Consider the following 56,020-nt stretch of genomic DNA (forward strand, 5'->3'; position numbering starts at 1 on the left):
CCATGTTTGACGATCACCCGGCCTCAGAAGAACGCGCACAGCATATTCGCGACCGTATGGCCGCAGACGGAATTAAATAATTTCAGAAGGAGGCAATTTTGCCTCCTTTTTATTTCGCATGAATTGTTAACTTAACAGCACGTATCGATAACACCCCTGAAAGCCCCGCCAAATCTGCCCTATCGCATTGAAATGTCTGGTCACATAATTATTGCAAAGGTCTCTTTTTCCGGTAATTATCACGCCCGCAGTTATTCAAATTACTATATCCAGACAGAGACGTTCCCTCCGTGAAAAAAGAATTATCATTAATTGCTTTAAGCTTATTTGCCGCATTACCTGCCGCTGCAAGCCAGCAATCCGACAGCCAGGGTTTTATTGACGACAGCCATCTGGACCTGTTTTTACGCAATGCGTATATCAGCCGCGATTACCATCAGGGCCAGCAGGACAAAGCCGAGTGGGGTCAGGGGATCATTGCCACGTTTGCATCCGGCTATACCGAAGGGCTGGTGGGCTTTGGCGTGGACGGTATTGCTCAATACGGCGTGCGCCTGGACGGCGGCCGTGGCAAGAGCGGCGCGGGCGGCATCGACTTCTTTAAGCAGGAAGATGACGGCCGGGCAAAATCCGATCTGGCAAAGTTTGGCGCCACCGCCAAAATGCGCATCTCGAATACCGTACTGAGCTACGGGAATCAGCGCCCTGAGCTGCCCATCGTGAATGCCGACAGCTCCCGCCTGCTGTTTGAAAGCTATACCGGCACCATGCTGACCTCAAAAGAGATCGACGGTCTGGAAGTCAACGCTGGTTACTTCACCGACGAGCAGCGTAAAAGCGATGACCGCCACGACAGCGGGCTGAAGAGCCTCTCCTTCGGCGGTGCGAGCTATCAGTTTAACGACCAGTTCAGCGGCGCGCTGTACGCCTCTCATAATGAAGAGGTAATGAACAAGCAATACCTGGGCATGAACTTCAAACAGCCGTTCAGCACCGGGCAGCAGCTGGTACTCGACTTCAACGGCTATAACTCCCGTCTGGACCAGGGTTACGCGGACAGCCTCGACACGGGCCGCAGCAACACCATCTGGAGCCTGGCGGCGAGCTACATCTGGGACATTCACACGTTCAAAGTGGCGTACCAGCAGAGCAGCGGCAGCACCGGCTACAACTACGGCGGCTATCGCGACAAGGGCGGCGTGGGTGATGGCGGTAACACCATCTGGCTGGCGAACTCCTACTGGTCTGATTTTAATGGCGAAGATGAACGTTCCTGGCAGGCATCCTACGGTCTGGACTTTGCCGGCCTTGGCTTACCGGGCCTGAGCTGGACCACCGCCTACGTGCGCGGCGATAACATCAAAACCTCTGAAACCAGCAACGGCAAAGAGCACGAGTGGTTTAACCAGATCCAGTACCAGGTGCAGGATGGTCCGGCGAAGGATCTGAAGCTGAAACTGCGCTACTCCGTCCTGCGCGTCTCCAGCAACGCCAGCGAGTACAACGTGGGCGGGGACGAGATCCGCGCTTACGTGGAATACCCGTTTAACGTGTTCTAAAGGCAATAAAAAACCTCTCAGTAGAGAGGTTTTTTTTCACGCAAGGCGAGGCTTATTCGCCTTTTTTGGCTGCCTGAATATAGAGCATTTCCAGCGCCAGAGTCGCTGCGGCCAGCGCGGTGATCTCGGACTGGTCGTACGCAGGCGCCACTTCCACCACGTCCATCCCGACAATGTTCAGATCCTTCAGGCCGCGCACCAGCTTAATGGCACGATCTGAGGTCAAACCGCCGATGACCGGCGTACCGGTGCCCGGTGCAAATGCCGGATCCAGACAGTCGATGTCGAAGGTCAGATACACGGGCATATCACCCACGATCTGCTTCACCTGAGCGATGATGTCGTCGACGCCGCGATCGTTAACCTGGCCCGCATCCAGCACGGTGAAACCGTTGTCTTTGTCGAACTCGGTGCGAATACCGATCTGCACCGAGTGGTTCGGGTCGATCAGACCTTCGTTCGGCGCGGTGAAGAACATTGTGCCGTGGTCGAACTCGCAGCCGTTCGCGTAGGTGTCGGTATGCGCATCGAAGTGCACCAGCGCCATTTTACCGAAGTGCTTCGCGTGGGCGCGCAGCAGCGGCAGGGTCACGAAGTGGTCGCCGCCGAAGGAGAGCATGCGCTTACCGGCGGCCAGCAGCTTCTCGGCGTGGGCCTGCAGCTTTTCGCTCATCTCACGCGCGTCGCCGAAGGCATACACCAGGTCACCGCAGTCCACCACGTTCAGGCGCTCGCGCATGTCGAAGTTCCACGGGAAGCGGTTGTGCTCCCAGGCCAGGTTAGTGGAAACCTGACGGATCGCCGCCGGGCCGTGACGACCACCCGCGCGGCCAGATGTCGCCATATCGAACGGCACGCCGGTGATCACCCAGTCAGCGTCGCTGTCGTACGGCTGGAAGTTCATCGGAAGGCGTAAAAAACCAAACGCGTTAGATACCAGAGAGTTATCGTACTGATGACCTAAAGTGCTCATGTCCTGACCTCTTTTAAAGTCGATACATTAAAAACAGATGAAAAAAAATCCCCTCCGCGTCGTTAAACCCGACGAGGAAGGGATTGATTCGTAAATCGCTTATTAGGGCGAATTATCGCCGGTAATGCATACGGGTTCAAGTGAGTATAGCATTCTGCCGGATGGCGGCTTCGCCTTATCCGGCCTACGTTCGTAGGCTAGGTAAGCGCAGCGCCACCGGGCATCAGCGACTTAGCGGTCTGATGCCCTCACCCCGCCCCTCTCCCACAGGGAGAGGGAGGTTTTCCTACTCGTCTTCCAGGTAGGTATACCCGTACAGACCCGCTTCAAACTCTTCCAGGAACTGCTGCTGGAGCGCGTCGTCCAGACCGGTGTTTTTCACCTGATCGCGGAACTGTGTCAGCAGGGTTTTCGGATCGAGCTGAACGTATTCCAGCATGTCCGCCACGGTGTCCCCTTCATCGGACAGCTCAACTTCCACGCTGCCGTCAGGGAACACGAACACGTCCACCGCTTCGGTATCACCGAACAGGTTATGCATGTTGCCGAGGATCTCCTGATACGCGCCGACCATAAAGAAGCCCAGCATCGGCGGGTTCTCCGGGTCGTATTCCGGCATTGGCATCGTCGTTGCGATACCGTCGCCGTCAACATAGTGGTCGATAGCACCGTCGGAATCGCAGGTAATGTCCAGCAGCACCGCGCGACGTTCCGGGGCGTGGTTCAGCCCTTCCAGCGGCAGAACCGGGAACAGCTGATCGATACCCCAGGCATCCGGCATCGACTGGAACAGCGAGAAGTTGACGTAAATCTTATCCGCCATACGCTCCTGCAGCTCGTCGATAATCGGACGGTGCGCGCGGTTGCTCGGGTCGAGCTGTTTCTGCACTTCATGGCACATGTTCAGATAGAGCTGCTCCGCCCACGCGCGCTCCTGCAGGCTGAAGGTGCCTGAAGAATAGCCCACGTGAATATCGTGCAGGTCCATCTGGCTGTCGTGCAGCCATTCGCGCAGGGAACGACGCGTGCCCGGCTCGTGCATCTCCTGCCAGGTTTCCCACATGCTCTGCAGGGAACGCGGCGCATCGTCTGCCGGAGGCGTCGCTTCGGTGGTTTCGCTGCGCTCAACGCCGATGATGTTCGAGACCAGCACCGTATGGTGCGCAGTGACTGCGCGACCGGATTCGGTGATCACCGTCGGGTGCGGCAGGCCGTTCTCTTCACAGGCATCGCCGATCGCCCAGATGATGTTGTTCGCGTATTCGTTCAGGCCGTAGTTCACGGAGCAGTCAGACTGCGAGCGGGTCCCTTCGTAGTCCACGCCCAGGCCGCCGCCCACGTCGAAGCACTGAATATTTACGCCAAGCTTATGCAGCTCAACGTAGAAACGCGCTGACTCACGCACGCCGGTCGCAATATCGCGAATGTTGGCCATCTGCGAGCCGAGGTGGAAGTGCAGCAGCTGAATGCTGTCCAGACGACCGCGCTCGCGCAGGATTTCCACCAGCTGCAGTACCTGGTTTGCCGCCAGGCCGAACTTGGATTTTTCGCCGCCGGAGGACTGCCATTTGCCGGAACCCTGTGACGCCAGACGCGCACGCACGCCAAGGCGTGGCACCACGTTCAGACGCTCGGCCTCTTCCAGCACGATGGCGATTTCGGTCATCTTCTCGATAACCAGATAGACCTTGTGGCCCATCTTCTCGCCAATCAGCGCCAGACGAATGTATTCACGGTCTTTATAGCCGTTACAGACGATCACTGAACGGGTCATGCCCGCATGCGCCAGAACTGCCATCAGTTCAGCTTTGGAACCGGCTTCCAGACCCAGCGGCTCGCCGGAGTGGATCAGAGATTCAATTACGCGGCGGTGCTGGTTCACCTTGATCGGGTAAACCAGGAAGTAGTCACCTTTATAACCGTAGGACTCACGCGCGCGCTTAAACGCGGCGTTAATCGAACGCAGGCGATGTTGCAGGATCTGCGGGAAGCAGAACAGTGCAGGCAAACGCTGGCCCTGAGCCTCACGGGCTTTCACCAGTTTCGCGAGATCCACGCGCGCTTCAGGGACGTCCGGATCCGGGCAGACGCTGATGTGGCCCAGTTCGTTGACGTCGTAATAGTTATTGCCCCACCAGGCAATATTGTAAGTGCGCAGCATCTTGCTGGCTTCCTCGGAGCTCATCGCAACCTCCTGCATAGAACGTAGTACACCCTGTTCGCCCGCTGACGAAGGCGAAAAAGAAGACATGTCGTCAGACATAGCGAACCTCAACTCTTTGTATTAAGTGTAAAACAGTTGACTACTATCGCAGCGTTATACGGCGATAACAACCCATAAACGGCTCCGTTTCCCAGCAGAGTATGCTGAAATCCAGACCGTGCGACCGGTTTCTTATTCATATCATTGTAAAACACGTATCCGAACTCTGTATGACAAGGTTCGGCGAAACCACGAGAAAACTCTTGTATTAACAAGAGCGCCCTTGTTCAGTTTTCACAAAGCGCGACCGGCCCTGGAATCCTGAGAAGCGCCGAGATGGGTATAACATCGGCAGGTTTGCAGACTAAAAATGCGGGTTGCGGGAATCAAATGCGCGCCAGAACGGCTGCGCTGAATTAGCGGAAAACGATGGTTCATTATCTCGTATCACCTCCACGGCCGCTTCTGCTGAAACGGACCCCAAGCCAAAGCTAAAAGTTCACTGCTTAACCCGGCTGGAAGTGGCGACACGATGAGTTCATCGAGCGCTTATTTTATATGAGCCGCGCGCCGCGTTTTATACCGAGAAGGGGGCTAAAAAGCAAAACAAAAATGCGCGTGTTGCCGGAGCCGTCAGGAATTATTGCCAGCAGCAATTTCAACTGAGTGAGAGGTTAGTCAAAAAAAACTGGAAATCGGGCGAAGAAGTGACCTAAAATAGCCATCCAGATGTTAATCCATCTATACTGATTAACACTCATACTGCCAGTGTCAAAAACCTGCAGGCCTTGGTAGAATTATCTCCTTTGGCTATTCCACACAGCAGCTTGAGCTAACCAAATTCCTCTTAGGTGAAATAAAACATGGCAAAACACCTGTTTACGTCCGAGTCCGTATCAGAAGGACATCCTGATAAAATTGCTGACCAAATCTCCGATGCGGTGCTGGATGCGATCCTGGCGCAGGATCCTAAAGCGCGCGTAGCGTGTGAAACCTATGTCAAAACCGGCATGGTTCTGGTTGGCGGTGAGATCACCACCAGCGCATGGGTTGATATCGAAGAGATCACCCGTAACACGGTGCGTGAGATCGGCTATGTGCATTCTGATATGGGTTTTGATGCCAACTCCTGCGCGGTACTGAGCGCAATTGGCAAACAGTCTCCGGATATCAACCAGGGCGTTGACCGTGCCGATCCGCTGGAACAGGGCGCGGGCGACCAGGGTCTGATGTTCGGCTATGCAACCAACGAAACCGACGTGCTGATGCCAGCACCGGTCACCTACGCACACCGTCTGGTGCAGCGTCAGGCAGAAGTGCGTAAAAACGGCACCCTGCCGTGGCTGCGCCCGGATGCGAAAAGCCAGGTCACCTTCCAGTATGACGACGGCAAAATCGTCGGTATTGACGCGGTGGTTCTGTCTACCCAGCATTCCGAAGAAATCGATCAGAAATCCCTGCAGGAAGCAGTGATGGAAGAGATCATCAAGCCGGTTCTGCCTACCGAATGGCTGAGCTCTGCGACCAAATTCTTCATCAACCCAACCGGACGCTTTGTTATCGGCGGCCCAATGGGTGACTGCGGTCTGACAGGTCGTAAAATCATCGTTGATACCTACGGCGGCATGGCGCGTCACGGTGGCGGTGCGTTCTCCGGTAAAGATCCGTCTAAAGTTGACCGTTCTGCGGCGTACGCGGCACGTTATGTGGCGAAAAACATCGTTGCTGCCGGCCTGGCTGACCGCTGTGAGATTCAGGTCTCCTACGCAATCGGCGTGGCTGAACCCACCTCCATCATGGTGGAAACCTTCGGTACCGAGAAAGTGCCTTCAGAACAGCTGACCCTGCTGGTGCGCGAGTTCTTCGACCTGCGTCCATACGGCCTGATTCAGATGCTGGATCTGCTGCACCCAATCTACAAAGAAACCGCTGCATACGGTCACTTTGGTCGTGAACATTTCCCATGGGAAAAAACCGACAAAGCCGCTCTGCTGCGTGAAGCTGCCGGTCTGAAGTAATCGACTGACATCTGCGTGATAAAAGGCCAGCCTTCGGGCTGGCCTTTTTTTGTCGGGTGACGCCGCAAAGGCGCACATATGGAACCGATTACACCGCACCGGATGCGTCTCGCTTTCAGAATATTCTCTTTGCATGATCGCCTTTCTTCTGCTGTTACATCTCATTTCAGTTAAGTCTGAAATGTGTTCTTTCGCGATGCATATCACCTCGTTTACCTCTATATTTTCAAAGCTTTAATTATTTTTACGGTTGCACCTTAGTGTAACCGATTACACCTATGTGATTAATCTCACATATTTTTACGGGTCACTCACCTACCCTTTATATCAATAAAACTGATAACCCAACTGGAGGGCATAATGCCTGACAATAAAAAACAGGGGCGTACGTCCAACAAGGCGATGACATTCTTCGTCTGTTTCCTCGCCGCCCTGGCAGGATTACTTTTTGGCCTGGATATCGGCGTCATTGCCGGTGCATTACCTTTCATTACTGACGAGTTCCAGATCAGCGCTCACACCCAGGAGTGGGTGGTCAGCTCCATGATGTTTGGCGCTGCCGTCGGGGCCGTCGGTAGCGGCTGGCTCTCCTTCAAGCTCGGGCGTAAAAAGAGCCTGATGATCGGCGCGATCCTGTTCGTTGCCGGTTCACTCTTCTCTGCCGCTGCGCCTAACGTTGAGGTCCTGCTGGTTTCCCGCGTGCTGCTCGGCCTGGCCGTGGGCGTGGCGTCCTATACCGCCCCGCTTTACCTGTCTGAAATCGCGCCGGAGAAAATCCGCGGCAGTATGATTTCGATGTACCAGCTCATGATCACCATCGGTATTTTGGGCGCGTACCTTTCTGATACCGCGTTTAGCTACAGCGGCGCATGGCGCTGGATGCTCGGCGTGATCATCATCCCGGCCATTCTGCTGCTGATTGGCGTCTTCTTCCTGCCGGACAGCCCGCGCTGGTTCGCCGCCAAACGTCGATTCCACGATGCCGAACGCGTGCTGATGCGCCTGCGCGATACCAGCGCCGAAGCGAAAAACGAGCTGGAAGAGATCCGCGAAAGCCTGAAGGTCAAACAGTCCGGCTGGGCGCTGTTTAAAGAGAACAGCAACTTCCGCCGCGCGGTGTTCCTTGGCGTATTGCTTCAGGTGATGCAGCAGTTCACCGGGATGAACGTCATCATGTATTACGCGCCAAAAATCTTTGAGCTGGCGGGCTATACCAACACCACCGAACAAATGTGGGGGACCGTCATCGTGGGTCTGACCAACGTGCTGGCGACCTTTATCGCCATCGGTCTGGTGGACCGCTGGGGACGTAAGCCAACGCTGACGCTGGGCTTCCTGGTGATGGCAGCCGGTATGGGTGTCCTCGGTACCATGATGCATGTGGGCATTCACTCACCAACCGCCCAGTACTTTGCGGTCGGCATGCTGCTGATGTTTATCGTCGGGTTTGCGATGAGCGCCGGCCCGCTGATTTGGGTACTGTGCTCTGAGATCCAGCCGCTGAAAGGGCGTGATTTTGGTATCACCTGCTCTACCGCAACCAACTGGATTGCCAACATGATCGTCGGAGCAACGTTCCTGACCATGCTCAATACCCTGGGCAACGCGAACACCTTCTGGGTCTACGCAGGTCTGAATATCTTCTTTATTGTGCTGACAATCTGGCTGGTTCCAGAAACCAAACACGTTTCTCTGGAACATATTGAACGTAACCTGATGAAAGGTCGTCCGCTGCGCGAAATCGGCGCCCACGACTGATCCTCACGCGGGAGGCGCCTCTTGCGCCTCCCCGCTTCGCGCTTTATGCTCTGCCCCTATGAAAGCACCCCGTCTCCCCATCGCCCTTCAGCAAGCCGTTATGCGCTGCCTGCGGGAAAAACTCGCCCAGGCGAACCTGAAGCTCGGCCGCAATTACCCTGAACCTAAGATCGTTTATCAGCAGCGCGGAACCGCGGCGGGTACCGCCTGGCTCGAGCCGTATGAGATCCGCCTTAACCCGGTGCTGATGATGGAAAACCAGCAGGCGTTTATCGAGGAAGTGGTACCGCACGAGCTGGCGCATCTGCTGGTGTGGAAACACTTCGGACGCGTCGCGCCCCACGGCAAGGAGTGGAAGTGGATGATGGAAGCGGTGCTCGGCGTTCCGGCACGCCGCACCCATCAGTTCGAACTGGAATCGGTGCGCCGCAATACCTTCCCCTACCGCTGCCAGTGTCAGCTGCACCAGCTTACCGTCCGCCGCCATAATCGCGTGGTGCGCGGCGAGGCGACCTACCGCTGCGTCAAATGCGGCGAGCCGCTGGTTGCGGAATAATCATCTGAACTTTCAGGAACTTTCCTGATCTGACTGATTGCATACGGGAACAACATTCGTTACGTTGCGGGCTCGTTTTGACACGGAGTGTAAGATGTCCCGTAATTTTTCTCTCGCGGTCGCCTTTCTGACGACGGCGCTCTCAGGCCATGCTCTGGCCGACGGTATCAACAGTTTTTCCCAGGCCAAGGCAGCAGGCGTGAAGGTAAACGCCGATGTGCCGGGGGATTTCTACTGCGGCTGTAAAATTAACTGGCAGGGTAAAAAAGGGGTCGTTGACCTTGAGTCCTGCGGCTATAAGGTGCGTAAAAACGAAAACCGCGCCAGCCGCATTGAATGGGAACATGTCGTTCCGGCCTGGCAGTTTGGCCACCAGCGCCAGTGCTGGCAGGATGGCGGACGTAAAAACTGCGCCAAAGACCCGGTTTATCGCCAGATGGAAAGCGATATGCATAACCTGCAGCCTGCCGTAGGTGAAGTGAACGGCGACCGGGGTAATTTCATGTACAGCCAGTGGAACGGTGGCGAAGGCCAGTACGGCCAGTGCGGTATGAAGGTTGATTTTAAAGAGAAAGTCGCCGAGCCCCCTGCCCGCGCGCGCGGCAGCATTGCCCGCACCTACTTCTATATGCGTGACCGTTACGACCTCAACCTCTCCCGCCAGCAGACGCAGCTGTTCAACGCCTGGGACAAGCAGTACCCGGTGACGGAGTGGGAATGCCAGCGCGACGAACGTATCGCCAGAGTCCAGGGGAATCACAACCCTTACGTCCAGCGGGCTTGCCAGGCGCAAAAGAGCTAACCTACACTACGGCAATTCGCTTATATCGCATGACACATGGAATTTCTGACTATGCGCATTCCCCGCATTTACCATCCTGAACTGATTACCGCAGGCCGCGAAATCGCCTTGTCTGATGACGCCGCCAACCACGTTGGCCGCGTGCTGCGCATGGGCGCAGGCCAGGCAATACAGCTGTTCGACGGCTCGAACCAGGTTTTCGACGCGGAAATCACGCGGTCTGATAAAAAAAGCGTACACGTTAACGTCCTGCGTGGCGAAGTGGATGATCGGGAATCACCGCTGCACATCCATCTGGGCCAGGTGATGTCGCGCGGCGAGAAAATGGAGTTCACCATACAGAAATCCATTGAACTGGGTGTAAGCCTCATTACGCCACTTTTTTCTGAGCGCTGCGGCGTTAAACTGGATGCGGAACGTCTGAACAAAAAGATCCAGCAGTGGCAGAAAATCGCCATTGCGGCTTGCGAACAGAGTGGCCGCAACCGTATTCCGGAGATCCGCCCGGCGATGGATCTGGAGGACTGGTGTGCAGAAGAGGAAAGCGGGCTGAAGCTCAATCTTCATCCGCGCGCCAGCGCCAGCATCAATACGCTGCCCCTGCCCGTTGAGCGCGTACGCCTGCTGATTGGCCCCGAAGGCGGCCTGTCGGCGGACGAAATTGCGATGACGGCACGTTACCAGTTTACTGATATTCTGTTGGGACCTCGCGTTCTGCGCACTGAGACAACGGCACTCACGGCCATTACCGCGCTACAGGTACGGTTTGGCGATCTGGGTTGAAGCATTAACGGAGAAGAACATGATCAAGCTCGGCATCGTGATGGACCCCATCGCAAACATTAACATCAAGAAAGATTCCAGCTTCGCCATGCTGCTGGAAGCGCAGCGTCGCGGCTATGAACTCCACTATATGGAGATGAACGATCTTTACCTGATCAACGGTGAAGCTCGCGCCCGCACCCGCATCGTTAACGTCGAGCAGAACTACGACAAATGGTACGAGTTCGGCACCGAGCAGGATATTGCCCTGGCCGATCTCAACGTCATCCTGATGCGTAAAGATCCGCCGTTCGACACCGAATACATTTACAGCACCTACATCCTTGAGCGTGCAGAAGAGAAAGGCACGCTGATCGTCAACAAGCCGCAGAGCCTGCGCGACTGCAACGAGAAGCTCTACACCGCCTGGTTCTCTGACCTGACGCCGGAAACACTGGTGACCCGCAGCAAAGCGCAGCTGAAGGAATTCTGGCAGAAGCACGGCGATATCATCATGAAGCCGCTGGACGGTATGGGCGGCGCGTCGATTTTCCGCGTTAAGGAGAGCGACCCGAACATTGGCGTGATTGCCGAAACGCTGACCGAACTGGGCACGCGTTACTGCATGGCGCAGAACTATATTCCGGCGATTAAAGACGGCGATAAACGCGTTCTGGTGGTAGATGGCGAACCGGTTCCTTACTGCCTGGCGCGTATCCCGCAGGGTGGCGAAACTCGTGGGAACCTGGCAGCCGGCGGTCGCGGTGAGCCGCGCCCGCTGACCGAAAGCGACTGGGAAATTGCCCGCCGCGTTGGCCCGACGCTGAAAGCCAAAGGCCTGATCTTCGTTGGCCTGGATATCATCGGCGATCGTCTGACCGAAGTGAACGTCACCAGCCCGACCTGCATTCGTGAAATTGAAGCGGAATTCCCGATTTCGATCACCGGAATGCTGATGGACGCTATCGAAAAACGTTTACAGAAATAACCTAACAATACTATTAGTGACAGCGCCTGTGTTTGTCCCCATACTGGGCGTTGTCGCTTTTTAAACCAGGAAACAGTACCTCTGACAATGAATTTACAGCATCACTTTCTTATTGCCATGCCTGCTCTCCAGGACCCGATTTTTCGCCGCGCCGTGGTTTATATTTGTGAATACAATGAAGACGGCGCGATGGGTATTATCATCAATAAACCACTGGAAAATCTTCAGGTTGAAGGAATTCTGGACAAGCTGAAAATCTCGGCTGAAGCGCGACTGCCGGAAATACGGCTTGATAAACCGGTGATGCTGGGTGGACCTCTTGCAGAAGATCGCGGCTTTATCCTGCATACGCCGCCGGTATTCTCTTCCAGTATTCGAATTTCGGATAACACCGTCATCACCACCTCGCGTGATGTGCTCGAAACGCTGGGTACCGCAGAGCAACCTTCTGAAGTGCTGGTGGCGTTGGGCTATTCGTCCTGGGAGAAAGGCCAGCTTGAGCAAGAGATCCTTGATAACGCCTGGCTTACCGCGCCTGCGGACATGAACATCCTGTTTAAAACCCCTATCGCCGATCGCTGGCGTGACGCGGCGAAGCTGATTGGCATTGATATCCTGACCATGCCTGGCGTAGCGGGGCACGCCTGATGAGCGGAACGCTTCTGGCCTTCGATTTTGGTACCAAAAGCATTGGCGTCGCCGTGGGGCAGCGCATCACCGGTACCGCGCGTCCGCTTACGGCCCTGAAGGCCAATGACGGCACGCCAGACTGGAATCTTATCGAGCGTCTGCTCAAAGAGTGGCAGCCGGATGATGTTATTGTTGGGCTGCCGCTGAACATGGACGGCACAGAACAGCCGCTTACCGCCCGGGCGCGTAAGTTCGCCAATAAAATCCATGGCCGCTTTGGCGTCTCCGTGAAGCTGCACGACGAGCGTCTCAGCACCGTCGAAGCGCGTGCGGGCCTGTTTGAGCACGGCGGCTTCCGTGCGCTCAACAAGGGCAGCGTGGACTCTGCTTCCGCCGTGATTATCCTCGAAAGCTATTTCGAGCAGGGCTTTTAAGCACGGGGGCCTACAGCCGGCCCTGCGCCCGTCTCTCCGCCAGGCTCTGGTCAAAGTTCTGCATTCCTGCCTGCTGACCGGTTTGAATGATCCCGGGCAGTTGCCACGTTTTCCCTTCACGAATCAAATTCGCCGCCGCCGCAGTGTTCACCAGCAGTTCATACAACGCGACGCGCCCGCCCTGCAGATCGGGAAGCAGCCTCTGCGCCAGCACCGCTCGCAGGCTGCCGCCCAGCTGGTTACGCACCGGATCTTTCTCCTGCGCCGGGAACGTATCGACCAGCCGTTCAATCGCCTGCGATGCCCCGCGCGTATGCAGCGTCGCCAGCACCAGGTGTCCGGTTTCCGCCGCCGTCAGCGCCAGGCGGATCGTTTCGCTGTCGCGCAGCTCCCCCAGCAGAATAACGTCCGGATCCTGGCGTAAGGCGCTGCGCAGCGCTTCAGCAAATGACGGGCTGTGCTGGCCTATCTCCCGCTGCTGGATCAGACAACGTTCGCTCTGGTAGATAAACTCCACCGGATCTTCAAGCGTGAGGATATGGCCGTCAGCATGGTGGTTGAGAAAATCGACCATCGCCGCCAGCGTAGTGGATTTGCCGCTGCCGGTCGCCCCCGTGACCAGAATCAGCCCGGCGTCATTGGACAACAGTTCCGGGATCGCCCGCGGCGCGCCCAGCGAAGAGAGCTGTGGGCAGCTACGCGGCAGCAGCCGCAGCGTCACAGAGACACCTCTCATCTGCTTAAAGGCACTGCCGCGCAGCCGCTGGCCTCCCGTCACCGTCGAGGCAAAATCCACCTGCCCCTTTGCCCACCATATCCCCTGCTGCTCATCGTTGAGCCACGCTTTCAATAACGCTCCGACATCGGGAGGCGGAAAAGGAGCGGGTTCAAGCCGACCTAATCTGCGCCAGCGCGGTGGCGAATCACTGCACAGGTGTAGATCGGAGACGTTATGCTTTACACTAAGAGCCACAATTTCTTCCACATCCATAGACTACTCCTCGGAAAATGAACGACATTGCGCATAACCTGGCACAGGTCCGGGACAAAATCTCAGCCGCCGCAGCGCGCTGCGGCCGTGCTTCAGAAGAAATTACGCTGCTTGCAGTCAGCAAAACCAAGCCTGCGAGCGCCATCGCAGAAGCTATTGACGCAGGCCAGCGGGCGTTTGGTGAAAACTACGTTCAGGAAGGCGTGGATAAAATTCGCTACTTTCAGGAACAGGGGAATACGGATCTGCAGTGGCACTTTATTGGCCCCCTGCAGTCGAACAAAAGCCGTCTGGTAGCAGAACACTTCGACTGGTGCCACACCATCGATCGCCTGCGTATTGCTACCCGCCTGAATGACCAGCGTCCGGCAGAAATGCCAGCGCTTAACGTGCTGATTCAGGTCAACATCAGCGACGAAAACAGCAAGTCCGGCATTGCGCTGAGCGAGTTGGACGCGCTGGCCGCAGAGGTTGCCGAACTGCCGCGCTTGACCCTGCGCGGGCTGATGGCAATTCCGGCGCCTGAGTCAAGTTATGAAAGGCAGTTTGCCGTGGCACAGCAAATGGCTGTAGCATTTGAGGCGCTTAAAGCGCGCTATAACACGGTAGACACGCTTTCACTGGGCATGTCAGATGATATGGAAGCCGCCATCGCGGCAGGCAGCACTATGGTGCGCATCGGTACGGCAATTTTCGGTGCGCGCGACTACTCAAAATAATAAGGAAACCTGAGGAACGCCATGAAGACGTTGACTTTCCTGCTCTCAACAGTGCTTGAGCTGTATACGATGGCGCTTTTGCTGCGCGTCTGGATGCAGTGGGCCCGCTGTGATTTTTATAATCCGTTCTCGCAGTTTGTCGTGAAAATCACGCAACCTGTTGTCGGACCTCTGCGCCGCATTATCCCGGCGATGGGTCCCATCGACAGCTCGTCTCTGCTGGTGGCGTTTATTCTGAGCGTTATCAAAGCGATCGTGCTGTTTATGGTCATCACCTTCCAGCCGATTATCTGGATTGCTGCGGTCCTGATTTTAATCAAAACCATCGGCCTGCTGATTTTCTGGGTGCTGCTGGTCATGGCCATCATGAGTTGGGTAAGCCAGGGGCGTAGTCCGGTAGAATATGCGCTGATCCAACTGGCCGAACCGCTGCTGCGCCCGATTCGCAATCTGCTGCCTTCGATGGGCGGTATTGATTTCTCGCCGATGATCCTGGTTCTGCTGCTCTATGTGGTCAACATGGGGATCGCTGAGCTGTTACAGTCCACGGGCGATATGCTGCTGCCGGGGCTGTGGATGGCGCTATGAGTGCCGTAAGCACCTGCGCTGACGGGCTGGTTTTGCGGCTGTATATTCAGCCGAAGGCCAGCCGTGACAGTATTGTCGGGCTGCATGGCGACGAGTTAAAAGTCGCCATCACCGCCCCGCCGGTTGACGGTCAGGCGAACGCGCATCTGACTAAATATCTGGCAAAACAGTTTCGCGTTGCCAAAAGCCAGGTCATCATTGAAAAAGGTGAACTTGGGCGACATAAACAGGTAAAAATCCTTAATCCGCAATCTATCCCGACGGAAGTCGCGGCTCTGAAAGAACAGGACTAAACCATGCAGAAAGTTGTTCTCGCGACCGGCAACGCCGGTAAAGTGCGCGAGCTGGCCTCGCTATTAAATGATTTTGGGCTGGACGTGGTTGCCCAGACCGATCTGGGCGTGGAGTCCGCCGAAGAGACGGGGCTGACGTTTATCGAAAACGCGATCCTGAAAGCGCGTCACGCCGCGCAGATTACCGGCCTGCCCGCGATTGCCGACGACTCCGGCCTGGCCGTGGATTTTCTCGGCGGTGCCCCGGGGATTTACTCTGCGCGCTATTCCGGCGTTGACGCCACCGACCAGCAGAATCTGGAAAAGCTGCTTGTCGCCCTGAAAGACGTACCGGACGAACAGCGCACCGCGCAGTTTCACTGCGTGCTGGTCTATATGCGTCACGCGGAAGACCCTACGCCGATTGTCTGCCACGGCAGCTGGCCGGGCGTGATTACCCATGAAGCAGCTGGCAACGGCGGCTTTGGCTACGACCCGATTTTCTTTGTCCCGACCGAGGGCAAAACCGCTGCGGAACTGACCCGCGAAGAGAAAAGCGCGATTTCCCACCGTGGACGCGCGCTGAAACTGTTACTGGAAGCACTGCGTAATGGCTAATTTGCCGCCTCTGAGTCTGTATATTCACATCCCGTGGTGCGTGCAGAAGTGCCCGTACTGCGATTTCAACTCGCACGCCCTGAAGGGCGAAGTGCCGCACGATGACTATGTTGCGCATCTGCTGGCCGACCTGGACGCCGATGTCGCTTACGCACAGGGACGTGAAGTTAAGACCATTTTCATTGGTGGCGGTACGCCGAGCCTGCTGTCCGGCCCGGCAATGCAGACGCTGCTGGACGGCGTGCGTGCGCGCCTGAACCTGGCGGCGGATGCGGAAATTACCATGGAAGCCAACCCCGGCACCGTTGAGGCTGACCGTTTTGTCGACTATCAGCGCGCGGGTGTAAACCGCATCTCCATCGGCGTGCAGAGCTTTAGCGAACCGAAGCTAAAACGTCTGGGACGCATTCACGGCCCGGAAGAGGCGAAGCGCGCGGCAAATCTGGCGACCGGGCTGGGCCTTCGCAGCTTCAACCTCGATTTGATGCACGGCCTGCCGGATCAGTCGCTGGAAGAGGCGCTGGACGACCTGCGCCAGGCGATCGAACTGAACCCGCCGCACCTGTCGTGGTATCAGCTCACCATTGAGCCAAACACGCTGTTCGGTTCCCGCCCGCCGGTGCTGCCGGACGACGACGCGCTCTGGGATATCTTCGAGCAGGGTCACAGGCTGCTAACCGCTGCGGGCTATCAGCAGTATGAAACGTCCGCGTATGCGAAGCCGGGCTATCAGTGCCAGCACAACCTGAACTACTGGCGCTTTGGCGACTACCTGGGAATTGGCTGCGGCGCGCACGGCAAGGTGACCTTCCCGGACGGGCGCATTCTGCGCACCGCCAAAACCCGCCACCCGCGCGGATACATGGAAGGCCGCTACCTGGAGCGTCAGCACGACGTTGAGGCGGCGGATAAACCGTTTGAGTTCTTCATGAACCGCTTCCGTCTGCTGGAAGCCGCGCCGCGCGCGGAGTTTGCGCGTTACACCGGGCTGCCGGAGTCGGTGATTCGCCCGCAGATCGACGAAGCGCTGGCCCAGGGGTATCTCACCGAGAGTGAGGAATACTGGCAGATCACCGAGCACGGCAAGCTGTTCTTAAACTCTCTTCTTGAGCTGTTCCTCGCCGAAGAATCCTGAAGGCTTATTCAGGATTTTGCATCCCGCTCTGCCGGCTGAGGAAAAGGCTGGCAGAGTGTGGGGATGGAAAAATCAAAACAACTCCGCAAACAAATGACGCCCGAAGAATTACGCCTCTGGTATTTGCTCAGGGGTCGTCGCTTCTTTGGGTATAAGTTTCGTCGGCAGATGCCTATTGGTCCGTACATCGTGGATTTAGCCTGCTTTAAGGCGAAGCTGATCGTTGAGCTGGACGGGGGTCAGCATCAGAACAAAGAGAAGTATGATTCACGACGTACCGAGTTTTTGAATGCGAACGGATGGGAAGTCTTACGGTTCTGGAATAACGAATTCAGGGCTAATGAGGAGGAGGTGTTGATAGCTATTCTGCAACGACTGCAATGCCTGATGCCCTCACCCTAACCCTCTCCCCATGGGAGAGGGAACGATTACACCCTCTCCCATGGGGAGAGGGCCGGGGTGAGGGGCCCAGCGCGCAGAGATCTTACTTAAGCGTCCCCACCAGCGCCTTCCGGCTATCTTCCAGCGACACCACGCGTTTACACACGTCTTTGCCGAACTGCTGGAAATCATCTTCCTGGTTCTTCCACTCGTTCTGAATGGAGGTCTGCAAGCCGCCCAGACTGCCCAGCACGCCCTGCAGCGGGTTACCGCCGCCCTTCAGCACGGCTTTCGCCCCCATTTCGTTGATGCTGTCCTGCAGGATGCCGCCCATCGCCTGATTCACCAGCTGCTGCCCGTCAGCGCGGACCTGATCAATCGCCTTGTAGTGGAACGTCAGGCCGTCGGTGCGCGTCTCGATAATGCGGTTCATCTGCTCTTTAAGCTGCTTATCGAGCTTCGTCAGGCGGGTGCGCATGTTGCTGCTCTCACCCACTTCTTTAGTAATGATCTTATCCAGCGCCACGCGGCTTTTCTCAACGCGGGTCAGCGCGCCGTCGTTGATCCACGGCAGTGCGGTACGCAGCTCAGCCTGGTAATCCTTCGCCTGCTCGCGCTGCGCGGCAGTCAGGTTTTGCGGCTTGCCGTTAAACGTCACGTTACCATCCGGCGTAATCACCAGATTGCCGTTCTCGCCTTTGACCTGCACGGTTTGCGGGCTTAACACCACGTCATCACGCGGGGTGACGCTACATTGATAATCCGCATGGGCGGTGAATCCGGTTGCCATCAAAGCAACAGCCAGCAACGTTTTGCGCATCTTAAACACTCCCTCAGACAAAATGGGCCAGCTAATGCTGGCCCCTTATTGCTTTATTAGTCCCACCAAACGTCGAAAAGTTCGCTGACGCGGACATCTTCTAGCTTGTGGTCTTCAAGCCATTTACGTACCAGCGCCTGATGTTCTTCGGTGCATTTACCCACTTCCTGGGTGCAGATCAGACCTTCCCAGGCCAGGTAACCGCTACCGTCGAAGGCCAGCTTGTTTGGCTCAATCACGTCATTGATGAACGCATCCACGTCCTGATCGATCTGCTCTACACTGGTGCCTTCCGGGAAACGCCACGCTACGGAGAAGCCCACTTCCTGGAATTCTTCGATATGCATCTTTTTACGCAGACGACGGCTACGATTCTTTGCCATTATTTCACCCTCTCGAACATTAAGTCCCATACACCGTGACCAAGACGATGGCCACGCTGTTCAAATTTCGTTACCGGACGCGATTCCGGACGCGGTACATAGTCGTTGCTCGCAGACTGGTTTTTGTAACCGTCCAGCGACGACATCACTTCCAGCATATGTTCCGCATACGGTTCCCAGTCGGTCGCCATATGGAAGACACCGCCCAGCTTCAGCTTGCTTTTAACCAGCTCGGCAAACGGTGCCTGAACGATACGGCGTTTATTATGACGTGCTTTGTGCCACGGGTCAGGGAAAAAGAGCTGAACCATGGTTAAAGAATTGTCAGGAATCATTTTATGCAGCGCTTCCACCGCGTCGTGACACATCACGCGCAGGTTCTCAACGCCCTCTTCATGGGCCGTTGCCAGGCATGCACCCACGCCCGGGGAGTGGACTTCGATACCGAGGAAGTTCTGCTCCGGGCGAGCTTTCGCCATGGTCACCAGCGAGGCGCCCATACCAAACCCGATCTCCAGCGTGACGGGTGCTTCGCGGCCAAACAGTTCAGCAAAATCCAGAGGCTGCTCGCTGAACTCAACGCCCATCACCGGCCAGTAGTTGTCCAGCGCGTGTTGCTGCCCTTTTGTCAGGCGGCCCTGACGGCGGACAAAGCTGCGAATACGGCGCAGCGGGCGACCGTTTTCATCAAATTCCGGTGAAATGACGTCGTTTTTCATAAAAGAGTTGTCTGCTTGTGAGAATGTTCGGGAAACGGGCATTATCCAAAGTTAAGGCTTCTATGCAAGCATGGGAAAGATCCGGTTTACAGCAGATTGACGCTGTGCTGCAATCTGCGTCCCTGATTATGCGAATCGATGACCATGCAAGCCTCTCAATTTTCAGCCCAGGTGCTGGACTGGTACGACAAATACGGGCGTAAAACTCTGCCCTGGCAAATTGAAAAAACGCCTTACAAAGTATGGCTCTCCGAGGTGATGTTGCAACAAACGCAGGTCGCCACGGTGATCCCTTACTTCGAGCGTTTTATGGCGCGCTTCCCGACGGTGACCGATCTGGCCAACGCCCCGCTGGACGAGGTCCTGCACCTGTGGACCGGTCTTGGCTATTACGCCCGCGCGCGTAACCTTCACAAGGCCGCACAGCAGGTTGCCATGCGCCACAACGGGAAATTCCCGGAAACCTTCGATGAGGTGGCCGATCTCCCCGGCGTAGGACGTTCAACCGCAGGCGCCATTCTCTCCCTGTCTTTAGGCAAGCATTTCCCGATCCTCGACGGCAACGTGAAGCGCGTGCTGGCACGCTGCTATGCCGTCGACGGCTGGCCGGGTAAAAAGGACGTTGAAAAACGTCTCTGGGAAATAAGTGAAGCGGTCACCCCGGCCAACGGCGTCGAGCGTTTCAACCAGGCGATGATGGATCTCGGCGCGATGGTCTGCACGCGCTCAAAACCAAAATGCGAACTCTGCCCGGTGAATAATCTCTGCGTGGCGTATGCCAACCATTCATGGGCGCAATATCCGGGTAAGAAACCCAAACAGACGCTGCCGGAGCGCACCGGCTATATGCTGCTGATGCAGCACGGCGACGAGGTCTTCCTCGCCCAGCGTCCACCGAGCGGTCTGTGGGGTGGTCTATACTGCTTCCCACAGTTTGAAGATGAAGATTTGCTGCGTGAATGGCTTAAACAGCGCGGGATTGCTGCCGATAACCTGACGCAGCTGACCGCGTTTCGCCATACGTTCAGCCATTTCCACCTGGATATTGTACCCATGTGGCTTCCCGTGTCGTCATTTGCCTCGTGCATGGATGAAGGCACCGCTCTCTGGTATAACTTAGCGCAACCGCCATCAGTCGGACTGGCGGCTCCCGTGGAGCGCCTGTTACAGCAATTACGTGCCGGTGCAATGGTTTAGCATCGACAAGAAAAAGAGGAATGAGTATGGCCAGAACGATTTTTTGTACTTTCCTGCAGCGTGACGCTGAAGGCCAGGATTTCCAGCTTTATCCGGGCGACCTGGGTAAACGCATCTACAATGAAATCTCCAAAGAAGCCTGGGGACAGTGGCAGAAAAAGCAGACCATGCTGATCAACGAGAAAAAACTCAGCATGATGAACCCGGAACATCGCAAGCTGCTGGAGCAGGAGATGGTGAGCTTCCTGTTCGAAGGTAAAGACGTGCACATCGAAGGCTATACGCCACCGGAAAAATAACAGCGTGCGGGGGAACCCCCGCCGTTAAAGCAAACACAACACGCACTCCCGGAATGATGAAAAAACTTTTAGCGCTAGCCCTTGTTGCGCCGTTGCTTGTCTCGTGTTCGTCAAAAAAAGGCGAAGATTACAACGAAGCCTGGATCAAGGACACCAACGGTTTTGACATTTTGATGGGGCAGTTTGCCCACAACATCGAGAACATATGGGGATTTAACGAAGTTCTTATTGCAGGACCTAAGGACTACGTTAAGTACACCGACGCCTATCAGACCCGAAGCCACATCAACTTTGATGAGGGTACGATAACGGTTGAAACCATCGCAGGCACCGACCCTGCGGCACGACTGCGTCAGGCGATCGTCAAAACCCTGCTGATGGGTGACGATCCTGGATCTATCGATCTCTACTCCGATGCCGACGATATCACGATCTCGAAAGAGCCGTTCCTGTACGGCCAGGTTGTCGATCAGACTGGCCAGCCGATCCGCTGGGAAGGTCGCGCCACGAAATTTGCCGACTACCTGCTGCAGACGCGCCTGAAAAGCCGCTCTAACGGTCTGAAGATTATCTACAGCGTCACCATCAACCTCGTCCCGAACCACCTGGACAAGCGTGCGCATAAGTACATTGGGATGGTGCGTCAGGCCTCGCGCAAGTACGGCGTGGATGAGTCGCTGATCCTGGCGATTATGCAGACCGAATCCTCGTTCAACCCGTACGCGGTAAGCCGTTCCGACGCCCTGGGGCTGATGCAGGTAGTGCAGCACAGCGCCGGTAAAGACGTCTTCCGCGCGCAGGGGAAATCCGGCACGCCGAGCCGCAGCTATCTGTTCGATCCGCAGAGCAACATTGATACCGGCACGGCCTATCTGGCGATGCTGAACAATGTGTACCTGGGCGGAATTGATAACCCAACGTCACGCCGCTATGCGGTGATCACCGCCTATAACGGCGGCGCGGGCAGCGTGCTGCGCGTCTTCTCGAATGACAAAGTGCAGGCCGCAAACATCATCAACAGCATGGCGCCGGGGGATGTCTACTCTACCCTCACCACCCGCCACCCGTCTGCGGAATCCCGCCGGTACCTGTATAAGGTGAATACGGCGCAGAAAAACTATCGTCGCCGGTGATCGGCACACCTTCTCCCCTCTGGGAGAAGGTGTTCTGTTTCCCCTCTCCCTGTGGGAGAGGGTCAGGGTGAGGCATCAGGCCGCACCTATCCAACACCACCCATACGAAAATGTTATTTGCATCACAATCCAAACTGCAAATTAATGTGGATTGCATTTTTTTGCGGGAGGTAACAAAACATATCGTTGCCAACTGATAGAATTGCATCAAATAACAACCCTGAATGTTCCTATAACAACATATCTCCCGCTCACTTGTGAGGAAAGTAACATGAACCTTAAGCTGCAGCTTAAAATTTTGTCGTTTCTGCAGTTCTGCCTGTGGGGTAGCTGGCTGACTACACTCGGCTCCTATATGTTTGTGACGCTCAAGTTCGACGGTGCGTCAATCGGTGCCGTTTACAGCTCGCTCGGTATTGCGGCTGTCTTCATGCCAACGCTGCTGGGCATCGTGGCGGATAAATGGTTGAGTGCGAAATGGCTGTACATGCTTTGCCACCTGGTGGGCGCGGGGACGCTGTTTATGGCAGCCCAGGTGACCACGCCGGGGGCGATGTTCATGGTGATCCTGCTTAACTCGCTGGCCTATATGCCAACGCTTGGCCTGATCAACACCATCTCCTACTACCGCCTGAAGTCCGCGGATATGGATATCGTGACCGATTTCCCGCCAATCCGTATCTGGGGAACTATCGGCTTTATCATGGCGATGTGGGGCGTGAGCTTCGCGGGCTTCGAACTGAGCCATATGCAGCTCTATATCGGCGCAGCGCTCTCCGTGCTGCTGGCGATCTTTACCCTGACGCTGCCGCACATTCCGGTCTCAAACCAGCAAAAAAACCAGAGCTGGAGCACCATGCTCGGCCTGGACGCCTTCGCGCTGTTCAAAAACAAACGCATGGCGATCTTCTTTATCTTCTCCATGCTGCTGGGCGCGGAGCTGCAGATCACCAACATGTTCGGCAACACCTTCCTGCACAGCTTCGACAACAACCCGCTGTTCTCCGGCAGCTTTATCGTTGAACACGCGTCGGTGATGATGTCCATCTCTCAGATCTCTGAGACGCTGTTCATCCTGACCATCCCGTTCTTCCTGAGCCGCTACGGCATCAAGAACGTCATGCTGATCAGTATCGCGGCATGGATGTTGCGCTTCGGTCTGTTCGCCTACGGCGACCCAAGCCCGTTCGGCACCGTGCTGCTGGTGCTGTCGATGATCGTTTACGGCTGCGCATTCGACTTCTTCAACATCTCCGGTTCGGTGTTTGTGGAAAAAGAGGTGAAGCCTGAAATTCGCGCCAGCGCGCAGGGTATGTTCCTGATGATGACCAACGGCTTCGGCTGTATTCTGGGCGGAGTGGTAAGCGGTAAAGTGGTTGAGATGTATACCACCAACGGCATTACCAACTGGCAGCCTGTGTGGCTGATCTTCGCGGCGTACTCGCTGGTGCTGTTCTTCGCGTTCATCGCGCTGTTCAAGTACAAGCACGTGCGTGAACCGCACGGTGCGCAGCCAATAGCGCATTAATCTTTGCGGTATTGTGCCCGGTGGCGGCTTCGCCTTACCGGGCCTACAAAAACACCGTTCACAGGCCGGGTAAGCGTTAGCGCCACCCGGCTATTTTATTGCAGATAGCACCCACCCCACAGACAGCAAATCCGCGCTGCCGCCCGGGCTCAGGTTTCGTACAATCAATGCGTTATCCATCTTCAGCAACGCCTCGCGATCCCAGCCACTCGCCAGTAATTCCCGCGCGTAGCCCTGAACGTAGCGCAGCCCTTCAATGCCGCCGCGCGAGACGAGATTACTATCCTGATTGACCGCCATCAGGCGCAACAGCAGGCCGTGAAGCGACTGTCCGTTCCACTGCGCCAGCGCCTTACGCGCCGTCGCAAAGCCGCTTTCCGCCTCTCCGCGCGCGCCGGTTAAGCCGTACTGCTGAAACTGCCGCTCGCCCGCCGTCGCCTGTCCGCCGCGCGCGGCCAGCTCCCGCGATACCAGCCCGCTGCAGATGTTACTTACCTCACAGCAGAGGCTGTCTGCGGAGATATGTTTCACACGCCCGGCGGCGAAGCACAGTAAACCCAGGGCAAAAATCCCGCCCTTGTGGGTGTTCACTCCGTTCGTCGCGGCGTACATCGCCTGCTCGCAGGCCATCCCCATCGGGCGGATAATTCGAAGCTGTGCGTCAGCAGGTTTATCCCCATGCGCACTACCCAGCTCGGCAAAACGCGAAAACCACGGCGTAATCGCCGCAATGCTGCGAACGAACAGCGCGTGGTCCATATCGCGATGGGAACCGTTATTGAGCTTGTCCACCAGCCCCGGCTTGGGCGTCAGCTCCAGCTCCTGCCATAGCGCCGCCTCGGCAAGCGCGGGCACGTCAACCGGGCGCGGTTTAGTCGCGAGCAAACCAGTCATCGATCGTCTTCTCTATGCGGGAAACCACCTGCTCAACGGGATGCTTCCGCGAGCGGGAACAGGCGTGCGCGGGCTCGTCGCAGATCAGGCAGCGTCTGAGATTCGCCCCCAGCGACTGACGCCCGACGTGGCCGTGCTGAGGGCAGATCACGTCCAGATCCCACAGTCTGCCGAGCGGGTGCGTCTGCTCCAGCTCCGCGCAGTGCGCTTTGATTTCCACCGCCGGGTGGGCCACGCACCACAGGGCTTCTGGCCCGGTCGGGAGCCATAGAACCTGGCGGTCCAGCACCCGCCAGCGGTTTTCCCACAGCAGCTGGTCGCACATCTGCAGCGCCACGCCCATGGTGTTGCGATAGCGCAGGCTGTCCTTGATCTCCCCTGGCGTGACCAGCGTGAGGGAAATCACCGGTTGTTGATAGTGCTCGAGCATGTCAGCCTGGCGCGCTGCGCGGCGCTCTTTCGCCGCCAGCAGTTCGTCCAGACTGACACCCGCCCGCACGGGTGTCGCTAAAATCACACTTCCTCCTTCACCTGTCGTACGGTGTCGATCACGCTGCCGTCGCGGTAGCGGATCACCCCGACGATTTTGTCGGTAAATTCAATCGGTTTCGGTACGCCCGTCAGGGAAATCGCCCGCTCGTAAAGCGCGCTGATATCCACAACTTTGAGCCCGGCTTCCAGCAGCCGCTCGCGGATCTCCGGGCGCGCCGGGTTGACCGCAATGCCGTGGTCGGTGACCAGCACGTCGATGCTCTCGCCCGGCGTGAGGCGCGTGGTAACCCGCTTCACGACCGTCGGAATGCGGCTGCGCAACAGCGGCGCGACGACGATGGTCAGGTTTGCCGCGGCGGCCACGTCGCAGTGCCCACCGGACGCGCCGCGCATCACCCCGTCGGAGCCGGTGATAACGTTGACGTTGAAATCGACGTCGATTTCGAGGGCGCTGAGGATCACCACGTCAAGCTGGTCGCAGCTTGCCGCCTTGCTGCCGGGGTTGGCGTAGACGTTGGTGGAGATCTCCACGTGGTTCGGGTTGCGCGCCAGCGAGGCCGCCGCCTGGCCGTCAAAGCACTGGGTATCGAGCAGCTTTTCGATGAGCCCCTTCTCGTGCAGATCCACCAGGCTGCCGGTGATGCCGCCGAGCGCAAAGCGCGCCTTCACGCCGCTGCGCTCCATCTTCTCTTCCATAAAGCGCGTGCAGGCGGTCGCCGCCGCGCCGGAGCCGGTCTGCATCGAGAAGCCCGGTTTGAAGTAGCCGGAGTGTTCAATGACGTCCGCCGCATAGCGGGCGATCATCAGCTCGCGCGGGTTGCTGGTGACGCGCGCCGCGCCGACGCTGATTTTCGCCGGGTCGCCCACGCTCTCAACCTGCACGATGTAGTCCACCTGGTCCTGCACCAGGCTGGCGGGCATATTGGGGAACGGCACCAGTTCTTCGGTCAGCAGCACTACCTTGCGGGCAAAGTGGGCGTCCACCATGGCGTAGCCCAGGGAGCCGCAGCACGATTTGCCGTGCGTCCCGTTGGCGTTGCCAAACTCATCGCTGCACGGCACGCCGAGAAACGCCACGTCAATATTCAGCTCGCCGTCCTGGAGCAGCTTCACGCGACCGCCGTGGGAGTGAATTTGCACCGGCTCGTCCATCAGCCCGTGGGAGATCGCGTCCGCCAGCCTGCCGCGCATGCCCGAGGTGTATATCCGGGTGATGACGCCGCTTTCGATATGCTCGATCAGCGCGTCGTTGCAGGTCATCAGCGAGCTGGAGGCCAGCGTCAGGTTTTTGAAGCCCATTCGCGCCAGCAGCGCCACAACGGTGTTGATCACCCGGTCGCCTTCGCGAAACGCGTGGTGGAAGGAGATGGTCATGCCGTCCTGCAGGCCGCAGCGCTTAACCGCCTCTTCAACAGAGGCGCAGAGCTTGCGGCTGTGCTTCGCGTCGCTGTCCGCCAGCCACGGCGTGGCGCTGTGGGCGGTATCAAAGGGTTTTAAGTCCCGCAGATGGGGAAAATACACGTGAAGAAGTTCAGTCTGATTCATTATTTCATCCTTACCGACGCACGCCGGAGGCCGCCGCGCGCTCCAGCACCACCTGCGCGTGGTTAATAATCGGTGCATCCACCATTTTGCCGTTGAGCGATACCACGCCCAGGCCGTTACGCTCGCCCTCTTCTGCCGCCTCAATCACCCTTTTGGCGTGATCCACCTCTTCCTGAGTCGGGGCGTAGGCGTTGTGCAGCAGATCAATCTGGCGCGGGTTGATCAGCGATTTGCCGTTAAAGCCCATCTTGCGGATCAGATCGACCTCGCGCAGGAATCCGGCCTCGTCGTTAACGTCTGACCACACTACGTCGAAGGCGTCGATACCCGCCGCGCGGGCGGCGTGCAGCACGGCGCAGCGGGCGTAGAAGAGCTCGGTGCCGTCGCCGCGCTCGGTCTGCATGTCCATCACGTAGTCAAAGGCGGCCAGCGCGATGCCGATGAGGCGCACAGAGCTGCGGGCAATCGCCACGGCGTTGATGACGCCAATGGCCGATTCAATCGCCGCCATCACGCGGGTGGAGCCGACCTCGCGGCCGCACTCCTGCTCAATACGCTCGAGGTGGCCTTCCAGCTCGTAGATATCGTCCGGCGTGTCGGTTTTCGGCAGGCGGATCACGTCCACGCCGGCCCGCACGGCGGCCTCCAGATCCAGCAGGCCAAACGGCGTGCTGAGCGGGTTAATGCGCACTACGGTTTCGATATCCTGATACATCGGGTGCTGCAGGGCATGGAACACCAGCATGCGCGCGGTATCCTTCTCGCGCAGGGCAACGGCGTCCTCAAGATCAAACATGATGGAGTCGGGACGGTAGATAAATGCGGTGGAAAGCATGGCGGCGTTGGCGCCCGGCAGGAACAGCATGCTGCGGCGGAGTTTGCTCATTTCAGCGCCCCCCAGTTGATGGCCTGTTCATCGGCGGCACGCATCAGCGCACTTTGCAGGCGGGCGCGGATCACACAGTCCAGCGCCCCTTTGTCTTCAATAATAATTAATCCCTGGTGCACGTTCATGGCGCGCAACGTGTCGTTGACCACCTGGCGAATTTGCTCGCCAAACTGCTTAATCACTTCACTGTGGATGACTATCTCCAGCTCGCCGTGAGCGGGAGCGATTTTCACCATCAGGTCGCTGGACTCCTGCGTTCCGGCCAGCGCCTCCCTTACAATTTTCATGATAAATTCCTGGTAGTTAAGCGACTTCCGCACTCGCACGGTAATGCGTTTCGAGATGCGCGAAGGTGGAGTCCGGGACAATCTCCCGGATCCGGGAAAACTGCTGTGTCTTCAGTAAGCGGCGCACTTCGGACGCTGAAATAGCGTTGCCGGTGGCCTTGATGCGCGGCATTTCCACCACCTCGATATGCGAGGCCAGCAGGTCGTGCAGCGTCTGGTTGTACTGGCGGGTGATATCGCAAAACGGCTCCGATCCGATGAAGCGGTGCGTGATGCCGAGCGCCGGGGCGATGAAGTCCCGGAAGATCAGCACGTCGATCTCGCTCCACGCCTGCTGCACTTTGCCGGTCTCCTTCAGGAAGTAGGCCGGGAAGGTGGCGCGGGAGATGATGTACTGCGAGCCTTCATGCACCACCACGTTCGGCAGATGCGCCACGCCCGCGCGCACCATCTCGAGTCGCGCGCTGAACGGGAAGAACGAGGCGTCCTCACGCACCACGAACAGGTGCAGGGCGTCGCACCTCTGCGCCGCCTGCTCCACCAGATGGCGGTGGCCTAGGGTGAACGGATTGGCGTTCATCACTATCGCGCCAATGTTCTCCCCGCACTTGCGCTTCGCGCGCAGGGAACGGCAGTAGCGTTCGATCCCCTGCGGGGTGTTCTCCATCAGCACCGCGTTGTTTCCGCTCTGGGCAATCGGCCAGAAGCCGCTGCGGGCAAAGCGCTCCCGGTTGCATGGGCGGGTGCAGAGGAAGAGATGAAAATGGCCGCACTCCAGCGCCGCATTTTCCACCTCAGCCAGCAGCCGCGCGCTGAGGTTCTCGCCGCGAAGCTGCTCGTTGACCGCCACGCATTTGATGACGTTGGCGGCAAGCCCTGCGCAACCCACCAGCTGCGGGCCGGACCAGGCTTCGACAAACAGCGTGATGTCGTTGTCCAGGCCAAGGCCGCTGTCTGCCAGCAGGTAGCGGATCTGGCTTAAGCGTTCCGGATGTTTCGCCACCAGCGTGTGGCGAAAATCGATGGGTTGACTGTTCATGCCGCCTTACTCAGTGTGCTGCCGCAAGCCCGACGGCTGGCGCTTCCTCGATCACGTTGCTCAGATGACCGATATGTTCGATCTCCACCTCAATGCGATCCCCTTCCTTCATAAACAGCGGCGGATTGCGCTTTTTACCCACCCCGCCCGGAGATCCGGTGATGATCACGTCGCCCGGACTGAGGCGGGTGAAGGTGCTGATGTACTCGATCAGCTCCGCCACCTTATGGATCATGCTGCTGGTGTTGTCTTCCTGTACCATGCGGCCGTTCAGCCAGGTGCGGATCGCAAGCTGGTGCGGATCCGGAATCTCATCTGCCGTCGCCATCCACGGCCCAAACGCGCCGGTTTTGCGCCAGTTTTTACCGGCGGTGAACCAGGTGTGCTGCCAGTCGCGGGCGGAGCCGTCCATGTAGCAGCTGTAGCCCGCCACGTGGCGCAGGGCGTCGTCGCGGCTGATGTTCTCCCCGCCTTTGCCGATGATCACCGCCAGCTCGCCTTCATAGTCGAATTCGCTGGAGTGGCGCGGCTTCAGCACCGGCTCGTTGTGGCCGGTCTGTGAATCCGGGAAGCGGACAAACAGCGTCGGGGCCGGATTATGCTGGTCAAACTCCTTGCGCTTGTCGGCATAGTTCATGCCCACGCAGAGGATCTTTTCCGGCTGCTCAATCACCGGTAAGAAGGTGATGGCGCTCAGCGGCACGTCCACGGCATCGTTCAGGTAGCGGGTGGCCTGCGCCAGCCCGTTGCCCTGCAGCAGCGCCTTGAGGTCGCTGTAGCGGTCGCCGAGACGGCGGCCTAAATCAATCACGCCGTCGGCCTGGACGATGCCGTAGCTGCGTTTTCCCTGGTATAAAAAGCTTGCGAGTTTCATTGTTCTTTCCTGAAAACTTAAACGAGGAAGTTGCCCAGAATCAGCAGTGAGACAGAGACGTTAATCGCCCCGCCGATACGGGTAGCAATCTGGGCGAACGGCATCAGGCTCATGCGGTTGCCTGCGGTCAGGATCGCCACGTCGCCGGTACCGCCCTGGCCGCTCTGGCAGCAGGAGACGATGGCGACATCAATCGGATGCATACCAATCTTTTTGCCGACGAAGAAGCCGGTGGCGACCAGTGCAGAAACGGTGCTGACAATTACCAGCAGGTTGCTGACGGTGAACGCCGCCACCAGTTCATGCCACGGGGTGATAGCCACGCCGACGGCGAAGAGGATTGGGTAGGTCACGGAGGTCTGGAAGAATTTGTACACCACCTGAGAGCCTTCCAGCAGGCGCGGAGAGGCGCCGTTGCAGAGCTTCACCAGCACCGCCATAAACAGCATGCCGACCGGTGCGGGCAGGCCAATCAGCTTGTGGCCAAGCATGCCCAGCATGTAGAGCAGCACCGCCAGCAGCGCGCCGGAGGCGATAGTGGTGACGTCCGCTTTGCCGGAAAAAGCAGGCTGAGAGACCGTAGCATCGGCATTCGCGCGGTTAGGCATCAGCTGGCCTTCACCGGTCAGGTGCGGGAAGCGTTTACCGAGCTGGTTCAGGCAGCCGGAGATGATGATTGCCGTCAGACCGCCGAGCATCACCATCGGCAGCACGCGACCGAGCGCAACGCCCTGGTCCATGTGCAGCAGGGTGGCATAGCCGATGGAAAGCGGGATCGCCCCTTCCCCGACGCCGCCCGCCATAATCGGCAGAATGATAAAGAAGAAGATCTGGAACGGCTCAAGACCCAGCGCCAGGCCGACGCCCATCCCCACCAGCATGCCGACGATTTCGCCGCACAGCATCGGGAAGAAGATGCGCAGGAAGCCCTGAATCAGCACCGTGCGGTTCATGCTCATGATGCTGCCGACGATAATGCAGCAGATGTAGAGATAGAGAATGTTGGTGGATTTGTAGAATTTGGTGGTGGACTCGACCACCACGTCCGGCAGCAGGCCATAATAGACCAGCGCGGAAGGGATAAAGGTGGCGCAAATCGCCGCCGCGCCGAGCTTGCCGACAATCGGCAGGCGTTTTCCAAACTCGCCGCAGGCAAAGCCGAAGAAGGCCAGCGTTGCCACCATGACCACGATATCGCTCGGCAGTTTTCCGCCCAGGCAATCAATGGCAATCAGCGCGCCCGCCAGAACGAACAGCGGCAGAGGAATAATCCCAACTTTCCAGGTATCCATAATATGCCACCAGCGCTCTTTGAGCGAAGGCTGCTGAATTTCAATCGGGTCGTGGGTAACAGAGAAAGAATCGTCAGTTGTGCTCATAATAAGCCCCTTGGTTATTTTGTGCGTTCAGCTTAGAGTCACAAAGGCTTACTTTATGTGAGGGATGGCATATTAAAAGCGAAGTTTTAATGGCAGCTATGGTTTTAATGGTTTCTTTTATTTAATGTGATTTATACCTTATTTATGGCCGTGGTTTTTATGGTTTCTTTTCCGAATTGAACAAACAAATAACATTTGCTCGCGCAGCCCGAAGTACGTTCGCCTTCAGGATAACTCTTTTACAGCGCCCGCTGTGCAAGGGATCACAAGTTTTCGGCAAAGCGGGCGTCAGCGCGAAAAAAGATGATATATTGGCGATCTTTGCTGCTACCTCGCGTGATAGTTATGAAAGTCTCTTTCCAGATTAAGCTGTTTATTTCGCTGGTTGCCTTTTTCTCGGTGCTTTTCGCGCTGCTGGGCGGATATTATTATGCCGACGTCGGGAAACAGCTTTATCAGGAAATGAGTACGCGTGCCAAAATACAGGCTGAAGAGATTGCGCTTATTCCGACATTGCGTAATGAAGTTGAACAAAAGAATATCAACGCCATCCATGATTTTATGCAGAAGATTTCTGCGCACAGTGACGCCAGCTTTATTGTGATTGGTGATAATAAAGGGCAGCATCTTTTTCACTCCGTATTTGCCGACAGAGTGGGCACAACCCTGGTTGGCGGAGACAATGAAGCCGTGTTGCAGGGTAAAAGCACCACCACCATCCGCAAAGGCGGGCTGGGCATTTCGCTGCGCAGTAAAGCCCCCATCTTCAACGCCGCCGGACAGGTGGTCGGCATTGTTTCGGTAGGCTATCTCACCAGCTACCTTGATACCATTACCGTCAGTAAGGTGGTCAATATCCTGATTGCCGCCGTGCTGCTGCTGATCGCTCTCTTTATCTTCTCCTGGTTCTTTACCCGCAGCATCAAGAAGCAGATCTTCTCCCTTGAGCCGCGCGAGATCGGCCTGCTGGTGCGCCAGCAGAAGGCGATGATGGAGTCTATTTATGAAGGGGTGATTGCCATTGACGATCGGCGGCGGATTGAAGTCATCAACCAGGCGGCGCGCAAGCTGCTGGGTCTGAGCCAGCCGGCCCGCGAGCTGCGCGGACAGCTGATAAGCCAGGTGATCGATCCGGTCCCGTTCTTCGACATGCAGACGATGCTGGCGAAAGATACCCATGACGAGATTTGCCGTTTTAACGATCTCACGGTGATTGCCAGCCGGGTGCACATCATGCTTGAGGGGTCGCTGCAGGGCTGGGTGATCACCTTCCGTGATCGCAACGAGATCGACTCGCTGAGCGCCCAGCTCAGCCAGGTAAAACGCTATGTCGATAACCTGCGCATTATGCGTCATGAGCAGTTAAACAGGATGACCACCCTCTCCGGCCTGCTGCACATGGGCCGCTACGAGGAAGCCATTGGCTACATTCAGGCGCAGTCGGAGCATGCTCAGGAGCTGCTGGACTTCATCTCTTCGCGCTTCTGCTCCCCGACCCTGTGCGGCCTGCTGCTCGGGAAAGCCGCCCGCGCGCGGGAGAAAGGCGTCGAGCTCAGTTTCGACCCGGCCTGTCGGCTGGACAGGCCGTTCCAGCCCCTTGGGGAGCAAGAGCTGATTTCAATTATTGGCAACCTGCTGGATAACGCCATCGAAGCAACGCAGCGATCGCCGCTTCCCCACGCGCCGGTAGAAGTGCTGATCAAACTCAGTGAACAGGAGCTGATTATTGAAGTCGCCGACCAGGGCGTTGGCATTACACCGGCGATCCGTGACCGGATCTTTGAACGCGGCATCACCACCAAAACGCGCGGCGATCATGGGATTGGCCTGTATCTGATCGAAAGCTACGTCACACAGGCTGGCGGCGCGATAGAAGTTGCCGATAATACCCCGCGCGGCGCCATTTTCTCCTTGTTTATCCCGGCCACGGGAACCGCCCGGCAACTGGAAGACACCGACTATGCAACATGAACTTATCGACGTACTGATTGTTGAAGACGAGAACGAACTGGCACAGCTGCACGCGGAGCTGATAGGCAAACATCCGCGTCTGAGGCTGGTAGGCATTGCCTCGTCGCTGGCTGCGGCCCAGGCAGAGCTTGAAAGCAAACAACCGCAGCTGATGCTGCTGGATAACTACCTGCCGGACGGTAAAGGCATCTCGCTTATCAATAACCCCATGCTGGCCCGCGCCAACTGCTCGGTGATTTTTATTACTGCCGCCAGCGATATGGACACCTGCAGCCAGGCGATTCGCAACGGCGCGTTCGACTACATCCTCAAACCCGTCTCCTGGAAGCGGCTCAGCCAGTCGCTGGAGCGGTTCGTGCAGTTTGCCGAACAGCAGCGCGTCTGGAAGATTGTCGACCAGCAGAACGTGGATTCGCTGTATCAGCTTCAGGCGAAAAACTACCGCCAGGACAACGGCAGTAAAGGCATTGAGGAAAATACGCTGGCGCGGGTGCAGTCACTGTTTAACGATAAGGCAACGCACTGCTTTACCGTGGATGAGGTGGTGAGCGAGACGGGATTAAGCAAAACGACCACCCGGCGCTATCTGGAGCACTGCGTGGAGGCGGGTTTTCTGACGGTGGAGATGCTGTATGGCAAGATTGGGCATCCGAGGAGGATGTACAAGCGTAGTGCGGTTTGATGAAACGTTCCCCCTCACCCCGGCCCTCTCCCCAAAGGGGCGAGGGGGAAAAGACGGCCCCGTACAATCCCCTCTCCCCTTTGGGGAGAGGGTTAGGGTGAGGGGGGCTACCTTAATACATACCCATACAGCCGCTTAATCCCGTCGGCATCCTTCTCGCTGTAAACTCCCTGCAGCTCCGGCGAGAAGCCCGGCAGCAGGTTGACGCCCTCCTCCAGCGCCAGGAAGTAACGCTGTACCGCCCCGCCCCAGACTTCACCCGGCACCACGCACAGCACGCCCGGCGGATAGGGCAGCGCCCCTTCGGCAGCAATGCGCCCTGCGGCATCCCGAATGCGAACCAGCTCCACGTCACCGCGAATATAGGCCCGGTTAGCATCCTGCGGGTTCATCACCACCTCAGGCAGACTCTCCTTGCGGAACATCGCCTTCTGCAGATCCTTCACGTCAAAGCTGACGTAGAGATCGTGCATCTCCTGGCACAGCTGGCGGAGGGTGTAATCCCGGTAGCGCACCGGGTATTTCTGGAAGATCGTCGGCAGCACGTCCGCCAGCGGCGTGTCGTCTTCAATATGCTGTTCGAACTGGCCCAGCATCGCCACCAGCTGCGCCAGCTTCTCGCTGCTTTCGGCAGGCGTTAGCAGGAACAGGATCGAGTTGAGGTCGCATTTCTCCGGCACGATGCCGTTTTCGCGCAGGTAGTGCGCCAGAATCGTCGCCGGGATCCCGAAATCCGTGTACTCTCCGGTTTCAGCATCGATACCCGGCGTGGTCAGCAGGAGCTTGCACGGGTCGACAAAGTACTGCTCGCGGGCATAGCCCTCAAAGCCGTGCCATTTGGCCCCCGGCTCAAAGCTGAAGAAGCGCAGCTCGCTGGCAATGGCGTGCGTCGGATGATCCTGCCACGGCCGCCCCGCCACCACCGGCGGGATAAACGGTTTGATCATATGACAGTTCGCAATGATCGCCTTGCGCGCCTCAATCCCCAGCTCGACGCACTCCGCCCACAGCCTGCGTCCGCTTTCCCCTTCGTGGATCTTGGCATTCACATCCAGCGCGGCGAACAGCGGATAAAACGGGCTGGTGGAGGCGTGCAGCATAAACGCGTTGTTCAGCCGCTTGTGCGGGCAGAAACGCGCCTGACCGCGAATGTGGTTATCCTTTTTATGGATCTGCGACGTTTGCGAGAATCCGGCCTGCTGTTTGTGCACCGACTGGGTCACGAAAATCCCCGGATCGTTCTCGTTCAATTCCAGCAAGAGCGGGGACGTTTCCGCCATCATTGGAATAAACTGCTCGTAGCCCACCCAGGCGGAGTCAAAGAGGATGTAATCGCACAGATGACCGATCTTGTCGATCACCTGGCGGGCGTTGTAGATCGTCCCGTCGTAGGTGCCAAGCTGAATGATCGCCAGGCGGAACGGACGCGCCTCGTCGGCCTTTTCCGGCGCCGCCTCGCGGATAAGATCCCGCAGATAGGCATCGTCAAAGCAGTGGTCGTCAATCCCGCCAATAAAGCCAAACGGGTTACGCGCGGCCTCAAGATAAACCGGCGTGGCGCCCGCCTGGATCAGCGCCCCGTGGTGGTTAGACTTATGGTTATTGCGGTCGAACAGCACCAGGTCGCCGCGGGTCAGCAGCGCGTTGGTCACCACCTTGTTTGCCGCTGACGTGCCGTTCAGCACGAAGTAGGTTTTGTCCGCATTGAACACTTTTGCCGCGAACTTTTGCGCGTGCTTGGCGGACCCTTCGTGGATCAGCAGATCGCCCAGCTTCACGTCGGCGTTGCACATGTCGGCGCGAAACACGTTTTCACCGAAGAAATCATAGAACTGTCGCCCTGCCGGGTGTTTTTTGAAAAAGGCCCCGTGCTGGTGGCCCGGACAGGCGAAAGTGCTGTTGCCCATCTCCACATACTGGCTCAGGGTGTCGAAAAAAGGCGGCAGCAGATTCTCTTCGTAGCGGCTGGCAGCGGTCTCCAGTTCCAGAAACTCCTGAGCTTTACCCGAGATAACCGCGCTGGCGCCGTCGGGTACGTCCGTAGGCTCCTGCGAGAAAATAAACACCGGTAGCTGAAAGCCCGTGCGTTTCAGCAGTGCAAGAATGCCGCTGCGACTTTCAGCTGTTGTGATGACGACGGCCGCCACATCGGTAAAATCAGTGCTGTCCAGCGTCACCTTTTCGCGGTGCGTAGACACAGTTGAAAGCAGCTCGCGGCTGACGGCAATTTTCATGGTTTTCATAGGCGCAGTTACCCTCACCGGGCGGTGAGACAGGGAGGAGAAAATTCGCGCAATAATGTCACCTTTTATTTTGAGGTGCAAGAAGGAATCAGTATGCACCAAATCAACCAAAGCTAAGGCCCGCGCAGCCCTGCCGTGCCATAATAATGCAATATCAATGATTAAATAACAGGAGTTAACTTTGGTTATCGGGCCATTTATTAACGCAGGCGCCGTATTGCTGGGCGGCGTACTCGGCGCCGTGCTGAGCCAGCGGTTGCCGGAGCGTATTCGCACCTCCATGCCCTCAATATTCGGCCTGGCATCGTTAGGGATCGGTATTCTTCTCGTGATCAAATGCGCCAACCTGCCGGTGATGGTGCTGGCCACCCTGCTCGGCGCGCTGATTGGCGAATTTTGCTATCTGGAAAAAGGCATTAACAGCGCGGTGAGTAAAGCCAAAAACCTGATTGCCCGACCGGGCGGCAAGGCGAAACACGGCACGCACGAGTCGTTTATTCAAAACTATGTCGCCATCATCATTCTGTTTTGCGCCAGCGGCACCGGGATTTTCGGTTCAATGCAGGAGGGGATGACCGGCGACCCAAGCATATTGATTGCGAAAGCGTTCCTTGATTTCTTCACCGCCACCATTTTCGCCACAACCCTTGGCGTCGCCGTGGCGGCGATTAGCGTCCCGATGCTGCTTATTCAACTCGCGCTCGCGACCTGCGCCACGCTGATTCTCCCGCTCACAACGCCGGCGATGATGGCAGACTTCACCGCCGTCGGCGGCCTGCTGCTGTTGGCTACCGGGCTGCGCATCTGTGGGATCAAGATGTTTGCCGTGGTGAACATGCTGCCCGCACTGCTGCTCGCCATGCCGCTCTCCGCACTCTGGACGCACTTTTTCGCTTAAGGATGCGGCGAAATGGTGAGAGATTGCGCAGTCTGTAACGAAAACAACATTTTTCGTTGACGCCACGGGGCAGATCGGGTTTAATGCGCCCCGTTGCCCGGATAGCTCAGTCGGTAGAGCAGGGGATTGAAAATCCCCGTGTCCTTGGTTCGATTCCGAGTCCGGGCACCACTATTTAAAGAACCCGCCCTTGTGGCGGGTTTTTGCTATATGGCTTCGGCCGATTTCTGGGCGCTGATAAGCGCGGCTTTAATGCAGGCACGCTTACGCTAATAGCCCGGTAAGTTAATACAGGCGGTGGCTCTTTTTATCACTTAATTTTGCCGGATAAATTGCTGACCTGATTTGAAAGGTTGTCGTTGCTCCGCTTCATGTCATCAAGGCTTCTTTGCAATCGCTCGATCTTACTCTCCTGCTCAGAATTCTTTCTCTCAAGCTGTAAAACCTTCTGAGTTAGCTCATCGACTTTGCGGTTGTCGGACTTCACCTTCCTCAGGCTATCCTGCATCTCCTGTAGATCCGACTCCCTGAAATCAGAAGGCTCGATTTCATCTGCATCAGAAATTACCGGTATATATCCTCCATTAGCGCTGCTGGGTTTGATACTAACCTGAACTTTATTTAGCCCCGCAGAGTGTGCGTAACCTATTGAAGAAAAATAAAAAAAAGAAACAACACACAGACCAGACAGATATTTATTCATTTCTAACGTCCTTTTAAATTTTTCAATCACTTCCAGGAGTCTCCTTCTGGTATCACCCGCTCAGGATAAAACACATGGCTTAGCCTCTGGCAGTTCATAAACGGGGTTAAAGAGCAGAAGATACTATTCGTTTTTCATTATAATACGCGTTTCCTCTCCCCCAAAATCCAACCGCCACCCGCTCATTTTCTGCCACCTTACATCCGCCGGTATCGAGATAAGCGCGTTACCACGCACCTTATTAACGAACCCGCCCTCGTGGCGGTTTTTTGCTTTTGAATTCCTGACAACTTTAGGGATCGTTCCCACCTGCGTCCAGCAGTTTGTTTTTAAAGATGAACAAACACGCCTCGTTGAAGTTCTCCGCCCCCAGGCGTTCCGAGAGCGCCGTTCGTTTGCGATAGAGGCTTTTCACCGACGTATTCAGCTCATCGGCGATGGCTTCCATCGGCATCCCTGCCCGCAGCAACCGCAGCATGATCGCTTCGTGCGTGCTAAGACGTAAATTAAGCAGCCACTTCGTGGTCAGGCGCCGGCCTTTCATATTGAGCACCAGGTTAAATAACGACGCCATATCCGGCGCGGTCAGCGACGTGTTCATAAATAACTTCATACTGAGCAGATTCTCCTCCCGGTGTCGCATATCGAGCATAACGCAGCAGATTGTTTTTTTCGTTCTGGCCGGATGGCGTATCAGGTAATCATATAAACGGAGCGGAGAACGACTATCAATCAATACAGAATATTCATCTGCACCGTTATCAAATATGTTTCTGTCAATCGAGTCGAGCAGGATAATATCCGGAAAAAATATCCGCATCCCTCTGACAAGGTAGCGATCCTGAGTCACTAAAACAATTGAAGTTGCCACTAACCATCCCTTTTAGATTAAAGCAAGCACGATCCCTCGCAAAGAAGGCCGCCTTCGTTTTATAGCGCTGTTATATTAACGATAAATGTAATCTGGCTTTGGACATCCTTCAATACAGACATTGATGGGTAAGACTTCCTGTAGACTATCATTCAATGGCTGCCATTAATTATAAATAAAAAACAATCGCAGAAAAGTCACTTCTCTAAACATTAAGAGTTTTTGTCATGAAACTTCCCAAACATGCACCAGAAAGTACTTTAATTGAGGCAGGCAAACCCCATTAAAAATATATACAATGCTGTCACAATAAAAATAAAACACAGTAATTTCAATGAGTTAAAAATAAACACCTAATTCAATAAAAACGTCACAAAGCGCTCAATCCAGAATTATCTCAAAACGACACACCGGCTTTTCAACATATTTATCCGGCAACATATCAGGTGTACATTAGCTTTCACCCAGTCCACTAAGATAAGGATCCATAATTACCTTTAGGTAAGTACCCCGTAACATCACTGCATTCAGATTTAATGTTCTCATTTATGGCCTTTAACCCTGAGTTTAAAGGCGGCCGTGTTATGCAATGGATTCATGATAAACAAATGGCAAATAGATATGGAAAGTTCACTTCGCTTCAATACGTTATTCTTTTATCGCACCCCAACATTATTGTTTCTGTTATTCCTCTTTCCTGTTCTGGCTCAGGCGACTGAATCCGTTTATGAGCAACAGATTCAACAGGCGCGTAACGGTAATTACACGCCGTTTCTCGATTATCTTCAGCGTTATCAGCAGCAGCATGCCCTGACGCCTGAACAAGTTGCGGACTGGTTACAGGTTGCAGCCTGGGCGGGTCATGATAACGAGGTTATTCAGGTCTGGCAGCGTTACGGCATTTATATGCCGCTGCCCGCCCGCGGCGTTGCTGCCGTCGCGCAGTCCAGGCGAAATCAAAAAACGTGGCAGCCGGCCCTGGCGCTCTGGAAAGAGGCGCATAGCCTTGCGCCGGATAACGATGATTATCGTATCGGCTATATCAAAACCCTGGCCGATGCCCGCATGGATACGCTTGCCCTGCAGGAAGCCCGACGGCTGGTAGCGGAAAATCCCTCTCAGGCGCATCTCCAGACGCTCTCGTATGTCTGGTTACGCCAGGGAAAAAGCTGGGATCGGCTTCTGGCAGACACCCGCGCGCTGAATGTCGCACCTGAGAATAAAGCGCTCCTCAGCGAGCTGATCGACGCGCTAACGGATAGCCGGGTGAACACCCCCGCGCTCCAGCTTTCACAAAGCGTAACGCTGTCCCCCGCGGAGCGTCGCCGTCTTGAGCGTAATGCCGCTGCAGAACGGGTTCGCCTTGCCGATGTGCCTGGCAGAACAGAAAAGGAGCGCCTGCAGCTTGCGCAAACCGCGCTGAATCGTTACGACGCTCTGCTTGCTCGCTGGCAAAAAGAGCCACAGGCGGCGGAAGACGTCGTCCTTGCTCGTATCGACAGGCTTGGCGCGCTGTACGCCCATGCTGATTACCCACGGGTGATTAGCGAATATCAGGATCTTACGGCAGCCCAGCATCCGGTGCCGGACTGGGCAATCGGCTGGGTCATCTCCGCGTATCTGCAGGAGCAAAACGCTGCCGCCGCCTTCTCGCTTCTGCAACGCTATCCGCAATACGCTTCCGACCCGCAGGACGAGGAGCACGCGCTTTTCTACGCCTGGCTGGATACGGGACAGTATCAGTCCGCCCGCCAGTACGTAGAGCGCCAGACCCACAACGTCCCATGGACCCGCTACGATTTCGGCTCCCCAACCCCTCAGCCGAACGACCGATGGCTTACCGGACAGTCGCTCCGCTTTAACTATTTGCTGGCGACGAATGCCCTGCCGGAAGCCGAAAAGCTGGCGCACCGTCTGGCGACAACGGCGCCGGGCAATCAGGGATTACAGATTGACTACGCCACCCTGCTTCAGGCGCGGGGCCTGCCGCGCGCGGCCGAGCAAAAGCTGAAAAAAGCGGAGGCGCTGGAGCCGTCCAACACAGAGCTAGAGCAACAGCAGGCTTACGTCGCGATGGATCTGCAGGAGTGGCGACAGATGGATTTACTGGCCGACGACGTGCTGGCTCGCGCGCCCGCCGACCGCAGCGCCAGGCGTCTCGACAGGCTCAGAACGGTCCACCACATGTCCGAACTGCGCCTCAACGCGAGCAAGGGTTTGCACTCCGATAGCCCCGTCAGCGGGACACACGACCTGAGCTGGGACGCCACGCTCTATGGCCCACCCGTAGCGGACAGCTGGCGGCTGTTTGCAGGCACCCGCTACGCGCAGAGTAATTTCGATGAGGGCAAAGGCACCAGCCGTCACCTTTTGGGCGGCGTCGAGTGGCGACCACGCGACCTCCAGCTCGAAGCCGAGCTTTCCAGCAACCGCTATCACGGCGAAAACAAGCCGGGCGCTCGCCTCGCAACAACATACTTTGTGACTGATAGCTGGCAGGTCAGCGGCAGCCTTGAACGCCTGTCGCGCACCACGCCCCTTCGGGCGTTACGCAACGGAATTAGCGCCAACCGGGGTGAAGGCGGGGTGCGCTGGTATCAAAACGAGCGGCGTGAGTACCAGTTCAGCGCCGCCCTCAGCCGCTTCTCCGACCATAACCGTCGCCAGGAATACACCCTCACGGGCAAGGAGCGTCTCTGGCAGACCCCGTCCCTGACGCTGGATCTCGAACCGGGGATCGCCGCCAGTAAAAACAGCCTGCGCGACACGCTCTACTACAACCCGGCGCGGGATCTGTCCGTGACGGCTGCCCTGGCAGTTGACCATGAGATGGTCCGCCATTACGACACCCTCTGGAGCCAGCAGTTTGTGGCGGGAGGCGGCAGCTACTGGCAGAAAAATCAGTCCGCTGGCGCCATCGCCCTGCTGGGTTACGGACAGCGCGTCCAGTGGAACAACGTCATTGATACCGGCGTGATGATGAACTGGGATAAACGCCCTTACGACGGCAAACGCGAGAGCAATCTCTCCGTCACGTTTGACGCGACTTTACGCTTTTAAGGATGAATATGCTGAACACACGTTTTTCCGTGAGCCTGATACTCCTCGGCTGGCTCTGCCTCAGCGCGAGCGTCTGCGCGCAGGCGATCTCGTTCATTGCGCCCAAAGATCGGCCGCAGCTGGAGGCGAGTAAACCCTGGCCGGAGAACCAGTTTCTGGTCCTGGCCTACCACGACGTTGAAGACGATGCCGCCGATCAACGCTATCTCTCCGTTCGCACCAGCGCGTTAAACGAGCAGATAAGCTGGCTTCTGCACAACGGCTATCACGCCATCAGCGTGCAGGACATTCTTGACGCGCATGACGGGAAAAAAACGCTGCCGCCAAAAGCCGTTCTGCTCAGCTTTGACGACGGCTACAGCAGCTTTTACACCCGCGTCTGGCCGCTGCTTCAGGCATGGAACGTTCCTGCGCTGTGGGCGCCGGTGGGCAGCTGGGTGGACACGCCGGCAAATCAAAAAGTTAACTTCGGCGGCCTGATGACGCCCCGGGATCGCTTCGCGACGTGGGACATGGTGCGCGAGCTCAGCCGGTCCCCGCTGATTGAGATCGGATCGCACACCTGGGCCTCGCATTACGGTATTCCGGCCAACCCGCAGGGCAGCCGCGAGCCGGCCATCGCCAACCGCTTTTATGATAAAGCCACGGGCCGCTATGAAACCGACCAGCAGTTCAGCCAGCGGATCGGCGATGACGTTCGTAAAGTGACTGAAAAAATCACGCAGGTGACGGGCAAAGCGCCGCGCGCCTGGGTCTGGCCCTACGGCGCCGCCAGCGGTACGTCGCTCGCTATCGCCAGACAGCAGGGTTACCGGCTGGCCTTCACCCTTGAGGACGGGCTGGGGAACGTGCAGGATCTGGGCAACATCCCTCGCCTGCTGATCGCCGGAAATCCCTCGCTCAAGGCGTTTGCCAGCACGGTCAGTCAGGTTCAGGAGCGCGATCCCGTGCGCGTCATGCACGTCGATCTCGACTACGTTTACGATCCCGATCCTGCCCAGCAGACCCAAAACATCAACAGGCTGATCCAGCGGGTCTATGACATGAAGATCAGCCATGTTTTCCTGCAGGCGTTTGCCGACCCGCAGGGCGACGGCAGGATCAAGGCGCTCTATTTCCCCAACCGTCGTCTGCCGGTCCGGGCAGATCTTTTTAATTTTGTCTCCTGGCAGCTGCAAACCCGCGCGGGCGTGAAAGTCTTCGCGTGGATGCCGGTGCTCTCGTTCGATCTCAATCCTTCCCTGCCGCGCGTGCAGCGCCGGGATCGTCAAACCGGCAAGCTGCGCGAAGCCACCGAGCCCTATATCCGGCTCTCCCCGTGGGACCCGCAGGTGCGCCAGCAGGTGACGGACATCTATGAAGATCTGGCCCGCTATGCCAGCTTCAACGGGATTTTGTTCCATGATGATGCGGCGCTGACGGACGTGGACGATGCCGGTCAGAACACCACGCGTCAGAAAAGCCAGACGCTTATCGGGTTTACCCACGCCCTGAGCCTGGCGGTGAAGCATATCCGTGGCCCGCAGATAAAAACCGCCCGCAATATGTTCGCCTTACCCATTCTGCAGCCCGAAAGCGAAGCGTGGTTCGCGCAGAATCTTGATGATTTTCTGGCGGAGTATGACTGGACGGTACCGATGGCCATGCCGCTGATGGAGTCCGTCCCGGCAGACGAGAGCGATGTCTGGCTGACGCGTCTGGTTAAAGCGGTCGCCGCACGCCCCGGCGCGCTCGATAAAACGATTTTCGAGCTGCAGGCCAGGGACTGGGACCAGAAACCGCAGCGCGCCGTTGCCGATAGCCAGCTTGCGCAGTGGATGCGCGTGCTCCAGCTGAACGGCGTCAAAAACTACGGTTACTACCCCGACGACTTCCTCAACAACCAACCTGATATCTCGCGCATCAGGCCTGAATTTTCTTCGTACTGGTACCCTGACAATGACTGATCGCATTATCGCCTTCTCTATTTTATGTCTGGTATTCGGGTTGCCGTTAGGCGTGGCCGCCCTCTTTACCGGCGAACTGATTCTGGATTTTGTGTTCTTCTGGCCGCTGTTCATGTCGGTGCTCTGGATAACCGGCGGCCTCTATTTCTGGTATCAGCTTGAACGCCACTGGTCGTGGGATAAAGACACGCCCGCCCCGACGCTCGCGGGTGAGCCGCTCATCTCCATTCTTATCCCCTGCTTCAACGAGGGACGAAATGCCCTGGAGACCATCAGCGCCGCGCTGGATCAGCGGTATGAAAATATAGAAGTTATTGCCATCAACGACGGATCTTCTGACAACACCGCGCAGGTGCTGCAGGAGCTGGCGCTGGAACAGCCGCGCCTGCGGGTGATTAACCTCGCGGCAAACCAGGGGAAAGCGCTGGCGCTCAAGGCCGGGGCGGCGGCGGCCCGGGGCGATCTGCTGGTCTGCATTGACGGCGACGCCCTGCTTGACCGCGATACCGCCGCTTATCTGGTGGCCCCGCTGATTCAGTACCCCCACGTCGGGGCGGTTACCGGCAATCCGCGCATTCGCACGCGCTCCACGCTGATTGGCCGCATTCAGGTGGGCGAGTTCTCATCCATCATTGGGCTCATCAAGCGGACGCAGCGGATCTATGGCCGGGTCTTTACCGTCTCCGGCGTCATCGCCGCATTTCGCCGACAGGCGCTGGCAGACGTCGGGTACTGGAGCCCGGACATGATCACCGAAGACATTGACATCAGCTGGAAGCTTCAGCTGCGCCACTGGGATATCTTTTTTGAGCCGCGGGCGCTGTGCTGGATCCTGATGCCGGAGACGCTGAGGGGCCTGTGGAAACAGCGCCTGCGCTGGGCCCAGGGGGGCGCGGAGGTGTTTCTGGTCAACCTGCGCAGGATTGTGCGCTGGGAGCATCACCGCATGTGGCCGCTGTTTCTGGAGTACGCCCTGTCAACGCTGTGGGCCTTCGCATATGCGATGACGGTGCTGCTGTTCCTCCTCAGCCATGTCGCGCCTGTTCCCGCCAGGCTGACCGTGGAGAGCCTTTTTCCACCGGAGTTTACCGGGCTGCTGCTGGGCGTGATGTGCCTGCTGCAGTTCCTGGTCAGCTTGTACATCGAGCGGCGGTACGAACGAAAAGTGGCCAGCTCGCTTTTCTGGGTGATCTGGTTCCCGATGGTGTACTGGATGATTGGCCTGTTCACCACCCTCGTCGCATTTCCAAAAGTCATGCTTAAACGCCAGCGCGCCCGCGCGCGCTGGATCAGTCCGGACCGGGGAAAAGGGAGCATTTAATGAACGAAAATACCTTAATTTTGACCGAGCATCGGCTCTTGCCGCGTCTTTTCGATGCCGCGCTGACGCTGGTGGCATGGGGAGGATTTCTGTTTTTCCTGTATGCCCGGCTGTGGATGCAGCTAACCGATGAGAGCGACCACCGCTGGAGCGTGATTATTGCGTCCTTTAATACGGTGTTGCTCTACCTGCTGTTCGCCGCGCTCAACGGCTGGCTGCTGATTTTGTGGTATCAGTACAACCGCCGCCGCGCCCATGTGAGGCGGCGTCAGCCAGGCTATTTTCACCAGGAAGAGCTGGCCCGCAGCTTTAATGTTTCACCGCAGATCATCTCCGAGATGAGCCAGTACAACCTGCTGACGGTGTATCACGATCAGATTGGCCGCATCATCGATCTGAAGATCAGCGAGCAGCAGGAAGAGGAAGAGCAGTAACGTAAAGCCCCCGCAGGAGACCCTGCGGGCTGAGGGAACCACAGTATTTTGTAGCAAGGAACATAACGTGACCTGAGCCGTATGTTCCCCCTCACCCCAGCCCTCTCCCTCAAGGGAGAGGGGGCCGTCCGTGCAGGCAATATTTTTAGGCAACCCTCAACCCAGCGGAGAGATTTTTATAGCGAGTCCTTCACCACAATCAACGGCTCGATATCGCTCTCTTTCTTCACCACCAGCGAGTCATCGCCGCGCAAACAGGTTCCGCCGTAGTTCCCGCCCACGGTGAAGGTGCAGACCTGTATGTACTTGCCGTCGACCTTCGGCAGGCACCACAGCTGCTGGTAGATATTCTTGCGGTCAACAAACTTGCCGCTGGATTTATCCAGCAGTTCGTCCTGAGCGCTGATGAGATCGATATTGCTGCCGCAGCGTCCGGCAATCGGCTTCACGGCATAGCCGGTCTGCTTCAGCAGATCGTTAACCTCAAAATCGGTGTCGAGCAGGTAACGGTGGTTCGGGAACAGCTGCCACAGTACCGGGAGAATCGCCTTGTTGCCGGGAATAACGGTCCACAGCGGTTCGAAGACCAGCACTTCCGGGCGCAGCAGGACGTCAATCAGGCGCACCTCGCCCTCGGGATGCCCGGTGCGGATCGGCACGGCGGCATATTCGGTTTCGCTGACCTCGCGGATCTGCTCAATCGCCGTTTCCCACGCCCAGGTTTTCCACACGCAGTTGACGTGGCGGCCTTCGTCGTCGATCAGCTGTCCGGCGGCATCCCAGCTGAGCGCCTCCAGCCCGTGCAGGATTTTGGTCTCGAACCCGGCCTGCATCAGCGAACGCTGAATAAAGAGCGCGTGATAGTCCTCTTCGACATCGTTGTCCTGCATGATGTGGACGAACGGCCGCGCGTGGCTGTGCTTCCATGCCCCGGTCAGCTCTTCCAGCAGCCCTTCCGCCGGGTTATGCCCGTTGCCGCGATAGCCGTTTTTCACCCACTCTTCGAGAATCAGCCCGCCCTCGGTATGGCAGGAGGCGGAGTCAGCGTTGTACTCATAAACCTTAATGCCGCGCTCATCCATGCAGAAATCCATACGACCGGTGATCATATGGTGGCGACGCCACTGCCAGGAGAGGCGCAGGCGCGGCCAGAGGATTTTCGGGATGTCGAAAAGCGCCAGCAGGCTGTCGTCTTTCAGCACCTTGTCCGTCGCGTGCAGGTACATCAGGTGCAGTTCGTTGGTGGCCTTGATCAGCTCCTGCTCGGCGCTTTCGGTAATGGTGAAGTACTGGCAGGGATCTTTGTTGATCACATGGCCGTTGGCGCGGATATACGCCTGCTGTAGCGCGTCATTTTCGTTAAGCCATTTTCCGTCGAACTGACGTTTGTTTTTCAGCCGCGCGCCGCTGATTTTCAGCAGTTCGCCGTCGATTTCCGGCTGGGGAATGCTGTGTTCCGCGTCGTCGGTCTGGATCATCCAGCCGAGGATCTCCGTGTCGTTGAAGGTGTCATGGATGGTATAACACCCGTTCTCCACGCTCAGACGCAGCTCGCGCGTCCACTGCTGCCCGAGCGGCAGCGGGGAGTGAATGACGTTCTGCTCCGCAATACGCACCCTATCGTCGAGAAGCTGGGTGATCACCGCCACGTGGCCGGTTTCGTGAAATTCGCCGCCCTTTTGCCAGATCAGCAGCGCTCCGGCGCGCGGCGCGCGTTTCGAACCATTGGCAAAGGCCTGAAGGGGCAGAATGTTATCGTTCACCACCTGACGCAAAAAGCGCAGGGAGAAGATTTCCCACGCCATGCCGACGTCGGTAAACACAAAGCCATAGTTGAGAAACAGGAAACGGCGGGCAAACTCAACGCACTGCCACTTGTGGCCCATGTATTCGTTGCCGATATAGCTGCGAAAATCTGCGTCCTGCGGGTAGCTTCGAGGGTCCAGACTGCCGTAATTTGAAGAGTAAATCGCCACGCCACCGGGCGCATAGCCTAACAATGTCCCGAATGGCGCATCACTGCTTAACTTTCCTTTATGCATGTATCCAACCTAAAACAGGCAGCCGGCAATTTTTTATGGGTTGTCGTCGTCTGCACGTTGTAATTAACCTGACAGAGGGACATTTATCATACACCCGCGCAGCGCATTAACTACATGTTAAACAGCCAGCACGCCGCGAAATGCCCTGGCGCGATCTCCTGCATGGCAGGCTCCTGCGTCTGGCACACCGGCATGGCGTGCGGGCAGCGGCTGCAGAACTTACAGCCCGGCAGCGCGGACGTGGGGCCTGGAACGTCGCCGCGCAGGGTGGCGTCTTCGAGGTTGCGGATGCGCGGATCGGGCTGGGGAACCGCCGCCAGCAGCGCGCGGGTGTAAGGGTGCGCCGGACGCTGATACAGTTCATTCGCCGGGGCCACCTCCACCAGTTTGCCAAGATACATCACCCCAATGCGGCTGGAGATATGCCGCACCATGGACAGATCGTGGGCGATGAACAGATAGGTTAGCCCCAGCTCCTGCTGCAGATCCTGCAGAATATTCACCACCTGTGCCTGCACCGAGACGTCCAGCGCCGAGAGCGGCTCATCGCACAGCACGAATTCAGGATGCACGGACAACGCGCGGGCAATACTGATGCGCTGACGCTGCCCGCCGCTGAACTCATGCGGGAACCGTTCAAGGTGCTCGTGCTTCAGCCCCACCCTGTAGAGCAGCGTTTCCGTCCGTTCCCGCTGTTCTTCGCGGCTGTAGCCGTGGATCTGCATCGGCTCGGCCACCAGCTGTCGCACCGTCATACCGGGGTTGAGCGAGGAGTAAGGATCCTGAAAAATCGCCTGCATCCGCTTACGCAGCGGCTTGAGTTCTTTTTCGCGGGCGTGGGCAATCGCCTGCCCGGCGAAGTGGATCTCGCCTGAGGTGATATCGAACAGGCGCAGGATGGCGCGCCCGAGGGTGGATTTTCCGCAGCCGGACTCCCCCACCAGGCCAAACGTCTCGCCGGGCTGGATATCAAAGCTCACGCCGTCAACCGCCTTCACGGCCGCGCCTTTACGCAGCAAACCGCCGTTGAGAGGATAGTGTTTGCGCAGCTCGCGCACGCTCACTAATGGCGCCTGTTGTTCATTCATGCCTGAATCTCCTTGTCGGCCCATAGCCAGCAGGCGGCGCGATGGCCCTCTCCGGCGGCGTAAAATGCAGGCTGTCGTTCACACTGGGGCATGCGCTTCGGACAGCGCTCCGCGAACGGACAGCCCGGCGGCGGGTTAAGCAGGCCGGGCGGTGAACCTTCAATAGGCGATAGACGCTGATTCACCTCCTCCGGGCGCGGCAGCGAGGCCAGCAGCCCCTGGGTGTAAGGATGCGCAGGGCGATAAAAAATGTCCTCCACGCTGCCCTCCTCCATCACTAGCCCGCCGTACATCACCACCACGCGGCTGCAGACCTGCGCCACCACGCCGAGATCGTGGGTGATCAGCAAAATCGCGGTCCGGGTCTGCTGTTGCAGACTTTTCAGCAGGCGCAGGATCTGCGCCTGAATGGTAACGTCCAGCGCGGTGGTCGGTTCATCGGCAATAAGAAGCTTCGGGTTGCAGGAGAGCGCAATGGCGATCATTACCCGCTGGCGCATGCCGCCGCTGAACTCGTGAGGAAACTGGTCGTATCGCCGTTCCGCCCCGGCAATGCCCACCTTTTCCAGCATGGCGATGGCCGCCGCTTTGGCCGCTTTTTTGGTCAACCCTTTGTTGCGCATCAGGATCTCAGCCATCTGCTTGCCGATGGTCAGCACCGGGTTCAGGGCGGTCATCGGATCCTGAAAAATCATCGCGATCTCGTTGCCGCGAATGGCGCGCATCTGCGCGGGCGTTTTCTGCGCCAGATCCTCATTCTGGAAGCGGATGCTGCCGCCGGTTATCCGTCCGTTGCTCCCCAGAAGCTGGATAATCGACTTGCAGGTGACGCTTTTCCCGCAGCCCGATTCGCCGACGATGCCGACAACTTCCCCCGGCTTAACCTGAAAGCTCACGCCGCGCACCGCGTGAACCTCGCCCTCGCGGGTGCGGAACGTGGTTTGCAGGTTCTCAAGCGCTAATAAGTTACTCATCGCGATTCGCTCCCGGCTCAAAGGCGGTACGGAACACATCGCCCAGCACGTTAAAGCTGAACACCGTCAGCAGGATCAGAATGCCGGGGAACATCGCCAGCCACGACGCTTCGCCAATATAAGACTGGGCGTTGTTAAGCATGCTTCCCCACGACGCCGCTGGCGCCTGCACGCCCAGCCCTAAGAAGCTGAGCGTTGACTCCATCAGAATGGCCGAGGCGATATTGAGCGTGGCCGCCACGATAATGGTCGGCAGCACGCCGGGAATGATGTGGCGCACGATGATGCGCAGCGGATGCTCTCCCGACGCGCGGGCATAAAGCACGTACTCGCGCTCTTTCACCGACAGGGTTTCAGCACGCACCAGACGCGACATGTTCATCCACGTCAGCAGGCTGATAATCAGAATGATGTTATCCACGCCCGGCTTGAGGTAAGCATTCACTACCAGCAGCAGGAAGAAGGCCGGAATGGCCATCAGGATATCCACGGCGCGCATCATCAGGTTATCCAGCCAGCCGCCAAAATAGCCGCTCACCGTTCCCACCACCGTGCCGATAAGCGTGGAAAAGAGCATGGCGAGAAAACCGACCATCAGGGAGATCTGGCCGCCATACAGCGCGCGGGTGAAGTAGTCGCGGCCGTATTCGTCGGTGCCAAACCAGTGCGCGGCATCCGGCGGCAACGTGCGCGCGCCGAGCGCCATCCGATCCGGGTCGTACGGGCTTAAGCCGGCACAGAGCGCGGCGACAACGAAAATAAAAAGCACAAACAGAGAGAACTGCGCCGGACGGTTGCGGCGCAGCTGGTGACGAACCTGCTGCCAGCGTCTGCTCATCCGGGTTACCTCAGCGTACGAATGCGGGGATCGGCGAAGCGATAAAGCACGTCGGCGATCAGGTTTCCGACGATCAGCATCATCGACGAGAGCATGATGATCGCCATAATCAGCGGGTAATCCAGCGAGGCGATCGACTGGATCCCGAGCAGCCCCATCCCCGGCCAGGAGAAGACGCTTTCCGTCACATAGGCCCCCACAATCAGCTCTCCGAACGACAGGCCGAACAGGGTAATCACCGGCAGCAGCACGTTTTTCAGCACGTGCCGAAACAGAATACTGGAGCGCGTCGCGCCGTAGGCAAGCTGGGTTTGCACGTAGTCGGCCGAGAGCTGCGAGATGGTGTTGGAGCGGATGTAGCGCACGTAGCTGGAGAGGTTGTAGAACGTGAGGGCAATACACGGCAGCACGCCGTGACGCAGCAGATCCAGCCCGTTATCCTCCATGCCGATGGTGCGCATTCCCATGCTGGGGAACCAGTTAAGCTGCACGGAAAAAACGGTGATGAGCAGGATGCCGAACCAGAATATCGGAACAGAAATGCCGATATAGGCGAATAAATTGAGCAGATAATCCAGCCAGCGGTGCTTAAATGCCCCCGCCAGCAGCCCCAGCGGGATCGCCAGCACGATCGCCATCAGCAGCGACGCGCCCATCAGCCCCAGCGTGGCCGGAATACGTTCGCCAATCATCTCCAGCACTGGGCGGTGATAAATCAGCGAATAGCCGAGATCGCCCTGCAGGACGTTTTTCAGCCACAGGACGTACTGCGTGACCAGCGGCTTATCCAGCCCCAGGCTCTGGCGAATACGCTCGATGTCTTCCGGGGCCATACGCGGCGTAATGTACGCCGCCACCGGATCGCCAGGCGCGAGCTTGACCAGCAGAAACGCCACCAGTGAAATAAAAAACAGCATCGGCAGCAGCTGCAGCAGCCGACGCGTGAGGAGTGTGTTCACGACGTGCCCTTTCAAAAGCCCCGACCTGACGGCCGGGGCAATCACTTATTTCTGATAGATTTTTGACAGATCCTGGAACAGATAGACCGGTTTCGGCTCCGCTTCCTCGGTGCCGCCAAAACGCTTGTCCACCGCGACGGTCGCATTGGTGTAGGCGATCGGGTAGTACGTCATGTCGTTCGCCACGGTCTGCTGAATTTGCTTATAGATATCGGCCCGTTTCGCGGCGTCGGTTTCCACTGCGCCTTTATCCCACAGGGCATCAAACTGCGGATTTTTGTAGTGCGCGTAGTTATAGGCTTCGTTGCTCATGAACAGCGATTTGTAACCGTCCGGCTCGGAGCCCATGATGTAGCCGCCCAGGTTTAGCTCCCACGCGGTGTTGTTCATATCGAGGCTGCGCTGAGACATGGCGTTGGAGTCCAGCGGCATCAGCTCCACGTTCACCCCAATGCCCTTCAGCGCCTGCTGAATGTAGAGCGCCATGCTCTCCTGGGTTTTGTTGGTGTTCACATACGCCAGGCGCAGCTTGAGGTTGTCCGGCGCGCCGGACGTCTTCAGCAGGTCTTTGGCTTTTTGCAGATCGAACTTGTACTGCTCGACGTCATCCGTCTTGTAAAGCGTATCTGGCGTCAGGAACGAGGTCGCCGGTTTAGCGTAGTCCAGCGAGGTAAACGCGGTCTGAGTGAGCTCGTCCTTGTTGATGGCATACGCGATGGCCTGGCGCAGCGCTTTGCTCTTCATCACCGGCACGTTCTGGTTGAACGTCATATAGGCCAGACGGCCTTCCGGATAGACCACGAAGTCAAACTTACCGGTATTTTTCAGGCGGTTCACATCCTGCGGGTCAACCATCTTGAGGTTGATTTCCCCGTTTTGCAGCGCAAGGTTGGCGGCGTTGCTGTCTTTGGCGAAACGGTAGGTGACCGAATCAAGCTTCGCTTTGCCGTTCCAGTAATCGTCAAAACGGGTCAGGGCGTAATACTGCCCGGCGCGATACTCTTTGAATTTGAACGGCCCGGAGCCTACCGGCGCATCGTTTTTGCTGCTCTTTTCAAGGTCGCCTTCACCGGCGAACACGTGCTGCGGAATCGGGTAGATCTGTACCAGGGTGCCGGTAAAGGCCGCGCTGACCTGCGGTAGGGTGAACTTAACGGTACGGTCGTCAACCTTACTCACCTCAACAGGCTTGTCGCCGTAGGTGAACATGCTGCGGAAGAAGCTGTGCTGTTTGGCATCCAGCAGCTTGTTGAAGGTGAAGACCACGTCATCCGCCGTCAGCGGCTGGCCGTCCTGCCATTTCAGGTTGGGTTTTAACGTCAGGGTATAGCTCAGGTTGTCGGCGGAAGGCGTCAGGCTTTCCGCCAGGCCCCACTCAATGTTGCCGTTATTAAAGCTGTACAGCGGGGCATAGAGCGCCTGCATGATCGTTAACGTCGTACGGTCACTGGCATAGAGCGGATTAACGGCTAACGGGTCGCCGGAGGTAATTCCAATAATTAGCGAACCGCCCTCTTTTGGCGCGTCGTTTTTTGCCGCTGAGGGCGTATTTGTCTCTTTATTTTTCGCATCATCACAGCCCGCCAGGGCTAACGCGAGCGAAACCACCACTGCCGATAACAGAAGCTTGCGCATCTCACTAACTCCTTGCCTTATAAAGTGTTTATTACTGCATCTTTTATTTATGTTGAAGCATCATATTCAGCTTTATCGGTTTACGCATTAATTATGAAAATGCGATTTTCGATTAAGCTTATGTCGGATTTGTTATATATAAGCGCCAGAAGGAATAGCGGTTAATTGATTGCGCTCGCAACGTTAAACACCTCACAAATCTCCTGCTACACTGCCTCAACACATCACTCAAAAGGCAGGCCAACATGTCAGACAACACGTATCAGCCACCAAAAGTGTGGGAATGGAAAAAGAACGGCGGCGGCGCGTTCGCCAATATTAACCGCCCGATTTCCGGCGCGACCCATGAGAAAGATCTGCCCGTGGGCTCCCACCCGCTGCAGCTTTATTCTCTCGGGACACCGAACGGTCAGAAAGTGACGATCATGCTCGAAGAGCTGCTGGCGCTGGGCGTGACGGGCGCGGAGTATGACGCATGGTTGATCCGCATCGGCGAGGGCGATCAGTTCTCCAGCGGGTTTGTTGAGGTGAACCCGAACTCGAAAATACCGGCGCTGCGTGACCACTCCACGAACCCGCCAACCCGTGTCTTTGAATCCGGCAATATCCTGCTCTACCTGGCAGAGAAATTCGGCCACTTCCTGCCGAAAGATCCGGCGGGGCGCACCGAGACGCTGAACTGGCTGTTCTGGCTGCAGGGCGCGGCGCCGTTCCTCGGCGGCGGTTTTGGCCACTTCTACAACTACGCGCCGGTAAAAATTGAGTACGCAATTGACCGCTTTACCATGGAAGCCAAACGCCTGTTCGACGTGCTGGATAAACAGCTGGCGCGCGGTCGCTACGTGGCGGGTGAGGAGTACACCATCGCGGATATGGCAATCTGGCCATGGTTCGGCTGCGTGGCGCTGGGCAGCGTGTACAACGCCGCCGAGTTCCTGGATGCAGAGAAGTACACCAACGTCCAGCGCTGGGCGAAAGACGTGGCGAATCGCCATGCCGTTAAGCGCGGACGCATCGTTAACCGCACCAGCGGCGAGCTGAACGAGCAGCTCCACGAGCGCCATGCGGCGAGCGACTTCGAGACCAATACGGAAGATAAGCGTCAGGCGTAATGTTCCGCCGGGCGGATCCCCGCCCGGCAGCTGAGATCCTTGCCCAGGGCATGATTAGCTTAAAGGTTGAACCGGTATTGCTGGCACTATCTGGACGTTTTTCTCGCGTCAGAGAGTGAGAAATGACGTATCAACCGACAGCAGTCACAAAGGATCTGTTATGAAACTTATTAAAACAACGCTGGTTATCAGCGCCCTCATTTTCTCCACCTCGGGAATGGCCATCGATAAAACTGCAGCTGGCGCGGTAGCAGGCGCGGCGATTGGCGCGGCCACTGGCAAAGATCTGAAATCGACCGTTGGCGGCGCCGTTGTTGGCGCAGGCACGGGTGCTATGTTCAAAAACGGCGGCAAAGGTAAAGCCGCGCGTAAAGGCGGTGCGGTAGGTGCTGCCGTGGGCGCAGGTGCCGCGGCGGTGACCGGCAAGAGCGTGCTGAAAGGTGCAGCCGTTGGTGCGGGCACGGGCGCGCTGATTGGTGAAGCGACGCACTGATAAATACAGCCGGGCAGCGCTCTGCGAGCCCGGCCTCGTTGTTATGCAGTAATCCCTCCGCACAAGGTCTCACATTTTTGCGATCCGCTTTCAGAAATCACATCTTCCCCACTGCCACAACCCTGTGAACAGTTGCCTGTCGTAGCCTGAAGATTACAATGCAGTTGCTTATCGTAAACTACAGGCTACAATAATGGCTAAGGTCAAACACTACATCACAGCAGACGGGTACGACCCTTTTGATGCATATCTGAGAAGTGTGAAAGATCCCATAGCTAAAGCCATGATTGCTACACGTGTCGCCAGAATGTCTACGGGTAACTATGGTGATTGCAAGCCATGCAGAGAGAGCGTTTCAGAACTCAGGATTGACCAGGGGCCAGGTTACCGCGTCTATTTCAGCGAAGTCTTCGATCCGGCAGATGGCGCAGTGAGTCTGGTGCTATTGACTGGAACGAAAAAAAAGCAAAATGCAGATATTGACAGGGCCGTTGAGTATCTCAACGACTACAAGCGCAGGATATAAGAGGAAATCGGAATGGCTAAATCAGTACTTCATGATGACGCAATGGTACAGCTCCTGAAAGATTCTCCGGATTTCGCGCCCGTATATCTTCATCAGGCTTTTATTGAAATTGACGAGCCCGGAGGCTATGAGGCGTTCATGCTGGCTTTACGACATGTGATTGAAGCCTCTGGCGGGATGACCGTCATTGCTAAACGTGCAGGCATTTCTCGCGAATCACTCTATAAATCACTTTCACCAAACGGTAACCCTTCATTTAAGCGTATTGCGGAAGTGGCATCCGCAACGGGATATCCGATTTCCCGAATTGCAGCTGCAGGGTTAAACGTACCAGCGTGGGACGCACGTCAAAATACGCCCTAAAGTTCTAGCCGGGCGAAGCATCAATGACGATCGTCATACTGAAACACTACTGGAAATGGCGGTAAGAGACATGCCTGCATGCCGCCTCACCTGTTGCATTAATACTTAATGTCCCGCGCTTTTTGTCTTCCGGACTGTTTCATCTGACGCTTGTCCTGACGGCAGTCGTGATTGCTCTGGTTATTGTTCGCCACGCAGGTCTGCTTCACCTGCCGCGACGCGTCGCGGGTGTCCTGCCTGACATCACGCGCCACGCGCCGCTCCTGCGCCTGCTGGGTCGCACTGGCAGAAACCGAGAACAGCATCAGAAGAATGCAAGAAAGGACAGGAATGACAGATAACGATCTGTTCATAGCAACACCTCGAAGAAGAGAGCCCAGAACGTCAGTGGGGTTAGCAAAAGAATAGCAGTTTCAGAAGGGGCTGAATGGGGAAGGCGTTAATAATACAAGGCCGCACAAGGCGGCCTTATACGCTGCGTTATGCCGTCAGGCGGAACTTCTGCACAGAGCGCTGAAGATCTTCGGTTTGGCGCTCCAGCGCCGCCGCCGCGGCAGAAACCTCTTCAACCAGCGAGGCGTTTTGCTGGGTAACGCCGTCCATCTGGGTAATGGCAATCCCGACCTGCGAAATGCCCTTGCTTTGCTCCTCAGAGGCGGAAGCGATTTGCTTCATGATGGTTGTCACTTCCGTCACGTCGCGCAAAATCGCATCCATGGTGGTGCCGGTGTCGCTCACCAGCTGTGCCCCCTGCTCTACGCGGGAAACGGAATCGGTAATCAGCCCTTCAATCTCTTTGGCCGCGTTGGCGCTGCGGCTTGCCAGGTTGCGCACTTCGCCTGCCACCACCGCGAAACCACGCCCCTGTTCACCCGCGCGCGCCGCTTCAACCGCCGCATTGAGTGCCAGAATATTGGTCTGGAAGGCAATGCTGTTGATCACGTTGGTGATTTCAGCAATTTTCTTCGAGCTTTCCGAAATACCGCTCATGGTGGT

Annotated in this window: 58 protein-coding genes and 1 tRNA gene (2 of these 59 running past the window's edge); 32 read left to right on the forward strand and 27 right to left on the reverse strand. The window is 57.1% G+C overall.

Annotation, left to right across the window (positions count from 1 at the left end; translation table 11 throughout):
• Positions 1-80 carry the final stretch of a M48 family metallopeptidase gene (locus ACOTZC_RS10350; RefSeq protein ID WP_021242066.1) on the forward strand. The gene continues 679 nt to the left of window position 1, outside the view, so only the last 80 of its 759 coding nucleotides appear in the window; the start codon falls outside the window, past its left edge; the stop codon is at positions 78-80.
• Between the two features lie 210 nt (positions 81-290).
• Positions 291-1,559: an OprD family outer membrane porin gene (locus ACOTZC_RS10355; protein WP_023309119.1), complete on the forward strand. Its 1,269-nt coding sequence runs from the start codon at positions 291-293 to the stop codon at positions 1,557-1,559.
• 52 nt (positions 1,560-1,611) lie between these two features.
• Here ACOTZC_RS10355 and speB read toward each other — a convergent pair whose 3' ends face one another.
• The 4 genes from speB to ACOTZC_RS10375 form a co-directional block, all read right to left on the reverse strand.
• Positions 1,612-2,532: an agmatinase gene (speB, locus tag ACOTZC_RS10360; protein ID WP_014071686.1), complete on the reverse strand. Its 921-nt coding sequence runs from the start codon at positions 2,530-2,532 to the stop codon at positions 1,612-1,614.
• A gap of 286 nt (positions 2,533-2,818) precedes the next feature.
• A complete protein-coding gene (gene speA / locus ACOTZC_RS10365; protein ID WP_008499744.1) occupies positions 2,819-4,795 on the reverse strand; it encodes a biosynthetic arginine decarboxylase in 1,977 nt (658 codons plus the stop codon).
• An 8-nt stretch (positions 4,796-4,803) separates the two neighbouring features.
• Entirely contained in the window at positions 4,804-4,935 is a 132-nt protein-coding gene (yqgB, locus tag ACOTZC_RS10370; protein ID WP_127312443.1) for an acid stress response protein YqgB, read from the reverse strand.
• Positions 4,936-5,029: 94 nt separating this feature from the next.
• Complete coding sequence (locus ACOTZC_RS10375) at positions 5,030-5,173, reverse strand: hypothetical protein (protein WP_420314984.1); 144 nt, start codon at positions 5,171-5,173, stop codon at positions 5,030-5,032.
• A gap of 425 nt (positions 5,174-5,598) precedes the next feature.
• On the opposite strand from ACOTZC_RS10375, the gene metK reads away from it, so the two are divergent.
• The 8 genes from metK to ruvX all read left to right on the forward strand — a co-directional run bounded on the left by metK (position 5,599) and on the right by ruvX (position 12,683).
• Positions 5,599-6,753 (forward strand): methionine adenosyltransferase, encoded by a 1,155-nt coding sequence (metK, locus tag ACOTZC_RS10380; RefSeq protein ID WP_014885184.1) that lies wholly within the window; start codon positions 5,599-5,601, stop codon positions 6,751-6,753.
• Between the two features lie 360 nt (positions 6,754-7,113).
• The gene (gene galP / locus ACOTZC_RS10385; RefSeq protein ID WP_023309123.1) at positions 7,114-8,511 is read left to right on the forward strand and encodes a galactose/proton symporter; all 1,398 of its coding nucleotides are present in this window, start codon (positions 7,114-7,116) and stop codon (positions 8,509-8,511) included.
• Positions 8,512-8,569: 58 nt separating this feature from the next.
• Complete coding sequence (locus tag ACOTZC_RS10390; RefSeq protein ID WP_032667932.1) at positions 8,570-9,067, forward strand: SprT family zinc-dependent metalloprotease; 498 nt, start codon at positions 8,570-8,572, stop codon at positions 9,065-9,067.
• Positions 9,068-9,161: 94 nt separating this feature from the next.
• Positions 9,162-9,869 (forward strand): deoxyribonuclease I, encoded by a 708-nt coding sequence (gene endA, locus ACOTZC_RS10395; RefSeq protein ID WP_023333343.1) that lies wholly within the window; start codon positions 9,162-9,164, stop codon positions 9,867-9,869.
• Positions 9,870-9,920: 51 nt separating this feature from the next.
• Positions 9,921-10,652 (forward strand): 16S rRNA (uracil(1498)-N(3))-methyltransferase, encoded by a 732-nt coding sequence (gene rsmE, locus ACOTZC_RS10400; protein ID WP_023309126.1) that lies wholly within the window; start codon positions 9,921-9,923, stop codon positions 10,650-10,652.
• Positions 10,653-10,671: 19 nt separating this feature from the next.
• Positions 10,672-11,619, forward strand: a complete 948-nt coding sequence (gene gshB / locus ACOTZC_RS10405) for a glutathione synthase (RefSeq protein WP_029739222.1) — start codon at positions 10,672-10,674, stop codon at positions 11,617-11,619.
• A gap of 87 nt (positions 11,620-11,706) precedes the next feature.
• The gene (locus tag ACOTZC_RS10410; RefSeq protein WP_028014368.1) at positions 11,707-12,267 is read left to right on the forward strand and encodes a YqgE/AlgH family protein; all 561 of its coding nucleotides are present in this window, start codon (positions 11,707-11,709) and stop codon (positions 12,265-12,267) included.
• Positions 12,267-12,683, forward strand: a complete 417-nt coding sequence (gene ruvX / locus ACOTZC_RS10415; RefSeq protein ID WP_021242076.1) for a Holliday junction resolvase RuvX — start codon at positions 12,267-12,269, stop codon at positions 12,681-12,683. The genes ACOTZC_RS10410 and ruvX overlap by 1 nt, the downstream gene beginning before the upstream one ends.
• A gap of 10 nt (positions 12,684-12,693) precedes the next feature.
• On the opposite strand, the gene ACOTZC_RS10420 is transcribed toward ruvX, so the two are convergent.
• Positions 12,694-13,674: a type IV pilus twitching motility protein PilT gene (locus ACOTZC_RS10420; protein ID WP_023309128.1), complete on the reverse strand. Its 981-nt coding sequence runs from the start codon at positions 13,672-13,674 to the stop codon at positions 12,694-12,696.
• A gap of 17 nt (positions 13,675-13,691) precedes the next feature.
• On the opposite strand from ACOTZC_RS10420, the gene ACOTZC_RS10425 reads away from it, so the two are divergent.
• The 6 genes from ACOTZC_RS10425 (at position 13,692) to ACOTZC_RS10450 (ending at position 17,408) form a co-directional block, all read left to right on the forward strand.
• Positions 13,692-14,393, forward strand: coding sequence for a YggS family pyridoxal phosphate-dependent enzyme (locus ACOTZC_RS10425; RefSeq protein WP_045403918.1), 702 nt, complete (start codon positions 13,692-13,694; stop codon positions 14,391-14,393).
• Positions 14,394-14,414: 21 nt separating this feature from the next.
• Positions 14,415-14,981: a YggT family protein gene (locus ACOTZC_RS10430; protein ID WP_023309130.1), complete on the forward strand. Its 567-nt coding sequence runs from the start codon at positions 14,415-14,417 to the stop codon at positions 14,979-14,981.
• Complete coding sequence (yggU, locus tag ACOTZC_RS10435) at positions 14,978-15,274, forward strand: DUF167 family protein YggU (protein ID WP_023333349.1); 297 nt, start codon at positions 14,978-14,980, stop codon at positions 15,272-15,274. The genes ACOTZC_RS10430 and yggU overlap by 4 nt, the downstream gene beginning before the upstream one ends.
• 3 nt (positions 15,275-15,277) lie before the next feature.
• On the forward strand, positions 15,278-15,871 hold the full coding sequence (locus ACOTZC_RS10440) for an XTP/dITP diphosphatase (RefSeq protein WP_045403921.1): 594 nt from the start codon (positions 15,278-15,280) through the stop codon (positions 15,869-15,871).
• Positions 15,864-17,006 carry a radical SAM family heme chaperone HemW gene (gene hemW, locus ACOTZC_RS10445; protein ID WP_045403924.1) on the forward strand — a complete coding sequence of 381 codons (1,143 nt, stop codon included), beginning with the start codon at positions 15,864-15,866 and terminating at the stop codon, positions 17,004-17,006. Before ACOTZC_RS10440 ends, hemW begins: the two co-directional genes overlap by 8 nt.
• A 63-nt stretch (positions 17,007-17,069) precedes the next feature.
• Positions 17,070-17,408: an endonuclease domain-containing protein gene (locus ACOTZC_RS10450; protein WP_126303077.1), complete on the forward strand. Its 339-nt coding sequence runs from the start codon at positions 17,070-17,072 to the stop codon at positions 17,406-17,408.
• Positions 17,409-17,490: 82 nt separating this feature from the next.
• On the opposite strand, the gene ACOTZC_RS10455 is transcribed toward ACOTZC_RS10450, so the two are convergent.
• Genes ACOTZC_RS10455 through trmB form a run of 3 tightly spaced genes read right to left on the reverse strand, consistent with a single transcriptional unit; the run spans position 17,491 to position 19,309 of the window.
• Complete coding sequence (locus ACOTZC_RS10455) at positions 17,491-18,207, reverse strand: DUF2884 domain-containing protein (RefSeq protein ID WP_023309135.1); 717 nt, start codon at positions 18,205-18,207, stop codon at positions 17,491-17,493.
• A gap of 56 nt (positions 18,208-18,263) precedes the next feature.
• Positions 18,264-18,590, reverse strand: a complete 327-nt coding sequence (locus ACOTZC_RS10460; protein ID WP_014885198.1) for a YggL family protein — start codon at positions 18,588-18,590, stop codon at positions 18,264-18,266.
• Positions 18,590-19,309 carry a tRNA (guanosine(46)-N7)-methyltransferase TrmB gene (gene trmB / locus ACOTZC_RS10465; protein WP_126303078.1) on the reverse strand — a complete coding sequence of 240 codons (720 nt, stop codon included), beginning with the start codon at positions 19,307-19,309 and terminating at the stop codon, positions 18,590-18,592. The genes ACOTZC_RS10460 and trmB overlap by 1 nt, the downstream gene beginning before the upstream one ends.
• Before the next feature lie 144 nt (positions 19,310-19,453).
• On the opposite strand from trmB, the gene mutY reads away from it, so the two are divergent.
• The 4 genes from mutY to ACOTZC_RS10485 all read left to right on the forward strand — a co-directional run bounded on the left by mutY (position 19,454) and on the right by ACOTZC_RS10485 (position 23,466).
• Positions 19,454-20,506, forward strand: coding sequence for an A/G-specific adenine glycosylase (mutY, locus tag ACOTZC_RS10470; protein WP_168964397.1), 1,053 nt, complete (start codon positions 19,454-19,456; stop codon positions 20,504-20,506).
• Between the two features lie 26 nt (positions 20,507-20,532).
• Complete coding sequence (locus ACOTZC_RS10475) at positions 20,533-20,805, forward strand: oxidative damage protection protein (RefSeq protein ID WP_023309138.1); 273 nt, start codon at positions 20,533-20,535, stop codon at positions 20,803-20,805.
• 56 nt (positions 20,806-20,861) lie between these two features.
• Positions 20,862-21,938: a membrane-bound lytic murein transglycosylase MltC gene (gene mltC, locus ACOTZC_RS10480; RefSeq protein ID WP_045355622.1), complete on the forward strand. Its 1,077-nt coding sequence runs from the start codon at positions 20,862-20,864 to the stop codon at positions 21,936-21,938.
• Positions 21,939-22,209: 271 nt separating this feature from the next.
• Complete coding sequence (locus ACOTZC_RS10485) at positions 22,210-23,466, forward strand: nucleoside permease (RefSeq protein WP_045403930.1); 1,257 nt, start codon at positions 22,210-22,212, stop codon at positions 23,464-23,466.
• A 90-nt stretch (positions 23,467-23,556) separates the two neighbouring features.
• Here the strand turns inward: ACOTZC_RS10485 and citG are convergent, their stop codons facing one another.
• From citG to ACOTZC_RS10525, 8 genes are read right to left on the reverse strand one after another with little or no spacing between them, the layout of a single operon-like run.
• Positions 23,557-24,360 (reverse strand): triphosphoribosyl-dephospho-CoA synthase CitG, encoded by an 804-nt coding sequence (gene citG / locus ACOTZC_RS10490; protein WP_047173575.1) that lies wholly within the window; start codon positions 24,358-24,360, stop codon positions 23,557-23,559.
• Positions 24,338-24,877: a citrate lyase holo-[acyl-carrier protein] synthase gene (citX, locus tag ACOTZC_RS10495; RefSeq protein WP_047173576.1), complete on the reverse strand. Its 540-nt coding sequence runs from the start codon at positions 24,875-24,877 to the stop codon at positions 24,338-24,340. Before citX ends, citG begins: the two co-directional genes overlap by 23 nt.
• Positions 24,874-26,397: a citrate lyase subunit alpha gene (citF, locus tag ACOTZC_RS10500; protein WP_126303081.1), complete on the reverse strand. Its 1,524-nt coding sequence runs from the start codon at positions 26,395-26,397 to the stop codon at positions 24,874-24,876. Before citF ends, citX begins: the two co-directional genes overlap by 4 nt.
• 10 nt (positions 26,398-26,407) lie before the next feature.
• Positions 26,408-27,283 carry a citrate (pro-3S)-lyase subunit beta gene (gene citE, locus ACOTZC_RS10505; RefSeq protein WP_023309143.1) on the reverse strand — a complete coding sequence of 292 codons (876 nt, stop codon included), beginning with the start codon at positions 27,281-27,283 and terminating at the stop codon, positions 26,408-26,410.
• Positions 27,280-27,573 (reverse strand): citrate lyase acyl carrier protein, encoded by a 294-nt coding sequence (gene citD, locus ACOTZC_RS10510; protein WP_008499773.1) that lies wholly within the window; start codon positions 27,571-27,573, stop codon positions 27,280-27,282. Before citD ends, citE begins: the two co-directional genes overlap by 4 nt.
• 16 nt (positions 27,574-27,589) lie before the next feature.
• Positions 27,590-28,612 (reverse strand): [citrate (pro-3S)-lyase] ligase, encoded by a 1,023-nt coding sequence (gene citC / locus ACOTZC_RS10515; protein WP_045403939.1) that lies wholly within the window; start codon positions 28,610-28,612, stop codon positions 27,590-27,592.
• A 10-nt stretch (positions 28,613-28,622) separates the two neighbouring features.
• Positions 28,623-29,486 (reverse strand): fumarylacetoacetate hydrolase family protein, encoded by an 864-nt coding sequence (locus tag ACOTZC_RS10520; RefSeq protein ID WP_421635758.1) that lies wholly within the window; start codon positions 29,484-29,486, stop codon positions 28,623-28,625.
• 17 nt (positions 29,487-29,503) lie between these two features.
• Entirely contained in the window at positions 29,504-30,865 is a 1,362-nt protein-coding gene (locus ACOTZC_RS10525) for a 2-hydroxycarboxylate transporter family protein (RefSeq protein ID WP_023309146.1), read from the reverse strand.
• A gap of 345 nt (positions 30,866-31,210) precedes the next feature.
• On the opposite strand from ACOTZC_RS10525, the gene ACOTZC_RS10530 reads away from it, so the two are divergent.
• Both ACOTZC_RS10530 and ACOTZC_RS10535 read left to right on the forward strand, forming a co-directional pair.
• Positions 31,211-32,836, forward strand: a complete 1,626-nt coding sequence (locus ACOTZC_RS10530; RefSeq protein WP_045403941.1) for an ATP-binding protein — start codon at positions 31,211-31,213, stop codon at positions 32,834-32,836.
• Positions 32,826-33,518: a response regulator gene (locus tag ACOTZC_RS10535; protein WP_045403943.1), complete on the forward strand. Its 693-nt coding sequence runs from the start codon at positions 32,826-32,828 to the stop codon at positions 33,516-33,518. Before ACOTZC_RS10530 ends, ACOTZC_RS10535 begins: the two co-directional genes overlap by 11 nt.
• A gap of 107 nt (positions 33,519-33,625) precedes the next feature.
• Here ACOTZC_RS10535 and ACOTZC_RS10540 read toward each other — a convergent pair whose 3' ends face one another.
• A complete protein-coding gene (locus ACOTZC_RS10540) occupies positions 33,626-35,761 on the reverse strand; it encodes an ornithine decarboxylase (RefSeq protein WP_045403946.1) in 2,136 nt (711 codons plus the stop codon).
• 181 nt (positions 35,762-35,942) lie between these two features.
• Here ACOTZC_RS10540 and ACOTZC_RS10545 point away from each other — a divergent pair, with 181 nt between their 5' ends.
• Positions 35,943-36,659, forward strand: coding sequence for a DUF554 domain-containing protein (locus ACOTZC_RS10545; protein ID WP_023309150.1), 717 nt, complete (start codon positions 35,943-35,945; stop codon positions 36,657-36,659).
• Between the two features lie 95 nt (positions 36,660-36,754).
• Positions 36,755-36,830: transfer RNA gene (locus ACOTZC_RS10550), tRNA-Phe, on the forward strand.
• Between the two features lie 139 nt (positions 36,831-36,969).
• Here ACOTZC_RS10550 and ACOTZC_RS10555 read toward each other — a convergent pair.
• Together ACOTZC_RS10555 and ACOTZC_RS10560 are read right to left on the reverse strand one after the other, a co-directional pair.
• The gene (locus tag ACOTZC_RS10555; protein WP_045403989.1) at positions 36,970-37,362 is read right to left on the reverse strand and encodes a hypothetical protein; all 393 of its coding nucleotides are present in this window, start codon (positions 37,360-37,362) and stop codon (positions 36,970-36,972) included.
• A 292-nt stretch (positions 37,363-37,654) separates the two neighbouring features.
• Complete coding sequence (locus tag ACOTZC_RS10560; RefSeq protein ID WP_045403948.1) at positions 37,655-38,182, reverse strand: helix-turn-helix domain-containing protein; 528 nt, start codon at positions 38,180-38,182, stop codon at positions 37,655-37,657.
• A 672-nt stretch (positions 38,183-38,854) separates the two neighbouring features.
• On the opposite strand from ACOTZC_RS10560, the gene pgaA reads away from it, so the two are divergent.
• From pgaA to pgaD, 4 genes are read left to right on the forward strand one after another with little or no spacing between them, the layout of a single operon-like run.
• Complete coding sequence (gene pgaA, locus ACOTZC_RS10565; protein WP_348595185.1) at positions 38,855-41,293, forward strand: poly-beta-1,6 N-acetyl-D-glucosamine export porin PgaA; 2,439 nt, start codon at positions 38,855-38,857, stop codon at positions 41,291-41,293.
• Positions 41,294-41,301: 8 nt separating this feature from the next.
• Positions 41,302-43,239 carry a poly-beta-1,6-N-acetyl-D-glucosamine N-deacetylase PgaB gene (gene pgaB / locus ACOTZC_RS10570; RefSeq protein WP_064791152.1) on the forward strand — a complete coding sequence of 646 codons (1,938 nt, stop codon included), beginning with the start codon at positions 41,302-41,304 and terminating at the stop codon, positions 43,237-43,239.
• Complete coding sequence (pgaC, locus tag ACOTZC_RS10575; RefSeq protein WP_421635759.1) at positions 43,232-44,560, forward strand: poly-beta-1,6-N-acetyl-D-glucosamine synthase; 1,329 nt, start codon at positions 43,232-43,234, stop codon at positions 44,558-44,560. The genes pgaB and pgaC overlap by 8 nt, the downstream gene beginning before the upstream one ends.
• Positions 44,560-44,994 (forward strand): poly-beta-1,6-N-acetyl-D-glucosamine biosynthesis protein PgaD, encoded by a 435-nt coding sequence (gene pgaD, locus ACOTZC_RS10580; protein ID WP_023309156.1) that lies wholly within the window; start codon positions 44,560-44,562, stop codon positions 44,992-44,994. Before pgaC ends, pgaD begins: the two co-directional genes overlap by 1 nt.
• A gap of 176 nt (positions 44,995-45,170) precedes the next feature.
• Here pgaD and gss read toward each other — a convergent pair whose 3' ends face one another.
• The 6 genes from gss to ACOTZC_RS10610 form a co-directional block, all read right to left on the reverse strand.
• Positions 45,171-47,036, reverse strand: a complete 1,866-nt coding sequence (gene gss / locus ACOTZC_RS10585) for a bifunctional glutathionylspermidine amidase/synthase (protein WP_163354178.1) — start codon at positions 47,034-47,036, stop codon at positions 45,171-45,173.
• A 110-nt stretch (positions 47,037-47,146) separates the two neighbouring features.
• Entirely contained in the window at positions 47,147-48,124 is a 978-nt protein-coding gene (locus tag ACOTZC_RS10590; RefSeq protein WP_045403957.1) for an ABC transporter ATP-binding protein, read from the reverse strand.
• Complete coding sequence (locus ACOTZC_RS10595) at positions 48,121-49,098, reverse strand: ABC transporter ATP-binding protein (protein ID WP_047173590.1); 978 nt, start codon at positions 49,096-49,098, stop codon at positions 48,121-48,123. Before ACOTZC_RS10595 ends, ACOTZC_RS10590 begins: the two co-directional genes overlap by 4 nt.
• A complete protein-coding gene (locus ACOTZC_RS10600) occupies positions 49,091-49,936 on the reverse strand; it encodes an ABC transporter permease (RefSeq protein WP_023294546.1) in 846 nt (281 codons plus the stop codon). Before ACOTZC_RS10600 ends, ACOTZC_RS10595 begins: the two co-directional genes overlap by 8 nt.
• Before the next feature lie 5 nt (positions 49,937-49,941).
• Positions 49,942-50,895, reverse strand: coding sequence for an ABC transporter permease (locus ACOTZC_RS10605; protein WP_080337259.1), 954 nt, complete (start codon positions 50,893-50,895; stop codon positions 49,942-49,944).
• Between the two features lie 45 nt (positions 50,896-50,940).
• Positions 50,941-52,530 carry an ABC transporter substrate-binding protein gene (locus ACOTZC_RS10610; RefSeq protein ID WP_126303089.1) on the reverse strand — a complete coding sequence of 530 codons (1,590 nt, stop codon included), beginning with the start codon at positions 52,528-52,530 and terminating at the stop codon, positions 50,941-50,943.
• Positions 52,531-52,775: 245 nt separating this feature from the next.
• Between ACOTZC_RS10610 and yghU the strand changes: the two genes are divergently transcribed.
• From yghU to ACOTZC_RS10630, 4 genes are all read left to right on the forward strand, one after another.
• A complete protein-coding gene (gene yghU, locus ACOTZC_RS10615; RefSeq protein WP_045403966.1) occupies positions 52,776-53,642 on the forward strand; it encodes a glutathione-dependent disulfide-bond oxidoreductase in 867 nt (288 codons plus the stop codon).
• A gap of 160 nt (positions 53,643-53,802) precedes the next feature.
• Positions 53,803-54,135: a hypothetical protein gene (locus ACOTZC_RS10620; RefSeq protein WP_029740720.1), complete on the forward strand. Its 333-nt coding sequence runs from the start codon at positions 53,803-53,805 to the stop codon at positions 54,133-54,135.
• A gap of 193 nt (positions 54,136-54,328) precedes the next feature.
• Positions 54,329-54,661 (forward strand): type II toxin-antitoxin system RelE/ParE family toxin, encoded by a 333-nt coding sequence (locus tag ACOTZC_RS10625; protein ID WP_033146641.1) that lies wholly within the window; start codon positions 54,329-54,331, stop codon positions 54,659-54,661.
• Positions 54,662-54,673: 12 nt separating this feature from the next.
• Positions 54,674-55,024 (forward strand): DNA-binding protein, encoded by a 351-nt coding sequence (locus ACOTZC_RS10630; RefSeq protein ID WP_045403969.1) that lies wholly within the window; start codon positions 54,674-54,676, stop codon positions 55,022-55,024.
• 98 nt (positions 55,025-55,122) lie between these two features.
• Here ACOTZC_RS10630 and ACOTZC_RS10635 read toward each other — a convergent pair whose 3' ends face one another.
• Together ACOTZC_RS10635 and ACOTZC_RS10640 are read right to left on the reverse strand one after the other, a co-directional pair.
• Positions 55,123-55,377 (reverse strand): hypothetical protein, encoded by a 255-nt coding sequence (locus ACOTZC_RS10635; RefSeq protein WP_333033080.1) that lies wholly within the window; start codon positions 55,375-55,377, stop codon positions 55,123-55,125.
• 127 nt (positions 55,378-55,504) lie between these two features.
• Positions 55,505-56,020, reverse strand: the 3' portion of a protein-coding gene (locus ACOTZC_RS10640) for a methyl-accepting chemotaxis protein (RefSeq protein WP_421635760.1). It continues 1,032 nt past the right edge of the window; 516 of the gene's 1,548 nt are visible here — the last part of the coding sequence; the start codon falls outside the window, past its right edge; it ends in the stop codon at positions 55,505-55,507.

The organism is Enterobacter cloacae complex sp. SHL009 (assembly GCF_049237205.1).
In the GTDB taxonomy this organism is placed as follows: Bacteria; Pseudomonadota; Gammaproteobacteria; order Enterobacterales; family Enterobacteriaceae; genus Enterobacter; species Enterobacter cloacae_M.

Coding starts and splice junctions, on each gene's coding strand:
- ACOTZC_RS10560 (WP_045403948.1), bottom strand. CDS start 38,182: ATGCGGATATTTTTTCCGGATATTATCCTGCTCGACTCGATTGACAGA.
- ACOTZC_RS10610 (WP_126303089.1), bottom strand. CDS start 52,530: ATGCGCAAGCTTCTGTTATCGGCAGTGGTGGTTTCGCTCGCGTTAGCC.
- trmB (WP_126303078.1), bottom strand. CDS start 19,309: ATGAAAAACGACGTCATTTCACCGGAATTTGATGAAAACGGTCGCCCG.
- ACOTZC_RS10460 (WP_014885198.1), bottom strand. CDS start 18,590: ATGGCAAAGAATCGTAGCCGTCGTCTGCGTAAAAAGATGCATATCGAA.
- ACOTZC_RS10440 (WP_045403921.1), top strand. CDS start 15,278: ATGCAGAAAGTTGTTCTCGCGACCGGCAACGCCGGTAAAGTGCGCGAG.
- ACOTZC_RS10455 (WP_023309135.1), bottom strand. CDS start 18,207: ATGCGCAAAACGTTGCTGGCTGTTGCTTTGATGGCAACCGGATTCACC.
- pgaD (WP_023309156.1), top strand. CDS start 44,560: ATGAACGAAAATACCTTAATTTTGACCGAGCATCGGCTCTTGCCGCGT.
- galP (WP_023309123.1), top strand. CDS start 7,114: ATGCCTGACAATAAAAAACAGGGGCGTACGTCCAACAAGGCGATGACA.
- ACOTZC_RS10525 (WP_023309146.1), bottom strand. CDS start 30,865: ATGAGCACAACTGACGATTCTTTCTCTGTTACCCACGACCCGATTGAA.
- ACOTZC_RS10540 (WP_045403946.1), bottom strand. CDS start 35,761: ATGAAAACCATGAAAATTGCCGTCAGCCGCGAGCTGCTTTCAACTGTG.
- ACOTZC_RS10530 (WP_045403941.1), top strand. CDS start 31,211: ATGAAAGTCTCTTTCCAGATTAAGCTGTTTATTTCGCTGGTTGCCTTT.
- citC (WP_045403939.1), bottom strand. CDS start 28,612: ATGAACAGTCAACCCATCGATTTTCGCCACACGCTGGTGGCGAAACAT.
- hemW (WP_045403924.1), top strand. CDS start 15,864: ATGGCTAATTTGCCGCCTCTGAGTCTGTATATTCACATCCCGTGGTGC.
- ACOTZC_RS10475 (WP_023309138.1), top strand. CDS start 20,533: ATGGCCAGAACGATTTTTTGTACTTTCCTGCAGCGTGACGCTGAAGGC.
- ACOTZC_RS10450 (WP_126303077.1), top strand. CDS start 17,070: ATGGAAAAATCAAAACAACTCCGCAAACAAATGACGCCCGAAGAATTA.
- citF (WP_126303081.1), bottom strand. CDS start 26,397: ATGAATCAGACTGAACTTCTTCACGTGTATTTTCCCCATCTGCGGGAC.
- metK (WP_014885184.1), top strand. CDS start 5,599: ATGGCAAAACACCTGTTTACGTCCGAGTCCGTATCAGAAGGACATCCT.
- ACOTZC_RS10630 (WP_045403969.1), top strand. CDS start 54,674: ATGGCTAAATCAGTACTTCATGATGACGCAATGGTACAGCTCCTGAAA.
- yggU (WP_023333349.1), top strand. CDS start 14,978: ATGAGTGCCGTAAGCACCTGCGCTGACGGGCTGGTTTTGCGGCTGTAT.
- yqgB (WP_127312443.1), bottom strand. CDS start 4,935: ATGAATAAGAAACCGGTCGCACGGTCTGGATTTCAGCATACTCTGCTG.
- gss (WP_163354178.1), bottom strand. CDS start 47,036: ATGCATAAAGGAAAGTTAAGCAGTGATGCGCCATTCGGGACATTGTTA.
- mltC (WP_045355622.1), top strand. CDS start 20,862: ATGAAAAAACTTTTAGCGCTAGCCCTTGTTGCGCCGTTGCTTGTCTCG.
- ACOTZC_RS10625 (WP_033146641.1), top strand. CDS start 54,329: ATGGCTAAGGTCAAACACTACATCACAGCAGACGGGTACGACCCTTTT.
- citD (WP_008499773.1), bottom strand. CDS start 27,573: ATGAAAATTGTAAGGGAGGCGCTGGCCGGAACGCAGGAGTCCAGCGAC.
- ACOTZC_RS10430 (WP_023309130.1), top strand. CDS start 14,415: ATGAAGACGTTGACTTTCCTGCTCTCAACAGTGCTTGAGCTGTATACG.
- gshB (WP_029739222.1), top strand. CDS start 10,672: ATGATCAAGCTCGGCATCGTGATGGACCCCATCGCAAACATTAACATC.
- ACOTZC_RS10485 (WP_045403930.1), top strand. CDS start 22,210: ATGAACCTTAAGCTGCAGCTTAAAATTTTGTCGTTTCTGCAGTTCTGC.
- speA (WP_008499744.1), bottom strand. CDS start 4,795: ATGTCTGACGACATGTCTTCTTTTTCGCCTTCGTCAGCGGGCGAACAG.
- endA (WP_023333343.1), top strand. CDS start 9,162: ATGTCCCGTAATTTTTCTCTCGCGGTCGCCTTTCTGACGACGGCGCTC.
- pgaB (WP_064791152.1), top strand. CDS start 41,302: ATGCTGAACACACGTTTTTCCGTGAGCCTGATACTCCTCGGCTGGCTC.
- ACOTZC_RS10635 (WP_333033080.1), bottom strand. CDS start 55,377: ATGAACAGATCGTTATCTGTCATTCCTGTCCTTTCTTGCATTCTTCTG.
- ACOTZC_RS10420 (WP_023309128.1), bottom strand. CDS start 13,674: ATGGATGTGGAAGAAATTGTGGCTCTTAGTGTAAAGCATAACGTCTCC.
- ACOTZC_RS10375 (WP_420314984.1), bottom strand. CDS start 5,173: ATGAACCATCGTTTTCCGCTAATTCAGCGCAGCCGTTCTGGCGCGCAT.
- mutY (WP_168964397.1), top strand. CDS start 19,454: ATGCAAGCCTCTCAATTTTCAGCCCAGGTGCTGGACTGGTACGACAAA.
- yghU (WP_045403966.1), top strand. CDS start 52,776: ATGTCAGACAACACGTATCAGCCACCAAAAGTGTGGGAATGGAAAAAG.
- ACOTZC_RS10555 (WP_045403989.1), bottom strand. CDS start 37,362: ATGAATAAATATCTGTCTGGTCTGTGTGTTGTTTCTTTTTTTTATTTT.
- rsmE (WP_023309126.1), top strand. CDS start 9,921: ATGCGCATTCCCCGCATTTACCATCCTGAACTGATTACCGCAGGCCGC.
- citE (WP_023309143.1), bottom strand. CDS start 27,283: ATGAGCAAACTCCGCCGCAGCATGCTGTTCCTGCCGGGCGCCAACGCC.
- ACOTZC_RS10620 (WP_029740720.1), top strand. CDS start 53,803: ATGAAACTTATTAAAACAACGCTGGTTATCAGCGCCCTCATTTTCTCC.
- ACOTZC_RS10590 (WP_045403957.1), bottom strand. CDS start 48,124: ATGAATGAACAACAGGCGCCATTAGTGAGCGTGCGCGAGCTGCGCAAA.
- ACOTZC_RS10390 (WP_032667932.1), top strand. CDS start 8,570: ATGAAAGCACCCCGTCTCCCCATCGCCCTTCAGCAAGCCGTTATGCGC.
- pgaC (WP_421635759.1), top strand. CDS start 43,232: ATGACTGATCGCATTATCGCCTTCTCTATTTTATGTCTGGTATTCGGG.
- pgaA (WP_348595185.1), top strand. CDS start 38,855: ATGGAAAGTTCACTTCGCTTCAATACGTTATTCTTTTATCGCACCCCA.
- ACOTZC_RS10600 (WP_023294546.1), bottom strand. CDS start 49,936: ATGAGCAGACGCTGGCAGCAGGTTCGTCACCAGCTGCGCCGCAACCGT.
- citG (WP_047173575.1), bottom strand. CDS start 24,360: ATGACTGGTTTGCTCGCGACTAAACCGCGCCCGGTTGACGTGCCCGCG.
- speB (WP_014071686.1), bottom strand. CDS start 2,532: ATGAGCACTTTAGGTCATCAGTACGATAACTCTCTGGTATCTAACGCG.
- ruvX (WP_021242076.1), top strand. CDS start 12,267: ATGAGCGGAACGCTTCTGGCCTTCGATTTTGGTACCAAAAGCATTGGC.
- ACOTZC_RS10595 (WP_047173590.1), bottom strand. CDS start 49,098: ATGAGTAACTTATTAGCGCTTGAGAACCTGCAAACCACGTTCCGCACC.
- ACOTZC_RS10535 (WP_045403943.1), top strand. CDS start 32,826: ATGCAACATGAACTTATCGACGTACTGATTGTTGAAGACGAGAACGAA.
- ACOTZC_RS10520 (WP_421635758.1), bottom strand. CDS start 29,486: ATGAAACTCGCAAGCTTTTTATACCAGGGAAAACGCAGCTACGGCATC.
- ACOTZC_RS10410 (WP_028014368.1), top strand. CDS start 11,707: ATGAATTTACAGCATCACTTTCTTATTGCCATGCCTGCTCTCCAGGAC.
- ACOTZC_RS10425 (WP_045403918.1), top strand. CDS start 13,692: ATGAACGACATTGCGCATAACCTGGCACAGGTCCGGGACAAAATCTCA.